59 protein-coding genes, 1 tRNA gene and 1 other RNA gene (1 of these 61 only partly in view) are annotated in these 54,750 nt (G+C 66.2%); 21 read left to right on the top strand and 40 right to left on the bottom strand.

Going from position 1 to position 54,750, the window contains the following annotated elements:
• The 13 genes in view from fliP to I2488_RS13370 are tightly spaced (at most 53 nt apart) and all read right to left on the bottom strand, a layout consistent with a single transcriptional unit that may run on beyond the window.
• Positions 1–59, bottom strand: partial view of a flagellar type III secretion system pore protein FliP gene (gene fliP, locus I2488_RS13430; protein WP_196276451.1) — the beginning only. The gene continues 670 nt to the left of window position 1, outside the view; 59 of the gene's 729 nt are visible here — the first part of the coding sequence; its start codon is at positions 57–59; its stop codon lies beyond the left edge, outside the window.
• A 53-nt stretch (positions 60–112) separates the two neighbouring features.
• Entirely contained in the window at positions 113–394 is a 282-nt protein-coding gene (locus I2488_RS13425) for a flagellar biosynthetic protein FliO (RefSeq protein WP_196276325.1), read from the bottom strand.
• Positions 394–702, bottom strand: a complete 309-nt coding sequence (fliN, locus tag I2488_RS13420) for a flagellar motor switch protein FliN (RefSeq protein ID WP_196276324.1) — start codon at positions 700–702, stop codon at positions 394–396. The genes I2488_RS13425 and fliN overlap by 1 nt, the downstream gene beginning before the upstream one ends.
• A 23-nt stretch (positions 703–725) precedes the next feature.
• Positions 726–1,613, bottom strand: a complete 888-nt coding sequence (locus tag I2488_RS13415; RefSeq protein WP_196276323.1) for a FliM/FliN family flagellar motor switch protein — start codon at positions 1,611–1,613, stop codon at positions 726–728.
• 22 nt (positions 1,614–1,635) lie between these two features.
• Positions 1,636–2,238, bottom strand: a complete 603-nt coding sequence (locus I2488_RS13410; RefSeq protein WP_196276322.1) for a flagellar basal body-associated FliL family protein — start codon at positions 2,236–2,238, stop codon at positions 1,636–1,638.
• A 30-nt stretch (positions 2,239–2,268) separates the two neighbouring features.
• Positions 2,269–3,519: a hypothetical protein gene (locus I2488_RS13405; RefSeq protein ID WP_196276321.1), complete on the bottom strand. Its 1,251-nt coding sequence runs from the start codon at positions 3,517–3,519 to the stop codon at positions 2,269–2,271.
• Positions 3,520–3,552: 33 nt separating this feature from the next.
• On the bottom strand, positions 3,553–3,984 hold the full coding sequence (locus tag I2488_RS13400; protein ID WP_196276320.1) for a hypothetical protein: 432 nt from the start codon (positions 3,982–3,984) through the stop codon (positions 3,553–3,555).
• Positions 3,981–5,312, bottom strand: coding sequence for a FliI/YscN family ATPase (locus I2488_RS13395; RefSeq protein ID WP_196276450.1), 1,332 nt, complete (start codon positions 5,310–5,312; stop codon positions 3,981–3,983). The genes I2488_RS13400 and I2488_RS13395 overlap by 4 nt, the downstream gene beginning before the upstream one ends.
• A complete protein-coding gene (locus I2488_RS13390; RefSeq protein WP_196276319.1) occupies positions 5,312–5,926 on the bottom strand; it encodes a FliH/SctL family protein in 615 nt (204 codons plus the stop codon). Before I2488_RS13390 ends, I2488_RS13395 begins: the two co-directional genes overlap by 1 nt.
• A complete protein-coding gene (gene fliG, locus I2488_RS13385; protein WP_196276318.1) occupies positions 5,919–6,938 on the bottom strand; it encodes a flagellar motor switch protein FliG in 1,020 nt (339 codons plus the stop codon). The genes I2488_RS13390 and fliG overlap by 8 nt, the downstream gene beginning before the upstream one ends.
• On the bottom strand, positions 6,935–8,635 hold the full coding sequence (gene fliF / locus I2488_RS13380; protein ID WP_196276317.1) for a flagellar basal-body MS-ring/collar protein FliF: 1,701 nt from the start codon (positions 8,633–8,635) through the stop codon (positions 6,935–6,937). The genes fliG and fliF overlap by 4 nt, the downstream gene beginning before the upstream one ends.
• A gap of 4 nt (positions 8,636–8,639) precedes the next feature.
• Entirely contained in the window at positions 8,640–9,005 is a 366-nt protein-coding gene (gene fliE / locus I2488_RS13375) for a flagellar hook-basal body complex protein FliE (RefSeq protein ID WP_196276316.1), read from the bottom strand.
• Complete coding sequence (locus I2488_RS13370; RefSeq protein WP_196276315.1) at positions 9,002–10,255, bottom strand: sigma-54 interaction domain-containing protein; 1,254 nt, start codon at positions 10,253–10,255, stop codon at positions 9,002–9,004. Before I2488_RS13370 ends, fliE begins: the two co-directional genes overlap by 4 nt.
• Positions 10,256–10,492: 237 nt before the next feature.
• On the opposite strand from I2488_RS13370, the gene I2488_RS13365 reads away from it, so the two are divergent.
• On the top strand, positions 10,493–11,302 hold the full coding sequence (locus I2488_RS13365) for a flagellin N-terminal helical domain-containing protein (protein WP_196276314.1): 810 nt from the start codon (positions 10,493–10,495) through the stop codon (positions 11,300–11,302).
• Between the two features lie 148 nt (positions 11,303–11,450).
• Here the strand turns inward: I2488_RS13365 and I2488_RS13360 are convergent, their stop codons facing one another.
• From I2488_RS13360 to flgB, 14 genes are all read right to left on the bottom strand, one after another.
• Positions 11,451–12,683 (bottom strand): S8 family serine peptidase, encoded by a 1,233-nt coding sequence (locus I2488_RS13360; RefSeq protein WP_196276313.1) that lies wholly within the window; start codon positions 12,681–12,683, stop codon positions 11,451–11,453.
• Between the two features lie 146 nt (positions 12,684–12,829).
• Positions 12,830–13,669: a flagellar motor protein MotB gene (locus I2488_RS13355; RefSeq protein WP_196276312.1), complete on the bottom strand. Its 840-nt coding sequence runs from the start codon at positions 13,667–13,669 to the stop codon at positions 12,830–12,832.
• A gap of 3 nt (positions 13,670–13,672) precedes the next feature.
• Positions 13,673–14,536 (bottom strand): flagellar motor stator protein MotA, encoded by an 864-nt coding sequence (motA, locus tag I2488_RS13350; protein ID WP_196276311.1) that lies wholly within the window; start codon positions 14,534–14,536, stop codon positions 13,673–13,675.
• 28 nt (positions 14,537–14,564) lie between these two features.
• Positions 14,565–15,485, bottom strand: a complete 921-nt coding sequence (locus tag I2488_RS13345) for a flagellin N-terminal helical domain-containing protein (protein WP_196276310.1) — start codon at positions 15,483–15,485, stop codon at positions 14,565–14,567.
• Between the two features lie 6 nt (positions 15,486–15,491).
• Positions 15,492–16,835 carry a flagellar hook-associated protein FlgK gene (flgK, locus tag I2488_RS13340; protein WP_196276309.1) on the bottom strand — a complete coding sequence of 448 codons (1,344 nt, stop codon included), beginning with the start codon at positions 16,833–16,835 and terminating at the stop codon, positions 15,492–15,494.
• 3 nt (positions 16,836–16,838) lie between these two features.
• The gene (locus I2488_RS13335; RefSeq protein WP_196276308.1) at positions 16,839–17,153 is read right to left on the bottom strand and encodes a flagellar biosynthesis protein FlgJ; all 315 of its coding nucleotides are present in this window, start codon (positions 17,151–17,153) and stop codon (positions 16,839–16,841) included.
• On the bottom strand, positions 17,150–18,250 hold the full coding sequence (locus I2488_RS13330; RefSeq protein ID WP_196276307.1) for a flagellar basal body P-ring protein FlgI: 1,101 nt from the start codon (positions 18,248–18,250) through the stop codon (positions 17,150–17,152). The genes I2488_RS13335 and I2488_RS13330 overlap by 4 nt, the downstream gene beginning before the upstream one ends.
• A gap of 11 nt (positions 18,251–18,261) precedes the next feature.
• Entirely contained in the window at positions 18,262–19,002 is a 741-nt protein-coding gene (locus I2488_RS13325; RefSeq protein WP_196276306.1) for a flagellar basal body L-ring protein FlgH, read from the bottom strand.
• A gap of 5 nt (positions 19,003–19,007) precedes the next feature.
• The gene (gene flgG, locus I2488_RS13320; protein ID WP_196276305.1) at positions 19,008–19,796 is read right to left on the bottom strand and encodes a flagellar basal-body rod protein FlgG; all 789 of its coding nucleotides are present in this window, start codon (positions 19,794–19,796) and stop codon (positions 19,008–19,010) included.
• 18 nt (positions 19,797–19,814) lie between these two features.
• Positions 19,815–20,567 (bottom strand): flagellar basal body rod protein FlgF, encoded by a 753-nt coding sequence (locus tag I2488_RS13315; RefSeq protein WP_196276304.1) that lies wholly within the window; start codon positions 20,565–20,567, stop codon positions 19,815–19,817.
• Positions 20,568–20,595: 28 nt separating this feature from the next.
• Positions 20,596–21,423 carry a flagellar hook-basal body complex protein gene (locus I2488_RS13310; RefSeq protein ID WP_196276303.1) on the bottom strand — a complete coding sequence of 276 codons (828 nt, stop codon included), beginning with the start codon at positions 21,421–21,423 and terminating at the stop codon, positions 20,596–20,598.
• An 18-nt stretch (positions 21,424–21,441) separates the two neighbouring features.
• Positions 21,442–21,780: a flagellar hook assembly protein FlgD gene (locus I2488_RS13305; RefSeq protein ID WP_196276302.1), complete on the bottom strand. Its 339-nt coding sequence runs from the start codon at positions 21,778–21,780 to the stop codon at positions 21,442–21,444.
• Positions 21,780–22,190 (bottom strand): flagellar basal body rod protein FlgC, encoded by a 411-nt coding sequence (gene flgC, locus I2488_RS13300; RefSeq protein WP_196276301.1) that lies wholly within the window; start codon positions 22,188–22,190, stop codon positions 21,780–21,782. Before flgC ends, I2488_RS13305 begins: the two co-directional genes overlap by 1 nt.
• A gap of 3 nt (positions 22,191–22,193) precedes the next feature.
• Positions 22,194–22,541: a flagellar basal body rod protein FlgB gene (gene flgB / locus I2488_RS13295; protein ID WP_196276300.1), complete on the bottom strand. Its 348-nt coding sequence runs from the start codon at positions 22,539–22,541 to the stop codon at positions 22,194–22,196.
• A gap of 218 nt (positions 22,542–22,759) precedes the next feature.
• On the opposite strand from flgB, the gene I2488_RS13290 reads away from it, so the two are divergent.
• The 11 genes from I2488_RS13290 to I2488_RS13240 all read left to right on the top strand — a co-directional run bounded on the left by I2488_RS13290 (position 22,760) and on the right by I2488_RS13240 (position 31,626).
• Positions 22,760–23,446: a MotA/TolQ/ExbB proton channel family protein gene (locus I2488_RS13290; protein WP_196276299.1), complete on the top strand. Its 687-nt coding sequence runs from the start codon at positions 22,760–22,762 to the stop codon at positions 23,444–23,446.
• Positions 23,443–23,892: a hypothetical protein gene (locus I2488_RS13285; protein ID WP_196276298.1), complete on the top strand. Its 450-nt coding sequence runs from the start codon at positions 23,443–23,445 to the stop codon at positions 23,890–23,892. The genes I2488_RS13290 and I2488_RS13285 overlap by 4 nt, the downstream gene beginning before the upstream one ends.
• A gap of 27 nt (positions 23,893–23,919) precedes the next feature.
• Positions 23,920–24,429 (top strand): flagella basal body P-ring formation protein FlgA, encoded by a 510-nt coding sequence (locus tag I2488_RS13280; protein WP_196276297.1) that lies wholly within the window; start codon positions 23,920–23,922, stop codon positions 24,427–24,429.
• 110 nt (positions 24,430–24,539) lie between these two features.
• Positions 24,540–24,839, top strand: coding sequence for a flagellar biosynthesis anti-sigma factor FlgM (flgM, locus tag I2488_RS13275; RefSeq protein WP_196276296.1), 300 nt, complete (start codon positions 24,540–24,542; stop codon positions 24,837–24,839).
• Positions 24,839–25,186: a flagellar protein FlgN gene (locus tag I2488_RS13270; RefSeq protein WP_196276295.1), complete on the top strand. Its 348-nt coding sequence runs from the start codon at positions 24,839–24,841 to the stop codon at positions 25,184–25,186. Before flgM ends, I2488_RS13270 begins: the two co-directional genes overlap by 1 nt.
• A 70-nt stretch (positions 25,187–25,256) precedes the next feature.
• Entirely contained in the window at positions 25,257–26,150 is an 894-nt protein-coding gene (locus I2488_RS13265; RefSeq protein ID WP_343071069.1) for a transglycosylase SLT domain-containing protein, read from the top strand.
• A 3-nt stretch (positions 26,151–26,153) separates the two neighbouring features.
• Positions 26,154–28,262: a flagellar biosynthesis protein FlhA gene (locus tag I2488_RS13260; RefSeq protein ID WP_196276294.1), complete on the top strand. Its 2,109-nt coding sequence runs from the start codon at positions 26,154–26,156 to the stop codon at positions 28,260–28,262.
• Positions 28,259–28,993 carry a sigma-70 family RNA polymerase sigma factor gene (locus tag I2488_RS13255; RefSeq protein WP_196276293.1) on the top strand — a complete coding sequence of 245 codons (735 nt, stop codon included), beginning with the start codon at positions 28,259–28,261 and terminating at the stop codon, positions 28,991–28,993. Before I2488_RS13260 ends, I2488_RS13255 begins: the two co-directional genes overlap by 4 nt.
• Before the next feature lie 68 nt (positions 28,994–29,061).
• Positions 29,062–30,042 (top strand): NAD(P)H-dependent flavin oxidoreductase, encoded by a 981-nt coding sequence (locus tag I2488_RS13250; protein ID WP_196276292.1) that lies wholly within the window; start codon positions 29,062–29,064, stop codon positions 30,040–30,042.
• Positions 30,039–30,821: an SDR family oxidoreductase gene (locus I2488_RS13245; protein ID WP_196276291.1), complete on the top strand. Its 783-nt coding sequence runs from the start codon at positions 30,039–30,041 to the stop codon at positions 30,819–30,821. The genes I2488_RS13250 and I2488_RS13245 overlap by 4 nt, the downstream gene beginning before the upstream one ends.
• A 10-nt stretch (positions 30,822–30,831) precedes the next feature.
• On the top strand, positions 30,832–31,626 hold the full coding sequence (locus I2488_RS13240; protein ID WP_196276290.1) for an SDR family oxidoreductase: 795 nt from the start codon (positions 30,832–30,834) through the stop codon (positions 31,624–31,626).
• Between the two features lie 85 nt (positions 31,627–31,711).
• Here I2488_RS13240 and I2488_RS13235 read toward each other — a convergent pair whose 3' ends face one another.
• The 3 genes from I2488_RS13235 to I2488_RS13225 all read right to left on the bottom strand — a co-directional run bounded on the left by I2488_RS13235 (position 31,712) and on the right by I2488_RS13225 (position 34,844).
• The gene (locus I2488_RS13235; RefSeq protein ID WP_196276289.1) at positions 31,712–32,395 is read right to left on the bottom strand and encodes a L,D-transpeptidase family protein; all 684 of its coding nucleotides are present in this window, start codon (positions 32,393–32,395) and stop codon (positions 31,712–31,714) included.
• Positions 32,396–32,506: 111 nt separating this feature from the next.
• Positions 32,507–33,718: a DUF418 domain-containing protein gene (locus I2488_RS13230; RefSeq protein ID WP_196276288.1), complete on the bottom strand. Its 1,212-nt coding sequence runs from the start codon at positions 33,716–33,718 to the stop codon at positions 32,507–32,509.
• A gap of 4 nt (positions 33,719–33,722) precedes the next feature.
• Positions 33,723–34,844: an SPOR domain-containing protein gene (locus tag I2488_RS13225; RefSeq protein WP_246465659.1), complete on the bottom strand. Its 1,122-nt coding sequence runs from the start codon at positions 34,842–34,844 to the stop codon at positions 33,723–33,725.
• Between the two features lie 269 nt (positions 34,845–35,113).
• Here I2488_RS13225 and I2488_RS13220 point away from each other — a divergent pair, with 269 nt between their 5' ends.
• Genes I2488_RS13220 through I2488_RS13210 form a run of 3 tightly spaced genes read left to right on the top strand, consistent with a single transcriptional unit; the run spans position 35,114 to position 37,684 of the window.
• Positions 35,114–35,839 (top strand): ParA family protein, encoded by a 726-nt coding sequence (locus tag I2488_RS13220; RefSeq protein WP_196276287.1) that lies wholly within the window; start codon positions 35,114–35,116, stop codon positions 35,837–35,839.
• Positions 35,840–35,852: 13 nt separating this feature from the next.
• Positions 35,853–36,377 (top strand): hypothetical protein, encoded by a 525-nt coding sequence (locus tag I2488_RS13215; RefSeq protein ID WP_196276286.1) that lies wholly within the window; start codon positions 35,853–35,855, stop codon positions 36,375–36,377.
• Positions 36,377–37,684: an SPOR domain-containing protein gene (locus I2488_RS13210; RefSeq protein ID WP_196276285.1), complete on the top strand. Its 1,308-nt coding sequence runs from the start codon at positions 36,377–36,379 to the stop codon at positions 37,682–37,684. Before I2488_RS13215 ends, I2488_RS13210 begins: the two co-directional genes overlap by 1 nt.
• An 83-nt stretch (positions 37,685–37,767) precedes the next feature.
• Here the strand turns inward: I2488_RS13210 and I2488_RS13205 are convergent, their stop codons facing one another.
• Together I2488_RS13205 and I2488_RS13200 are read right to left on the bottom strand one after the other, a co-directional pair.
• A complete protein-coding gene (locus tag I2488_RS13205) occupies positions 37,768–38,997 on the bottom strand; it encodes a dihydroorotase (RefSeq protein WP_196276284.1) in 1,230 nt (409 codons plus the stop codon).
• Positions 38,994–40,019 carry an aspartate carbamoyltransferase catalytic subunit gene (locus tag I2488_RS13200; RefSeq protein ID WP_196276283.1) on the bottom strand — a complete coding sequence of 342 codons (1,026 nt, stop codon included), beginning with the start codon at positions 40,017–40,019 and terminating at the stop codon, positions 38,994–38,996. Before I2488_RS13200 ends, I2488_RS13205 begins: the two co-directional genes overlap by 4 nt.
• Before the next feature lie 88 nt (positions 40,020–40,107).
• On the opposite strand from I2488_RS13200, the gene sppA reads away from it, so the two are divergent.
• Complete coding sequence (gene sppA / locus I2488_RS13195) at positions 40,108–41,982, top strand: signal peptide peptidase SppA (protein WP_196276282.1); 1,875 nt, start codon at positions 40,108–40,110, stop codon at positions 41,980–41,982.
• A gap of 295 nt (positions 41,983–42,277) precedes the next feature.
• Here sppA and I2488_RS13190 read toward each other — a convergent pair whose 3' ends face one another.
• On the bottom strand, positions 42,278–42,460 hold the full coding sequence (locus tag I2488_RS13190; protein ID WP_196276281.1) for a hypothetical protein: 183 nt from the start codon (positions 42,458–42,460) through the stop codon (positions 42,278–42,280).
• Between the two features lie 279 nt (positions 42,461–42,739).
• Between I2488_RS13190 and I2488_RS13185 the strand changes: the two genes are divergently transcribed.
• The 3 genes from I2488_RS13185 (at position 42,740) to I2488_RS13175 (ending at position 45,419) form a co-directional block, all read left to right on the top strand.
• A tRNA-Leu gene (locus I2488_RS13185) sits at positions 42,740–42,824 on the top strand.
• A 69-nt stretch (positions 42,825–42,893) separates the two neighbouring features.
• Positions 42,894–44,453, top strand: a complete 1,560-nt coding sequence (gene tig, locus I2488_RS13180) for a trigger factor (protein ID WP_196276280.1) — start codon at positions 42,894–42,896, stop codon at positions 44,451–44,453.
• Between the two features lie 300 nt (positions 44,454–44,753).
• Entirely contained in the window at positions 44,754–45,419 is a 666-nt protein-coding gene (locus I2488_RS13175; protein ID WP_196276279.1) for a hypothetical protein, read from the top strand.
• On the opposite strand, the gene I2488_RS13170 is transcribed toward I2488_RS13175, so the two are convergent.
• On the bottom strand, positions 45,400–46,863 hold the full coding sequence (locus tag I2488_RS13170; RefSeq protein WP_196276278.1) for an amidase: 1,464 nt from the start codon (positions 46,861–46,863) through the stop codon (positions 45,400–45,402). The genes I2488_RS13175 and I2488_RS13170 overlap by 20 nt on opposite strands.
• Positions 46,864–47,050: 187 nt before the next feature.
• Here I2488_RS13170 and clpP point away from each other — a divergent pair, with 187 nt between their 5' ends.
• Positions 47,051–47,743: an ATP-dependent Clp endopeptidase proteolytic subunit ClpP gene (gene clpP / locus I2488_RS13165; RefSeq protein ID WP_196276447.1), complete on the top strand. Its 693-nt coding sequence runs from the start codon at positions 47,051–47,053 to the stop codon at positions 47,741–47,743.
• A gap of 150 nt (positions 47,744–47,893) precedes the next feature.
• Positions 47,894–49,150 (top strand): ATP-dependent Clp protease ATP-binding subunit ClpX, encoded by a 1,257-nt coding sequence (gene clpX, locus I2488_RS13160; RefSeq protein WP_196276277.1) that lies wholly within the window; start codon positions 47,894–47,896, stop codon positions 49,148–49,150.
• A gap of 215 nt (positions 49,151–49,365) precedes the next feature.
• On the opposite strand, the gene I2488_RS13155 is transcribed toward clpX, so the two are convergent.
• The 6 genes from I2488_RS13155 to I2488_RS13130 form a co-directional block, all read right to left on the bottom strand.
• Entirely contained in the window at positions 49,366–49,941 is a 576-nt protein-coding gene (locus I2488_RS13155; RefSeq protein WP_196276276.1) for a fasciclin domain-containing protein, read from the bottom strand.
• A 357-nt stretch (positions 49,942–50,298) separates the two neighbouring features.
• Complete coding sequence (locus tag I2488_RS13150; protein WP_196276275.1) at positions 50,299–51,240, bottom strand: cation diffusion facilitator family transporter; 942 nt, start codon at positions 51,238–51,240, stop codon at positions 50,299–50,301.
• 43 nt (positions 51,241–51,283) lie between these two features.
• An RNA gene (gene rnpB, locus I2488_RS13145) (RNase P RNA component class A) lies at positions 51,284–51,693 on the bottom strand.
• Between the two features lie 7 nt (positions 51,694–51,700).
• Positions 51,701–52,405 (bottom strand): N-acetylmuramoyl-L-alanine amidase, encoded by a 705-nt coding sequence (locus I2488_RS13140; protein WP_196276274.1) that lies wholly within the window; start codon positions 52,403–52,405, stop codon positions 51,701–51,703.
• Between the two features lie 10 nt (positions 52,406–52,415).
• Complete coding sequence (locus I2488_RS13135; RefSeq protein WP_196276273.1) at positions 52,416–53,063, bottom strand: histidine phosphotransferase family protein; 648 nt, start codon at positions 53,061–53,063, stop codon at positions 52,416–52,418.
• An 81-nt stretch (positions 53,064–53,144) separates the two neighbouring features.
• Positions 53,145–53,555, bottom strand: coding sequence for a M67 family metallopeptidase (locus I2488_RS13130; RefSeq protein WP_425492402.1), 411 nt, complete (start codon positions 53,553–53,555; stop codon positions 53,145–53,147).
• Positions 53,556–54,750: the final 1,195 nt, after the last annotated feature.

Here is a 54,750-nt window from a genome sequence, read left to right as displayed (position 1 = left end):
AGCGCGCCCGAGATCGCGGCGGGTTGCTGCGCCGGGGCGGGGCCAGTGGCCTGCGCCATCGCGTAGTGCGGCAGCAGGGTCAACGTCGTGGCAAGGGTGGCGAAGAGGCGCTTCACTGCACGTCCTCCGCTTCGGCTCTGGGCCGTGCCGGAGCTTCGGCAAGGCGGACGAGTCCGTTCTTGCCTGCCGAAACGAGGATCTCGCGACCGTGGAATTCGAGCACGGCAAGGCGCAGCGTGGGGGACAGCATCTGCGTTTCGACGATGCGCACAGATTTGGGCGCCGACCCGGCCATGAAGCGGCCTTCCATGCGCTTGGCAAACTTGAGGCTGGCCCAGGCGAGGCCGCCAATCAGCGGCAGCAGAACGAGCAGCTTGAGGATGTACCAGAACATCAGGCGGCGTCCCCCTTGGCGGGCTTCTTCGCCGGAGTGGACGCGGGCGCTTCTTCAGGTTCGCTCCCGGCAAGCTCGACGATCCTGAGGCCGAAGCGGTCGCCTTGAGCGACCACTTCGCCGCGCGCGATCAGCTTGCCGTTGACCATGACGTCGAGGAGTTCGTCGGTCAGCCGGTCGAGCATGACGACGGACTCTTCCGTCAGGCTGAGCACGTCCTTGAGCTTCATCGAAGTGCGGCCGAGTTCGACGGTCAGGCGGACGTCCACGTCCTTGAGGAAATCGAAACCGCGGGGCTGGAAGGTCATGGGGTCAGGGCCTCTTCGGAAAATCAGGAAAGCTGGTTGAGTTGGATGGCGACGCGGTCTTCGAGCGCGCCGATGGTGCCGGTGGCGTAAGTCTTGTCGCCGACCTTGACCGGCACGTTGCGCGCGATCGGCACGGGCAGGACCTGTCCGATGCGCAATCCCGAGACGACCGCGAGCGGCAGGCGCATGTCGACCAGCACGGCCGCGAGTTCGACCGGCAGGTCGGCAAACGGCGCATCGGTCGGCTCGGCCGGGCCGCGCCGGGGCTTGGCGGGGCGCTTGGCATCGCCGTGTGCGAACATCAGGGCGAGCGTATCGTGCGGGAAAGCGATCGAGATTGCCCAGGGCATCCGGCCCTGCTCGACGACGTTGAGCGTCAGCCCGGCAACCTTGGTCGCATCGGGCATCGCCTGCAGCTGGGCGAGGCTGGCATCGCGGCGTACAGCGCGGATCTGCCCGCCGCTGCCGCCAAGCGCCACGGTCAGCGCAGTGGCGACAAGCTGCTCGATCCGGCCGATCATGAGATCGGCCGAGAGCGGAAATTCCTTGGGCAGTGAGGAGGGCGTGTCACCGGGGCCGCCAAAGGCGCGGTCGACCAGACGCAGCACGTTCTCGCCCTCGATCGTCACCATGAACGGCGCACTGCCGATCTGCATCAGGCTGTTGGCAGCAAGCCGCGGGATTTCCGAGCAGAAGTCGGCAAAGTCGGTGTCCATCGGCTTCATCGGATTGATCTGCGGTTCCGCCCCGCCGAGCAGCGGCGACAGCGCGCCTCGCACCGCCTTGGCCAGACGCTCGCTCATGCGGGTGAGCGCCGGGATCAGTTCCGCAGCACTGGGGCCGGGGCGCAGCAGGGCCGGATCGTGCCGGGCAATGGCACGTTCGGCGATGAAGGCGCGTTCGGGTTTCATGGGGACCGAGGGTCTTTCCGGGTTACTGAACGATGAAGGTCTTGAAGTAGACGTTGTCGACGCCGCCAAAGCCTTCGGTCTCGGCAAGGACCTTGTTGATCGCGGCGGTCAGGCGTTTCTGCAGACGGCCCTTGCCTTCGGGGCTGATCACGTCTTCCTCGGGCGTATCGGCGATGGCGATGAGCAGGGCCGAACGGATCGCCAGTTCATGCTTCTTCATCCACAGCACCACCCGGTAATCACGCCGGGTGGAGGCCGAGATGTTCACCTGCAGCAGCGCGTCGGTGTTCTTGAGGTTCGAGGTAAAGTCGTCGGCGAAATTGTAATAGACGGTGCGGAACTCGCTGCCGCCTTCTCCTTCGACATCGGCCATCTCGCCTTCGCCGCCTTCGCCTTCCTTGGCCTTGGGCGCGTAGGGGTCCTCCTCGCCCTTGCGGATCAGCTTGGGATTGTTGTCCTTCTTCTCTTCCTCGGCATGGCCACCGCCGATGATCCCGGCCGCCACGAGGCCGAATACGCCGCCGCCGCCGACGCCGAGCAGGGCAATGGCGCCGATGACCTTCACCATCATGCCGCCGCCCTTTTTCTTCTTGGGCTTGTCTTCCTTGTCGCTCTTGTCGCTCATCGTGGGTCTCTCAGGGATTGGGGGTCAGGATCAGGCGTAGATGCCGCGATCGTCGGTGCGGGGACGGGGGGCTTCGTCATCGCGCAAGGGCGAGCCGCTGTTTGCGAAGGGACGGGTAGGAGTGTGCTCCGCCTGGCGAGGCTGCTGGCGTTGGCTTTCGCCCTGTCCGGCCTGAGCCTGAGCCTGTGGCTGGCCTTGCGGGTTCTGGCCGGTGCTTTCGGTCGGGGTACGCGCTGCTTCAGTCGTGGCGCTGACGGCGCGGGCAAAACCGGGATCGGCGCTGCTCATCGCCACCGACATGCCGCGATCCTCGTCGTGATCGAAGCGGAGTGAGACGCGGCCAAACTCGGCGTGGTTGACCGAGGCGGTGATCGCGCGTGGCGAAGCCTCTTCGCGGGCGCGGGCAAGCGTATCGACCAACGTTGCAAAATCGATGCGTTCGGAGCGGGCCTCGTGGCGGAGCGGTGCTGGCGCTGAAGTGTCGGGGGTCGCAATCGAGCGATCCGCCAGCATGGTCGTGGTGCTCGGCGCTTCGACGCGCGGCATTTCGGCAATTTCACGGTCGGCCAGTTGCTTTGGATCGCCGGCTGGCGCGGGCCGGGCTGCCGGTTCGGGCAACTCGGCATTGGCCGCGCCCGTCTGCTTGCTCTGGCGAACCTGCCGTGCGGCCATGATCTGCGCGGTCGGCACGGCGGCGGCCGCTTCGGGCTGCGAGGCTACGGCTGCGCCTTCGCTGGCGGGCGCAAGCTCGATCTGGGCGGTGCGGGCCAGCGCGATGGCGGCGTGAGCGGGCGATTGCGGTGCAGCTGGTGCCGATGCCGCGGGCGCATGGGTGGCGCGGGGTGCTTCGGGGGAAGTCCCGGCATCCGCAGTATCGGTCGGAACCGGGCGATCCGGAGCGGCGAACAGTGCTGCGATCAGGGCAGGGTCAGGAAGGGCTGCATCGCGCAGTTCCGGGGCGTTCTCGAACTCTTCGTCGGGGGCCTCCGACTTGGCAGCTGCCTTGGCCGGCTGCGGCCGTGCCTGCACATCTGCCACGCGCACTGGCGGCAAGGCGGCAAGCAGCTTTGCCGGATCCGGCAAGATCTTGCCGCATTCCGGCAAAGGCGCGTCTGCCGGTTCTGCCGGTGCGATCTGCAGGGCGAGGAGGGCATCGAAGGCTATGCCGGGGGAGACAGCAGCACTTTCCGCCGCTTCCGCCGCATTTCCGCCATTCTGCAGCGGTGCAGCCATCAGGCCTGGGGCGGCAGTGGGCAGGGAAAGGGCGGCAAGGTCGATCATCAGTCAGGCTCCGTGGCGGTGCGTTAACCGTGATTATTCAAGACCCGTGCCAGATTGCCTTTTGCCGGTGGTAGGTGTTGTTGCGGATGCTACCTTGCGCGCGATCAGGCGCTCCTGCGCCTCGGCACGCTCTTCCACGGCAGCGCGGCGACGCTCGGCGGCGGCAGCTTCCTGCGCCTTGGCATCGGCGATCTTGCGCGCGGCATCGGCATCGGCGCGGGTGCCGGTGGTGATGCGATCAAGCCCTGCCACGAAATGCCGCAGTTGCTGCAAGCCGTGCGCATCGCGGGGATCGGTGCGCGCGGCATATTCCTCCGACAGTCGCTGGGTCCGTTCAACCAGCCCCTGCAACTGCGCCAGCGTGCCCTCGGCCTTGCCCGCTTCGGCGAGCGCGGTCTGGCGGGCGATGTCGCGGATGCGCTCGAGCCGCCTCAGGCGCGCCAGGCGCTCCCGTTCTGCCTTCATGCGCCCATCAACTGGGTCAGCGCGGCAACGCTTTGCGGCATCGACACGATTTCACGCTGCGGCTGGCTGATGAACCCGGTCAGCACCTCGTGCATGGCGATGGCGCGATCGAGCTGGGGATCGGCTCCGCTGCGATAGGCGCCCATCAGCACGAGATCGCGGTTGGCCTCGTAACTTGCCACGAGCGCGCGGAAGGTGCGGGCAGCGCGCTGATGTTCGGGCGCGGTGATGTCATTCATCACGCGGCTTAGCGAGGCGGCGATGTCGATCGCGGGATATTGCCCCCGTTGCGCCAGATCGCGCGAGAGCACGATGTGCCCATCGAGGATCGAACGTGCGGTATCGACCACCGGATCGTCCTGGTTGTCGCCATCGGCAAGGACTGTGTAGAGTCCGGTCACCGATCCGCCGCTTTCCGCCGAATTGCCCGCACGCTCGACCAGCTTGGTGATCGTGGCGAGTGCCGAGGGCGGATAGCCGCGCGCGGCGCCTGGTTCGCCGAGCAGCAGGGCAATCTCGCGTCCGGCGTGGGCGACGCGGGTCAGGCTGTCCATGATCAGCAGCACGCGCTTGCCTTGCGCGCGGAAGTATTCGGCCATCGCGGTGGCCATCATCGCGCCCCGAATGCGCAAATTGGGGGCATGGTCTGCGGGCACCGCAACGATGACCGAGCGCTCGCGCTTGGATCCCTGCATGTGCCGTTCGACAAAGTCCGAGACTTCGCGCGCCCGCTCGCCGATCAGGCCGACGATGACGATCTCGGCCTCGGCACCATGCGCGATCATGTCGAGCAGGACCGACTTGCCGACGCCCGAGCCCGCCATGATGCCTATACGCTGGCCGATGCCGAAGGTGGTCAGTGCATTGAGAGCGCGCACACCGGTATCGAAGCTCTCGCGCACCGGCGAACGATCGAGCGCGGCGGCACGCACGCCACCTGCAGGCCATTCCCGGCGATTGTGGATAGGACCCATGCCGTCGATGGGCTTGCCCTCGCCATCGATAGCGCGGCCAAGGAGTGCTTCCCCCACCGGCACCATGCCGGGGCGGCCTTCCGGACGGACCTTGGCACCGGGCCGCAGCAGCACCGGATCGCCGAGCAGCATCATCAACGTACGCCCGTTGCGAAAGCCGATGGTCTCCGCCGTCAGTGAGCCTGCGCCGTGGGCGATGCGGCATTGCGTGCCGATGGGGACGGACAGGCCCGAAACCTCGAGCATTCCGCCGTCGCATGCGGCCAGAAGTCCATAGCGTGCGGGCGTGAAATCGGGTTCGCACAGGGCAAGGGAATCGAGCGCCCGGTCCAGCGCGGAAAAGGTCGGCCCCATCAGCATTGGCGGAGCGCCTCGTTGATGGCGCGGCGCCACTGCTCGGGGCCATCCTCGACCCCGCCGGTCGCGCCTTCGACGCGCAGCGCGCCGCGTCCGAGCGAGGCGTCAGGTTCGAAGTGCCAGTCCTCGGGCAGGCGCGCGGCGATCAGGGCAAGGTCTTCGGGGTGGAGCCGGATTACGCGCTGGTCCTCGGCCCGCGCGAGCATGGCGGCGGCCACTTCGACGCGTCGGGTCAGCCCATCGGGATCGAGCGCGGCAGGGGCAATCGCCGCTTCGCACAGGGCGATCACGGTTTCGCGCAAACGGTCCTGCAACTCCGTCTGCATGGCTGCATCGAGCTTGCCCAGCGCGAATTCGATCTTCTGACGCGATGCTTCCTGCTCGGCAATGAGCTGTGCAGCGGCTTCCTGCGCCTCGCCCAGGCCCTTGGCATAGCCATCGGCCCAGGCCTCGGCGACCGGATCGTGCGGTTCGGGTTCGTCCTCCACCGGGACCACGACCGGCTCCGGCTCGGGTGCGGAGAATTCGCGGAAGAAGCGGCGGTCGCGCGCAAAACCTGTGGGGACTTGCCCCAAGTCCGCCAGCGAGATCGCGCGCAGGCCATCAGACATAGTCGTCGTCGCCCGCGCCGAACACGATCACGCCCTCTGCCGAGAGGCGGCGGGCGGCGGTGACCATGGCCTTCTGCGCTTCGATCACTTCGGCCATCTTCATGCGTCCACGCGCGGCAATCTCGTCGCGCACGCCATCGGCAGCGCGCGCCGACATGGCGCGGAAGAACACCTCGCGCTGCTCCTCGGGAATGCCCTTGAGCGCGGCGATCAGGGCATCGCTGTCGACCTCGCGCAGCAGCGCGCCCATCGACTTGTCGTCGAGCGCGAAGAGGTGTTCGAACTTGAACATCTCGTTCTCGATGGCCTTGGCAAGCTGGCGGTCCTGCTTGGCGATTTCGGGCATGACGCGCTTTTCGACAGCACGGACCGAGGCGTTGATGATGTCGGCCGCCTCGCGCGGGCCGCCCATCGTAAAGGCGCTGGACCCGTGCCGCTCGCCGATGCGCTGGTGCAGCATCTCCTCGAGCATGGCGATCGCCTCGGGCGCAACCGGGCCGAGCGTGGCGATGCGCTGCACGACCTGCGGCTGCACCTCATCCGGGAGGCCGTGGAGCACGGAGGCGGCCACTTCCGGATCAAGCTGGACCAGCAGCACGGCGATCGCCTGCGGGTGTTCGTCGCGGATCAGCGGCACGATCACCTGCGGCGTCAGCCACTTGGCGAGTTCGATGCTGGGCGTGCGTGCAGGATCGTCGGGCAGGATGCGCTGCATCAGGCTGTCGGCCTTCACTTCGCCCACCGCCCGCGTCATCAGCGAGCGCACTTGCCCCACGCGATCGTGCGCGATCAGGCCAAGTCGTTCGGTCTTCTCGACGAACCCGGCAATGGCCTGGGCAATGGCCACCGGGCCGATCTCGCCCAGCGCGCACATCTTTTCGCCAAGCAGGCGCAGTTCCGCCGGTTCGAGTTGCGCCAGGATCTGCGCAGCCTGATCGTCTTCCAGCAGCATGACCATCACCGCCGCGCGTTCGGGATCGGAGATGGCCGGGGCTTCCATCAGGTCGCTCATGCGCTGGCACCTTCCTCTTCAGGCTCTTTCAGCATCTGCTTGAGCGCAACCACCGCGCTGTCGGGCTTTTCGACGACAAGCCGCTGCGCGAGGCTGACCTGCCGGGCGAGCGCTTCGGCGTCGACAACGCCGGTTTCGGGGTTCTGCGCAGGCTGGATGGCCTGGGCAACTTCCTCGGCCGTGACGGTTTCGGCGGTGTCGTCGCCGACTTCGTCGTCCTCGTAGTCCGCCTCTTCACCCTTCTTGCGCTTTTTCAGAGGCTTGCCCTCCGGCTCCGCAGCTGGCTCCTTCTTCAGCGTCTTGATCAGCGGGCGTACGCCCAGCAGCAGCACCAGCAGGACCGCGATCAGCGCCACGGCATTGCGCAGGATCGTCGCGAACCACGGCGTTTCCCAGAACGGTGCGGGTGCAACGTCGGCGGGCTTGAACGCGCGCACGGCCACGGCAACCTGATCGCCACGGGCCGGGTCGGCGCCGACTGCGGCGCTGACGAGTTGCTTGATCTGTTCGATGTCCTGCGGCTTGGCCTTGGCCATGGTCTCGGCGCTAAGCGCAACCGCTACGGACAGGCGCTTGATCTTGCCCGGCGTCTGGTTCGATACGGCAACCTCGCGGCCGAGCTCGTAAGTGCGCGAGGAGCTGGATTCCCCGTTAGCGCCGGGTGTGGCTGCAGCAGTTGGCGTGCCTTGCGGTGCCCCCGGCTGGGCTGTCGTCGCAGGCGGCGGGGTGTTGGCGGTAACGCCCGGCACGCCTTGCGCGGTTGCCGCGCCGGTCTGTTGCGAGGCGCTTTGCGTTTCCTGCCGGACGACGCCCTGCTTGTCATAGCTTTCGCGGGCCGAGGTCACCTGATCCATGTCGAGATCGAGCTGGATCTCCGACGAGAAATTGCCTTCGCCCAGCATCGGCGTCAGCAGTTGCGCCACCTGCTGGCGCAATTTCTCTTCCATGCGCTGCTGCAGTTCGAGCCTGTCGCCATCGGGGCCGGAGGGATCGGAAAGCAGCGCGCCATGCTGGTCGACCACACGCACCGCATCGATGGAAAGCCCCGGCACCGAACCGGCCACGAGGTTGACGATGGCGCGCACCTGGCTTTCCGAAAGCTGCCGCCCGCGCTTCAGCTTTACCATGACCGAGGCCGATGGCGGCACGTTCTCGCGCACGAACACCGATTTCTCCGGCTCGGCGAGATGGACCCGCACGGCCTCGACCCCGTCGATCTCCATCACCGTCAGTTCCAGCTCACGCTCGCGCGCGGCCTGCAGGCGCTGGCCTTCAAGTCCCCGGCTCGCGCCCATCGGCAGCTTGTCGAGCATCTGCGTGCCGGTTTCCGGCGTGGCGATCGCGCCGTCCGAGGCGGCGGCCATGCGCGCCTTGTAGAGGTCGTCCTCGCCCACCGTGATCGCACCGGTGGCGTTGTCGATCTGGTAGGGGATGGAAGCCTTGTCGAGGCTGGCGATAACTTCGGCGCGTTCGCTGTCCGAAAGCTGGCTGTAGAGCATGCGCTGCGGCGCAGGGGCCATCGTCAGCCATAGCACGGCGGTCAGGCCCGCAGCGGAAACGCCTGCAAACCATGGCAGCGTGCGCCGCACCGGGGGCTGCGCCAGAAACGCCTTGGCCCGCGTGCCGAAGCTTCCGGCGGCGGGGTCGGTCAGGACGCCGAAGGTCAAAGGTGCGGGGGCCGGAACGAGGTCAGCCATTCAATCACACTCCCATCCGCATGATGTCCTGGTAGGCGGTCAGCAGCTTGTTGCGGACCTGCAGCGTCGCTTCGAACGCCACGCCCGCCTCCTGCCGCGCCAGCATGACCTTGGCGACATCGACGACTTCGCCCTTTTCATAGGCTTCGGTGATCGCGCTGGACTTCTGCTGGGCCGCGCTGACGCTATCGAGCGCGCCTTTCAGGCTGTCGGTGAAGCTTCCTGCCGGGCCGCTGCTGCCTTGCGGCGCTTGCGTCGCCTCGGGCGACTTGACCTGCTGGAGCAGCTGCGAGCGCTCCATGATCTGCTGGCGCAGGGCCATGATGTCCTGGATGCCGGAAGCCCGGCCGCCGATGCCGGAGACGCTCATCGCCTGCCACCTACGGCAATCCCGGCCTCACGGAAGCTGGCGAGGCGATAGCGCAGGGTGCGCTCCGAAATGCCGAGCTGGCGGGCGGCGGCAACGCGGCTGCCGTTGCAGGCCTCGAGCGTCGAAAGGATCGCCCGCGCTTCGGACATCTGCACGATGTTCGAGAGCTTTGCATCCCCCGAGGCAGGAGCGGCAACCGGTTCGTTGATCAGGCGGGCAGGGCGGTCGAACACGATGTGCGCAGGTTCGATCACCGCAGTATTGCCTGCCAGCACCAGTGCACGGCGCATGACGTTCTCCAGCTCGCGCACGTTGCCCGGCCAGGAATGCGACGCGAGCAACGTCAGGGCATCGTCGGAGACCCAAGGGCAGTTCGGCGAGTGACGCAGGGCCATGGCGAAGGCGAGGGGAGCGATGTCGTCGGGACGCTCGCACAGTGCGCGCAGGGTGAGGGGGAAGACGTTGAGGCGATAGTACAGGTCGGCGCGGAAGCGGCCTTCCTCAACCTCGAGCGGCAGATCGCGGTTGGCACAGGCAATGACCCGCACGTCCACCTTCACCGGCTGCGTCGCGCCCAGCGGCACCACTTCGCCCTCCTGCAGCGCGCGCAGCAGCTTGGCCTGAAGCGCAAGCGGCATCTCGGCAATCTCGTCGAGCAGCAGGGTGCCGCCGTCAGCCGCGCGGAAGAACCCTTCGCTGGCGGCGTTGGCGCCGGTGAATGCGCCCTTCTGATGGCCGAACAGCAGGGCCTCGAGCATGGCTTCGGGCATGGCGGCGCAGTTGATCGCCACGAAGGGCTTGTCGGCGCGGGCCGAATGTTCGTGGATGAAGCGGCTCAGCACTTCCTTGCCGGTGCCGGTCGGGCCGTTGATCAGGACAGGGATGTCGGTGGCGGCGATGCGTTCGGCCAAGGCCAGGACAGACAGGCTCTCAGGATCGGCGGCAATCGGCGCACCGGGCTTTGCCGCGCAGGCGAGCACGGCGGCCAGGGCAGCTTCGCCCGCGCCGTCGCCATAGCGCACGGTCGCAGTGCGGCTGCCGCTCTGCCGTTCGATCGCAGGAACGGGCGACCGCTCCAGCAGCACCACCTGCTTGCGCGGCGGCATCTTCGCGTTCTCGAAGGCGTCGGCCAGCATGGACTGTCCGTCAGCGCCGTAGCTCGAAAGCACCGAGGCCGCGCGCTGGACCAGCGCCGCGTGGGCTTTCGCCGCTGCTTCCGTGAACTGCAGTGCCCCGCAATCGCGAATCATCTCAAGACCCCTGTTAACCATCCTGTCTGGTCCCTTCTTTCGCGCGGGACCGACAAACAGGTTGAAACTTTAAGGGGGCGGGTAACCCTAAGGGCCAGTACCTATGGGCGGCATTCTTTTGCCGGGCGGCAACTTAAAACCGGCTGCCATTTGCCGGTCTTAGTCCCGACAGCCGTGTCGATCCTCTGACCCGGCGGTCCTTTCGGGAACGACACACCACCTACCGGAGAATGGAAAATGGCGGTTATCAATACCAACATCAGCGCCATCAAGGCTGCTAACTCGTCGACCTCGGCGAGCAAGATGCTCGGCACGGCGATGGAACGCCTGTCGACCGGCAAGCGCATCAACGGCGCCAAGGACGACGCGGCAGGTCTGGCCATTGCCACGACCATGACCTCGCAGATCAAGGGCATGGCCCAAGGCGTGCGCAATGCCAACGACGGCATCTCACTCGCTCAGACGGCTGAAGGTGCGCTGAGCGAAGTCACCAACATGATGCAGCGCGTCCGCGAGTTGGCAGTTCAGGCCAAGTCGGCGACCTATCAGGAATCCGACCGCGACTACATGAACACGGAAGTCCAGGAACTGACGGACCAGATCAACGCCGTTCTTTCCGACACCAAGTTCAACGGCAACACCGTGTTCGACAGCACCGCCGACAAGACCTTCGACATCCAGGTCGGCTCGGAAACCGCGACCACGGTGACGATCACCTCGAAGCAGATCAACACGGTCGCCTTCGACGTCAGCGGCACCGACGGCACCAACGCAGGCACCACCATCGACGACGTCGATACCGCTCTGGGTGAAGTGAACGCTGCCCGTGCGACTTTCGGTGCCGGCCAGAACCGTCTGGAATCGGTGGTGAACAACCTCAACGACAACATCACCAACCTGTCGGACGCCCGTTCGCGTATTCAGGATACCGACTACTCGGCGGAAACCACGCAGATGGCCAAGGCCCAGATCCTTTCGCAGGCTTCGACCGCGATGATCGCCCAGGCCAACCAGAGCCAGCAGAACGTCCTCTCGCTGCTGCGCTAAGCATGACATACGCCTGTCTCCACCAGGCGTGATCACGAGCCCGGCGATCCTTTGGCGGGTCGCCGGGCCTTCGTGCGTTCTCCGGTAATGCAGAAAGGGCGGCTCCCGATCGGGGCCGCCCTTTCATTGGTTAACGATACTGTGGCTTTTACTTCACGCCGATCGGGAAGCTCACGCCGTTGGCGGCGGCAGTCGAAGTCCGGCCGTCGTTGCGCGGACCCCCGATCAGGACCAGACCGGCAAGGTGCGGAGTCGCCATCGAGGTGCCTGAGATGGTGTTGTAGCCACCGTTCATCCAGGTCGACAGGATCGACACGCCGGGTTCTGCGAAGTCGACCGGCGAGCCGAGCGCCGAGTAGTTGGAGAAGCTGGCGAAGGTGTCGCTGCTGTTGACCGCGGCAACCGTGTAGATGTTCGGACCGTTGGCGCGTGCTGGCGAGTGCAGGTTGGCGTCCTCGCCGTCGTTGCCAGCTGCCAGTGCAAAGACCACCCCGCTGTTGGTGGAGGCATTGATCACAGCCTGATCGAGCGTGGTCGAAACCGGGCCACCAAGGCTCATGTTGGCAACGTCGCCCGGCTTGCCGATTTTGGCGACGTAATCCACGCCAGCGATCACGTCCGCATAGGCGCCGCTGCCGCGACGGTCGAGCACGCGGACCGCAACCAGCGTCGCGCCCGGTGCCACGCCGACCACGCCCGAACCGTTGATCTTGGCGGCAATGGTGCCAGCAACGTGGCTGCCGTGGCCATTGAGGTCGTTGGCCGACTTGTCACGCGGCACGAAGTTCTTGCTGCTGGCCTTGTCGACATTGAGGTCGGGGTGGGTCAGGTCGATGCCGGTGTCGATCACGAAGGCGCGGCCGGAAATTGCATAGGAAGCGTTGCCGCCGCCGACGCGGATGATGCCCGGCGGCGTGGTCTCGGTAGCCGAAGCGCTGACGTTGCCGCCCGGGCTGGCAAGCGAATTGACCGGATCGATGACGGTGGCAATCTGGTCGGCTTCGCACTTGGCGATGTTGGGATTGCGCGCGGCGATTGCGGCGGCGCTGGCGGCCTTGGCGTGGATCGAGAAGCCCTGCAGCGCGGAGGTATAGACATGGCCGACGTTTCCGCCCGCCTGGCTGGCGACGCGGTTGGCTTCTGCCTGTTCGGAACCACGGGCGACTGCACCGGCGCGGAACACGCAGATCCAGCTGTCGGCAATGACCGAGCCGACTGCAGCCGCAGTGGTCGGCTGCGCGGATGCGGGCGCCGTGGCAGTGCTGCCAACCGGAAGAACGACTGCGCTGGAGGTTGCGTTCTTGTTGCCGCCTGCGGCTGCAAAAACCATTCCGGCCAGTGCCAAGGCAGACACCGTCGCCATTGCTGCAATCTTCTTCATCGAATTTTCGCTCCCTGTCGTTGTACGCGGTCACGGGCGCAAGGCCCGGTGCACCACCGCAATGACGGGAAACTGCATCCAACTCGTTGCAGACGCAACCGTAACTTTTCATCCAAAGTTCAAGAACGTCACAGTTCTTTAGTTAATCAGTCACTAAGCAAAATCGACATGCGGCGATTGCGCGGATCAGCCGGGTTGTTCTGCACCAGTGGCTCCCGGTCGGCCACGCCCTCGATCCGACGGAAGCGCGCTTCGGCGATGCCCTGGCGCATCAGGGTCTGTCGCGTCGTCTCGGCGCGACCGGCCGACAGTGACCAGTTGTTGGCCACGCCATTCTTCCACGGCAATGAGTCCGTGTGCCCGCGGATGGTGAGCTGCGTCGGGTCCGGGGCTATGGCCTGCCCGATCGCACGCAGCAGTTCGGCGGCGTCGGGGGTCAGGACCGTGGTGCCCAGCAGGAACATCGAGAAGTCGGCATCGTCGACCAGATCGAGCCGGATGCCGTCGGCAGTCTCGGTCATGCGCACCTGCCGCGCGAGCTTCCTGAGCTTTTCCGACTGGGCAAGCTTCTGGGCGATGCGCTCCTTCATCACCTGCGAACGCTTGATCTTGCTGCCGCCTTCCTTGGGGCCGCCGGTCGCGTCGCGCGGGATCGAGATGGTCTTGTTGCCGGTCTGCCCGGCACGGTGCGGGTAGTCGTCGGCGTCGGTCAGCGAGGAGCCGCCGAGCACGCCATAGCCGCCTGCGCTGCCCTGCCTGACCTTGACCAGCGTCGGCGTGAAATAGTCGGCGATGCCCTTGCGCTGCTTTTCGGTGGTCGCGCCGAGCAGCCACATCAGCAGGAAGAATGCCATCATCGCGGTCACGAAGTCGGCATAGGCAACCTTCCACGCGCCGCCGTGGTGACCACCGGCAACGACCGTGATTTTCTTGACGATGATAGGTTTGGGCGGCTCGTTCTTGCCCTTGGCCGGTGCCTTGGCCATCGCTTATCTACCGCGCAAGGCGTCGAGGAGTTCCGAAAGGCCGGGACGAAACGCATGGCCGAGGCCTGACCGCGCGCTCTCGACGACCAGCGGCTGCGGCCAGCCATGCAGGCTGGCGATGATCACCTGCTTGACCGCCTGGAAGATCATCTCGTCCTGATCGAGCACCTGCTTGAGGCGGCCGGCAATCGGCGCAACGATGCCGTAGGCGAGCAGCACGCCCATGAAGGTGCCGACCAGCGCCGAGCCGATCATCGCACCGAGGATCGAAGGCGGCTTGTCGATCGACCCCATCGTCTTGACCACGCCAAGCACCGCCGCGACGATGCCGAGCGCGGGCAGGGCATCGGCCAGCCCCTGCAGCGCGTGCTGGGCTTCGGCTGCTTCGTGGAAATGCGTTTTCATCGCGTGATCCATCACATCCTCGACGGCGTGGACTTCCAGCGTGCCCGAGGACACCACGATCAGCGTCAGCGTGTCACATATCAGCGATGTCAGCGCATGGTTGGCCAGCAGCTTGGGGTATTCGGCAAAGATCGGCGAGTTCTTGGGATCGGTGACATGGCTTTCCAGCGCCACCGGGCCGTCGCTGCGCAGGATCTTCATCAGCTTGGTGCACAGCACGATGGCGTCGACGTGGTCCTGCTTGGAATGCTGCGGCCCCTTGAACACCTTCTTGAAGCCGCCGCCGATGCCCTTCAGCTCGTGCATCGAGTTGCCGGTGACGACCGCGCCCAGCGCCGCACCGCCGATGATCAGCATTTCGTGCGGAATGGCGTGCATCACCGGGCCAAGCGCGCCGCCGGTAATGGCAAAGCCGCCAAAGACCATGGCGAGCAGGATGACGATGCCGACGATCACGAACATGAAACAGGTCCCCGGTGGGCTGGCGCGCTCAGTTCAGCACGCTGAACAGCGAAAGGTTGGCCAGCTTGGCAAAGCTCGCCTGGCTGGCCTGCAGCACCAGCATGGTGTTCTGCAGGCGTGCGATGGATTCTGTGAGATCGGCGCCGCCCACCTCGGTTTTCTCGCTCGTGCGCATTTCGGCAAGCGAGGTGCGGCGCTCGGTGTTGAGATCGATCCAGTTGAGGCGCGAACCGACGACAGTCTGGGCGGTGGTGATCGCGTTGAGCCCGTCGCCGAGCGCGCCGAGCGCATTCTGCGCTGTCGTCGCGCCGCCTGTGCCGGCCTTGAGGTCGTCGGCCAGCGCCTTGGTCAGGGCCAGCAGGTCGACCGTGCCCCCCCCCGACGGGAAGCGCAGAAAGTCCGGTCCGGTCACCCCGCGCGAGACCGACTGGCCTCCACCCAGCGAGATCGTTCCCGCTGCGGCGGTGCCGGCATAGGTCGCATTGCCCGCAGCATCGAGCGTATAGGCATCGCTCGCGCTCTCCCCGCCGAACAGGGCGTTGCCATTGCCGTCACGCGTATTGGCCAGCGCGACGAGGTTGTCGCGGATCTGCGCCACTTCCTCGCCGATCCCGGCACGCTGGCTGGCGCTGAGGGTCGAGGAGGCGGCTTGCGTGGTCAGTTCCTGCAGGCGCGTGACGAAGTTTGCGAACTGCGAAAGCGCGTTGTCGGTCAGCGTCAGGTCGGTCGTCGCGCGGTTGGTCGCGGCGGTGTCGATGTCGTCGAACACATCGGCCCGGGCGAGTTGGCGCAGGCGCGAGGCGGCGACCGGATCGTCGGACGAACGCTGCAGGCGCTCCCCGGTCGACATTTCCGCCTGCGTCTCTTCGGCCTGCTTGCGCAGGGCGGTCAGGTCCATCAGGGACCTTTCGAAGAAGGCGCTGGTCGATGTGCCGAAGATCGTGCTCATTTGCGCTTACCTGATCTGCAGAAGGGTGTCGAAGATGTCGGATGATACCTGCATGACCTTGCCGGACGCCTGAAAGGCCTGCTGGAATCTTACTAGGTTGACCGCTTCCTGATCGAGATCGACGCCCGATTGCGCGGACAGCGCGACCTTGGCGGTATCGGCAATCGTCTGCAGCGCCCCGAGCGTGACGTTGCGCCCGGCCAGCGTGCCCGAAACGTCGAACAGGATCGCGTCCATGGTGCCCGAGGGGTTCACCCCCGCCAGCGCGGTGCGGATCGCTGTCAGGTTCGAGGCATCGCGGCTGCCTGGGGTCGTAGCGGTTGCGGGGGCGGTGGCAATCTTGCGCCCGTCCTCGACGGCCAGCGCCATCGTTGCGGCGGTGGTGCCGGAAAAGATCGCCACGCCCATCGCGCCATCGAGGTCGCGGCCGCCGGTCTGGGCCATGTTGAACGTGTCGACGATGTCGCCGGCAAGAGTGTCCAGATCGGTCTTGAGCTGCGCCCCCTTGGCCAGCGCGAGTTGCTGTCCTGCCAGCGTTCCGCCCGCGAGAGTTACCGCGTTGCCTGCGACAGTGTAGCTTACGGTGCCGTCAGTTGGAGATGTGGCGATGGCCATTGTCGCGGCGGCATTGCCGGTCACCAGATCCTCGCCGCCGCTCCCGCCGATCTTCACGGCGACCTGTCCATCGGCGGAAAAGTCGGTCGCGATATTGGCATAACCGCTCAATTCCTCGAGCAGCTTGTCGCGCTGGTCGAGGAGGGCGGTCTTGTCGCTGCTCGCATCCGAAGCGCGGGCCAGGCGGGTGTTGGTCCGCGCCAGTTCCTGGGCGATGCGGTTGACCTGCGTCACGCCATCGGTGGCAAGAAAGCGCAGGCCGTCGGCTGCGGCGTCCATTTCCTGCGAGGCGATCTGGAACGTCCCGGTCATGGTCCGCGCCTTCTCGATCACCGAGGCGCGCAAGCTCGTGTCGGTCGGGTTCTGGGTCAGCTGCTGGAGCGAGGATTCAAAGCCGACGATCGCGTCGAACACGCCCGACTGCTCGATGGCGGATTCAATGTTCTGCAGGCCGGAAACTTCGGCCTGCGCGCGCGCCACGTCAGACCCGGTGCGGCGCACTTCGGCCTGGCGGAAGGCATCGGCATTGCGCACGATGCCATCGAGCCGGACGCCTGAAAGCGAAAGGTCGCCAATGCGATAGGCGCCGCCGGTCGAGGCGACTTCGCGAAACGCGGCGGAGCGGCGGACATAGCCGGTGGACGAGGCGTTGGCGATGTTCTGCGCGGTGACATCGAGGCCGATGCGCGCGGCCTGCACACCGCTGCGGGCAATCGAGAGGAGATCGGATGCCATGGCTTATGCGCCTCCCTTCGGCACACTTTCCTTGGGAAGCAGCGCAGCCAGGTGGTTCTCGATCTGCCTGGCAAAGCCCAGCGCCCCGGTTTGCGAGGCGATGTCGGCAAAGCGTTCGTCGCGCATCTGCACGAAGGTCTGGTCCATCTTGCCGAACACTTCGTCGCCCCCGAAATCGACCGAGCGGGCGCTGGCCAGCATCTGCCGGACGAAGATCGCCTCGAACTGCCTGGCCGCGCCCGAAAGCTTCTCTCGCTCGGTCGGCGCCTTAGGCGAGAGCGACAGGTTGGCGGCAGTTGTCGGGACAAGCGCGGTCATATCACCACCATCTCCGCCTTGAGCGCACCTGCCTGCTTGAGCGCTTCGAGGATCGCGACGAGGTCCGAAGGGCTGGTGCCCAGCTTGTTGAGCGCATCGACCAGCGAGGACAGCGAGGCGCCCGGCTTGAACAGGGCGACCTTGGCGTCCTTCTCCTCGGCAGCGATCTGGCTGTTGGGCACAATTGCCGTCTGGCCACGGCTGAATGGCGCGGGCTGCGAGACCTGCGGCTTCTCGTCGATCTTCACCACCAGCTTGCCGTGGCTGATCGCGGCGGGTGACAAGCGCACCGCGCTGTTGATCACGACTGTGCCGGTGCGGCTGTTGACGATCACCTTCGCGGCGGTCTCGGCCGGCGTCACGTCGAGCATCTCGATCGCGGCCATCGTGGTCGCGCGGCTGTCGGCCCCGGCGGGGAGACGCAGGGCGAGGGTTACGCCGTCTTCAATCGTGGCCGACTGCGGAAAGCGCGCGTTGATCGCATCGCGCACGCGCTGGGCGGTCATGAAGTCGGCGTCGAACAGGTTCCAGCGCAGCACTTCGCCGCTGTCGAACCCGGTGGCGACGGCGCGTTCCACGCTTGCGCCTTCCGCGATGCGGCCGACGGTCGGCACGTTGACGGTAAGCTGCGAGCCATCGCGCGCGGCGATGCCAAGGCCGCCGACGGCAAGGTTGCCTTGGGCCATCGCGTAGATCTGGCCATCCGCGCCATAGAGCGGCGCAAGGATCAGCGCCCCGCCGCGCAGGGACTTGGCCTTGCCGATGGTCGAGACGGTGACGTCGATGCGCTGCCCCGGCTTGGCGAAGGCGGGGAGTTCGGCGGTAACCAGCACGGCGGCGGCATTCTTCAGACCGGGTGAGATCCCGGCGGGCAGCTGCACGCCGAGGCGTCCTGCGGTGCCCTTCATCGCCTGCGTCAGGTATTCGAGATTGTCGTCGCCGGTTCCGGCAAGTCCGACGACCACGCCATAGCCGGTGAGTTGGTTGGCGCGCACGCCCTGGAACTCGCCAAGGTCGCGCACGCGCTCGGCCATGGCGGGCACGGGCAGGGCCGCCACGAAGGCTGCAAGAACAGGAAGGATGAATCGGGCCAGCATTGCATCAACCTTCAGAAGGGCGAAATCGCGTTGAAGAACTTCGAGAGCCAGCCTTCGCGGCTCGCCCGGCCGACCGAACCGTTGCCGGTGTATTCGACCCGTGCATCCGCAACCTGGCTGGAAAGAATGCGGTTCTCTTGATCGATGTCGCCGAGACGCACGATGCCGGAAAACTGCACCCACTCCTGCCCCTGGCTCAGCATCATGCGCTTTTCGCCGCGCACCAGTGCCGTGCCGTTGGACCTCACTTCCGCGATCGTCACCGCAACCTCGCCGGCGAGCGTGCTCGTCTGCGAGGCATTGCCTTGACCATTGAACGACGATCCGCCCGAAGCATTAAGGGCGGTGGGCTTTATGAACGACAGCGGGCCGGTGGTCGGCGGGGTGACCGAGAACTGCCCGGACTTCTGCGTTCTCGATCCGGCGGTCTTGGCGCTGGTCATGTTCTCGACCAGCATGACCGTGACGAGATCGCCCACGGCATGGGCGCGGCGGCCCTCGACGAAGCCGGTGTATCCGGTGCTGACATTGAAGATCGAGCCTGCCGTGGGCGGGGTGGTTTGCACGGGCACTGCGGGCGCAACCACCGGCTCGAAGCCCTTCTTGGGCTTGGCAGCGGAAGCCGGGTCCAGGCCGAATACCACGGCGGCAGCGACCAGCGAGCCGACGAGCAGAGCGCGCAGCGCGGTCTTGCGGCGGCGCGGGTTGGTTGTAGCGTCCGGGGCGAAATGGCGATCGAAGGGGGTTTCCATGGCAATCACAGCGTCTGGTTCGCGTTCTGGAGCATCTCGTCGACCGCCGAGATCATCTTCGAGTTGATCTCGTAGGCGCGCTGGCACTCGATCATGTCGACCAGCTCCTCGACGACGTTGACGTTGGAGCCTTCGAGGTAGCCCTGCTGAATCTTGCCGCGTCCCAGTTCGCCCGGAACGCCGACCTGCGCCGCGCCGGAGGCTGCGGTTTCCTGCAGAAAGTTGTCGCCCATCGACCTGAGGCCGCCGGGGTTGGCGAAGCTGGCCACGGTGATCTGGCCAAGCTGCGCGGGCTCGTTCTGTCCGGCGATCGTGGCCGAGACGGTGCCATCGTTGGCAATGGTGATGGCGCTTGCGCCTTCGGGAATGGTGATCGCGGGATTGAGCGGATAGCCCTGCGCCGTCACCAGCACGCCCTCTGCCGAACGCGAGAAGTTGCCGGCGCGGGTATAGGCGAGCTGGCCGCCGGGCATCGTCACCTGAAAGTAGCCATCGCCATCGAGCGCAAGGTCCAGCGCGTTGCTGGTGCTCTGCAGCGTGCCCTGGCTGTCGATGCGGGTGGTCGCCTGCACGGCAACGCCGGTGCCGAGGTTGAGGCCGGTGGCATAAGCCGTCTCGTTCGAGGACTGCTGCCCGGCAACGCGTGCGTCCTGATAGGCGAGCGTGGCGAAGTTGGCGCGGTCGCGCTTGAAGCCGGTGGTGCCGACGTTGGCGAGATTGTTGGCGATCACGCGCATCCGCGTGTCCTGCGCTTCCAGGCCGGTGCGGGCGACGTGTAGGGCTGAGCTGGGCATATCGGGTTACCTTTGCGATCAGGAAATGCGCATCAGGGAAGCGCTGGATTCGTCGACTTCCTTGGCTTGGCTGACGACCTTGGTGCGCATGTCGAACAGGCGCTGGGCTTCGACCATCTCGACCAGCACGCGGGTGGGATCGACGTTGGACTGCTCGAGGCTGCCGACCATCAGCCGGGCCTCTTCGTCCTGCGGGAGCACCCCCGGCTGACCGTTCTGGCCGGGCACGCGGAACAGGCCGTCGAGGCCTTTCTCGATCCTGCTGCCGATGGTGGAGGCGATCTTGATACGCCCGACCAGCTGGGGGGGCTGGTCGGGCGCTTCGGGATTGGCGACGGAAACGCCGCCATCGGGGGAGATTGTCACCTTGGAGCCGAGCGGGACCGTGATCGGGCCGTTCTCGCCGATGACCGGGCGGCCATCGCCGTTTTCCAGCACGCCGCCCGCGCTCACCGCCAGATCGCCGCGGCGCGAATAGACCTCGCTGCCATCCTCGGCCTGCAGGCTGAGCATGGTGTCGCCGGTCAATGCCACATCCATCGGCTTGCCGGTTGAGATCAGCGTGCCCTGCGCCATCGACGCGCCGCGCACTTCGCCATCGGTCATCGCGCGGGCTTCGAGGCTGGGGCCCTTCAGCGTCATCGGCGTGGCCGTGAGCATCTCGGCGCGGAAGCCGATGGTCTGCGCGTTGGCCATGTTGCTGGCGATCACGCGCTGGCGCACGGTCGATCCGGTCATGCCGGAATAGGCGGTGTAGATCAGGCGGTCCATGGGCGAGGCTCCGTCAAAGAGGTGCGGATCAGGTCTGCAGCTGGATCACGGTCTGCGAGATCTGCGTGGCGGTATCGATCGCCTTTGCATTCGCCTGGAAATTGCGCTGCGCGGTGATCAGGCCGACCAGTTCCTCGGCAATGTCGACGTTCGAGCGTTCGAGCGCGCCCGACAGCAGCGAGCCGTACTGGCCGGTGCTGGGCTGGCCATAGGTCGGCGCGCCCGAAATGCCGGTGGTCACCCAGTTGGACGAGCCGACCTGCTTGAGGCCCTGCGGCGCGATGAAGCTGGCGAGCGCCACCTTGCCGATGATCACGTTCGAACCATCGGCGTAGGAGGCCGTCACCGCGCCATCGTCGCCAACTGTAATCCCGGCGAATTCGATGGGATTGCCTGCAGCATCGGTGCCGTTGCTGGCAGGAATGACCGCATCGGCGGGCGTGGTCGAGGTGATCGTTCCTGCGGCATCGGTCGGGAAGACCTGCAGGCGATTGCCCGATCCGTCGCTGATATGGCCGCCGCCATCGACGGTCAGGCTGCCATTGCGGGTGAACAGCGTCTGGCCGGTCACCACGTTGCGGGTGGTGAAGAAGCCGTCGCCGTTGATCGCAAGGTCAAGCGCGGAGCCGGTCTGTTCGATCGGTCCCAGCGCGAAGTTCTGGGTGATCGATTCCACCGCAGCGCCGATCCCGACGACCAGCTTGGGATTGGTGAAGGCGCTGCCGACGACGATGTCGGCAAATTCGGTTCGACTCTTCTTGAATCCGGTGGTTTCGGCATTGGCGATGTTGTGGCTGATCACGCCAAGATCGGTCTGGGCGTTCCTGAGGCCGTTGAGCGAAGTGTAGAAGGACATGCGCGTCTCCTGCGGGGCTTAGGCTTGGGCTGTGGTAGGCTGGCTGGCGAGCAGCTTGGCGACCGTGCTGTTGAGCGTGTCGAGCTTGGTCGAGATCGCCGAGAGCGTGTCGGACTGCTTGGTCATCGTGCCGAGCGAGTCCTTCATGTCGTTGAGGTTCGACAGCGACGAGAACTGGGCGAGCTGCGCCAGCATCTGGGTATTGTCGACTGGCTCGGTCGGGTCCTGGTTCTGCAGCTGCGTGGTCAGCAGCTTGACGAAATCCTCGGCCCCCATCGCGCCCCAGCCTTGCCCGGCCTTCGACGATGTGGTGGCGCCGTTGACGCCGGTGGTGGCAGTTACGGAAGCGATCGACATTATTTCATCCTCATCGTTTCAAGCATCAGCTGCTTGGCGGTCTGCATCGCCTCGACCACATTCTGGTACTGGCGCGAGCTTTCGAGCATCTCGACCATCTCGGCGTTCTCATCGACCGGGGCGGTCCAGACATCGCCATTGGCATCGGCGAGCGGGTGGCCCGGATCGTGCTGGCGAATGGGCGTGGCGTCGGAGCGTTTCACGGCAGCGACGCGGACGGTGGACAGGCCGTTCGCCTGGTCGAGCTGTTCGGCAAAGACCGGGCGCAGCGGACGATAGGCTTCCTGCTCGGTGGAGGTAACCGTCCCCGCGTTGGCAAGGTTCGATGCCGCCGCGTTCATCCGCACCAACTGGGCCGACATCGCCCGGCCGGTAACCTGGAACAGGGTGAGGGGATTGTTGCCCGCCATCGCTTATTCGCCCTTGATCGCGCGGGTGATGGTCTCGACCCGGCCCTTGAGGAAAGTGAGCGTGGCCGAATAGCCCACGGCGTTCTCGGCAAAGGCGGTCTGCTCGGTTGCCATCTCGACCGTGTTGCCATCGAGGCTCGGCATCACCGGCACGCGGTAGCGCGTGGCCGAGGCGATTGCCTTGTCCTCGCTCATGCCTGCGGTGCGGGCCTTCAGCGCGGCGGCAAAGTCGATGTCGCGGGCCTTGAAGCCCGGCGTTGCGGCATTGGCGATGTTCGAGGTCAGCAGGCCCATGCGCTGCGAGCGCAATTCCAGCGCCGCGCCGTGGATGCCGAATAGGGACTCGCTCATGGGTGTTGCCTTCACTGGCTGACGGATTGCTGCCGGTGTTTCAGCAAGCACCGTGCCAAATGCCGGAATCGAGCGGTTCCGGCCCTCGGCTGCCGAATCCCGGCGGTCTGACCGGCAAAGCCTTGCCGCAACCGGCAGAAATGCGCCGATCTTCCGGGCAAGGGGCTGAAATACCTGAAAGAGCTGCCGTTCTTGGAGGCGAGGAGACGCCCCCGCCCATGCCATCTGCCCCGCTCATCGACGGTCTGTCCCTCGCCATCGTGCTGGGCGGGACGGCGCTTGCCACCGTGTTGCGCTCGGGTCGGAGAGAACTGCAGCTTACAGCGCAGGCGCTTTTTGGCCTCTTCACCCGTCGCTTCTCGGCCGTGCAGGCCAAGGCCGATCTCGCCTCGCAGGTCTCTGCCATCAGGCGCGATGGCCTGTTGCGGGCCAGTCCGCGCGCCATCGGCGATCGCGAGTTCGATGACGTGACCGACGTGCTGATCCGCTCGCGTTCGCTCGATGCGCTGATCGAGCGGCACCACGATCATCGCCGCGCTCGCCTCGCCACCGCCAATGCCGCGGTGCGGACGCTGGCGCAGGCGGCTGAGCTGGGACCGGTGTTCGGCATGGTCGGCACGCTGGTCTCATTGAGCCGTCTGCCTGCGACCGGGCTTGAACAGGGCGCCTTGAGCGGCGCGATCTCGATGGCGGTGATGACCACGCTTTATGGCCTGCTCATCGCCAATCTCGTGCTTGCTCCCTTGGCGCGGGCGGTGGAGCGGCGCGCGCAGGATGAGGAACGGCAGCGGCAGGACGTGATCGACTGGCTGTCGGGCCAGATCGAGCCTGCCTTGCCGGTAGCGCACCACCAACACCACCCGGCGGTGCAGAACCTCCATCACCGCGCGCGGGCCGAGGCATGATCGTTCGTGCCGGAACCGGCTGGCAATACGCGCTCGCCGACCTTTCGCTGATCCTGTTCCTCGCCACGGCTTCGGCGCTGTCGCAGACAGGCGGCAAGACCAAGGTTGCGCCACCGCCGCCGCCCATCGCCGCCGCGACGGAGAGCGAACCTGTCGCCGTGTGGAGCACCGGCAGCGAAGCACCGCCCTTGCGTACGTGGCTCGGCCAGTTCGGACAGGACCCGCGCCTCGAGGTGCGGGTGATCGTGCGTTATGTCGGCGATACTCGTCTCGCCGCACTCGCCCAGGCGGTGCAGCTGGCCGAGTCCGGTGGCCCCCGCGCCAGACACGCCCGCATCCTCGTCGAACCGGGCGATCGCGCCGGGGCGAGCGTGGCGCTGGTCTACAGCAGCGAGACGGCGGCCTCGGGCGGAGGCAGCCGCTCTGGCACGATGATTGCTGGTTAGCGGCAAAGCATCAGCTGGATGCCGACCATGACCACAACCCGTTTCCTTGCCGCCGCCCTCTTCGCTACTGCCCCGGCCGCACCGGCGTCGGCGCAGTCCTCGCCCTTCCACGATCTGGTTGCGATTGACCGCGCCGTGACTGCATTCACCGGCGCAGGCATCGGCGAGCCCGGTGGCGCCACGCTGCCGGTAGACCGCCGCCTGCGCCTTGCCGCGTGCAGATCGCCGCTCTCGCTCGACTGGCAAGGAAGCCGGCAGGATACCGTCCTCGTCCAGTGTCCCGATGCCGGAGGCTGGCGGCTGTTCGTCGCCACATCCGGCAGCGCCCGGCAAATGGCTGCCGCCCCACCGGCAATCGCTCGCGGCGAAGCGGTGACGATCAGCGTTGCGGGTGATGGCTTCTCGGTTGCGCAGTCAGGAGAAGCCATGGAATCCGGAGCCGTGGGCGCTTGGATCCGTGTGCGCACCAGCGCCCGCGCCACTCCCCTTCGCGCACGGATAGAGCGGCCCGGACTCGTCGTCGTCCCGGTCGACTGACCCTCCCGGTTCTGCCAGTTTTCACCAACCGGCAAAAATTTTCCGCTCCCGGCCTTAAGACATCGGCAAGACCACCGTTCTTGTCTGCATGAAACGCTAGGAGCGGTACCATGTCACCAATTGAAATCGGTGCATCGCGCCCGGTTGGGCCGGTGCAGGTCAGTACGCCCAAGACCACGCGGGCAGGTTCTGCGGCCCCGGCCACCGAGGCTTTGACCCCGGTGGAATCCGGTGCAGCTGCCCAGGTCGAGAAGTCCAGTGCTCTCGATGCCGGACAGGCTGCGCCCGTCGATGCCGAGCGCGTGAAGGTGATCCGTCACGCCATCGAGACCGGCACTTACCCCGTCGTGCCCGCCAAGATCGCCGACGCCATGATTGCCGCCGGCATGCTGCTGAGGACTGCCCAGTAATGGCTACTGCAACGCTCGCTCACCCATCGGACCTTCGCGACACGCTGCGGCAGATGCTTGCCGTGCTGCAGGAGGAACGGCACGCCCTTGCCGGGCTCGATCTCGACATGATCATGGGCTGCGCGTCGAGCAAGGCCGATCTTTGCGGCACGCTGGTCGATGTCGATCACGCGCTGGTGGACGAGGAATGCCGTGGCCTGCTTGAAGCGGCGCGCCGCCAGAACGAGGCCAATCGCAAGGTGCGCAACCTGATCGCGGCCAACGTTTCGGCCCGTCTCGACGCGCTCTCCGGCTCGGCTCCGCTATACCGCCCGAACGGTCAGGTCCACCGCCTGCGCACTGCCTGAGCCTGTTTGGCACGGCCCTTGCTGAACACCTTCCACAGCGCCGCGACGCGGCAGCCGGAAGGAAAGATCAGTGAGTTCAGCCGATGTTTTCGCATTGCCCGGTTCCCCGGCCGCCATCAGCGGTGCCGGGGCGAACGTGCGTTCGGCGATTGCCGGCGCCGCGCAGGCCACCGGCACCGATTTTGCCTACCTGATGGCACAGGCGAGGCTTGAGTCGAGCCTCGACCCTTCCGCCCGCTCGCGCACGTCGAGCGCCTCTGGCCTCTACCAGTTCACCACCGGCACCTGGCTGCGCACGCTGGAGAAGCATGGCGCCGAACATGGTCTCGCCTGGGCCAGTGACATGATCCGTAGCGGCGCGGCGAGCGATCCTGCCACCCGCGCCCAGCTGCTCGCCCTGCGCTTCGATCCGCAAGTTGCCGCAACCATGGCGGGCGAGCTGGCGGGCGATAACAGTGACTTCCTGACCGGCGTCCTCGGCCGTCAGCCAGACCATGCCGAGCTCTACGTCGCCCATTTCTTCGGGGCCGAAGGGGCGGGGCGCTTCCTCGGCGCGCTCGCCAGCGATCCTTCACAAAGTGCCGCGTCGATCCTGCCTTCCGCGGCATCCGCCAACCGCTCGACATTCTACGACCGCAGCGGCAATGCCCGCACGGTCGGCGAGGTGATGAACCTGATTCGCACCCGCATGGCGGGCGCCAGCGAAGGTGCGACCGGCGACGAAGCCCTGCAATGGCCCGCCAGCATGGGCGTCACGCCCGCAACGGCTCCAGTACAGCAGTTCACCGGCGGCCCGATCGCCCAGGAATTCCAGAGCGCGGCGGCAAGCACCGGCAATCCGCTGCCGGTGGCGGCAAGCTCGATGGCCGATACCTTGCGCCAGGCCTTCGCCCTCAACGACGGCGCCTCGGCCCCCGCTCACGTCCGGCAGGCTTATGGCCGCCTTTCGGCGCTAGGGCTCTAAGCGATGCTGAAGCGTTTCGGCTCCCCCGCCGCGATGGCCTTGCCCGGCGGCATCCTCATGCTGATCGTGCTGATGGTCGTGCCGATCCCGGCCGTCCTGCTCGACGTGTTTTTCGTGCTCAACATCGCGCTCTCGGTGGCGATCCTGATGGCGGCGATGAATGCGGAAAAGCCGCTCGATTTCTCCTCGTTCCCCTCGGTCCTGCTGTTTGCCACGCTGCTGCGCTTGGCGCTCAACGTCGCCTCCACCCGCATCGTGCTGGTCAACGGCCACGAAGGCGGCGCGGCAGCGGGCCACGTGATCGAGGCCTTTGGCGCTTTCCTGATCGGCGGCAACTTCGCAGTCGGCCTGTTCGTGTTCATGATCCTGATGATCATCAACATGGTGGTCGTCACCAAGGGCGCGGGCCGCGTCTCGGAAGTCTCCGCGCGCTTCACCCTCGATGCCTTGCCCGGCAAGCAGATGGCGATCGACTCCGACCTTGCCGCAGGCCTGCTCACTGCCGACGAAGCCAAGGCCCGACGCCGCGAAGTGGCGACCGAGGCGGATTTCTACGGCTCGATGGACGGCTCGTCCAAGTTCGTGAAGGGCGATGCCATCGCCGCGCTGCTGATCCTTGGCGTCAACATCATCGCCGGTTTCTGCCTCGGCATGATCAGCCACGGCCTCACCGCCACGCAAGCCGCGCAGTTCTACATCACGCTCGCCATTGGCGATGCGCTGGTGGCACAGGTCCCCTCGCTGCTGCTGTCCATTGCCGCCGCCGTCATCGTCACCCGCGTCTCCGACAGTCGCGACCTGACCGGGCAGATCGGTGGCCAGTTCGCCAATCCCGCGATCTGGTTGCCCGTCGCCGTGATCCTCGGCGCCATCGGCGCGATCCCGGCGATGCCGCAGATCGTGTTCCTGCCTGCCGCCGGCCTCGCTGGTTGGCTGTGGTGGACGCTCAAGAAGCGCGCCGACCGTCCCGCCCCGGTGGCCGTGGTCGCACCCGAACCGATCGACCCCAACCGCATCACGCTCGAAGAAGTCAGCGACCACACCCTCGTCACCATCGAGATGGGCTATGGCCTGATCCATCTGGTCGACGAACGCCGCGGCTCCCCGCTGGTCGCCCGCCTCACCGGCGTGCGCAAGCAGCTCAGCCAGGCTTTCGGCTTCATCGTCCCCCAGTTCCGCGTGCGGGACTCGCTGGAACTCGGTGCCAATGCCTATCGCATCCTGCTCGGCGGCGTCCCCGTCGGCATTGCCGAGATGCGCCCCGACAAGATCCTCGCCATCGACGCGGGCGAGGCGAGCTCCGACCACGGTTTGCGCGGCGAGCCAACCCGCGATCCCAGCTTCGGCTGCCCTGCCATCTGGATCGAGCCCTCGCAGCGCGATCTCGCCATCGCCGAGGGCTTCCTCACCGTCGATGCCAGCACTGTCGTCGCCACCCACCTCAACCAGGTTCTGGGCGACCGCCCGTCCGCACTGCTCGGCCCCGACGAGGTCAAGGCGATCCTCGAAGCGGTCAAGGAACGCGCCGCAGGGTTGGTCGAGACGATCCATCCGCAGCCGATGTCGCTGGGCGCGCTCACCCGCTTGTTCCACGCCCTGCTCGACGACGGCATCTCCATCGCCCACCCTCTGCCGATTCTCTCGGCGCTGAGCGAGGCGCTGCAGCAGACCAACGACCACGACCGCCTCGTCGACCTGCTGCGCACCGATCTTGGCGCAATGATCGTCGGTCGAATCTGTGGTCCCGACGAATGCCTGCCGGTGGTCACACTCGAAGCCGGGCTCGAACAAATGATCGTCGGCGGCATGCACGATCCGGCCACCGGCCAGCCGGTGATCGAACCCGATCTTGCCCGCGGCATCGGCGAGCGTATCTCCGCGCTGATCGCCGAGCGTGGCCCCGCCGCGCCGCCCGTTGCCCTGATCGTCCAGCCCCGTGCCCGCCGCCCGCTGGCTGCACTGCTGCGGCTGCGCGCGCCGAACTGTCAGGTCATGTCGATTTCCGAACTGCCGCCTTCGCAGCCGATCGAGGTCATCTCGGTCATCGGCGGCGAAGCGCCTCCGCACCCCGCCCGTCAAGAGCTGCCTATCCCTGAGGGACTTGCCGCATGAAACACGACCATCGCGGTTTCGCCGCCGCCCGCGCCTATGCGCAGAACGAGGCTGCCGACCGTATCCGCCGCTTCCTGCCCATGGTGAAGCGCCTTGCCTGGCACGTCCACGGCTCGGGCCGCGCCGGGATAGAGATCGAGGACCTGATTCAGGCGGGCCTTGTCGCGCTGACCGAATGTTCGCAGCGCCACGACGGCCCCACCGAGGACGGCTTTGCCGCCTACGCCAAGCTGCGCGTGCGCGGGGCCATGGTCGATCTCGTCCGCCGCTCCACCCCGCTTTCGCGTTCTGCAACAGAGCGCCGCCGCCTGCTGCGCGAGAAGACCACGGCGCTGACCAACGATCTCGGTCGCCCGCCCAATGATGCCGAACTCGCCGCCGCCATGGGCCTGACCGAGCGCGAACTCGCCGATCAGAAGGCGGCCGACGAGCCCTTGCGCTTCGAAGCCATCGACGATGCCTATTCCGACAGCAATGCCGCCTTCGCCGATGACCGCCCCGATGCCTTCGCCATGCTGGCCGACGACGAGATGCGCGGCGCGGTTGCTTCGGCCATTGGCGATCTGCCCGAACGTCTGCAGATGATCATCCAGCTCTACTTCGTCGAGGAACTCAACCTCGCCGAAATCGCCGAAGTCCTCGGCGTCAGCATCCCGCGTGTGCACCAGCTGAAGGCGCAGGCGCTCGACAAGCTGCGCGGCGCATTGGGCGAGAGCTACGATATTCTCTGACCCCGCTTGCCAAGTCTCCCGAGTCAGTTTAACCGATCAGTTAAATGTGAGTTTGGGGAGTGGCAGGAATGGCGATCAGGACACGCATCACCGAAATGCTCGGTATCGAGCATCCCATCGTGCAGGGCGGCATGATGAATGTGGGCTATGCGGAGCTGGCGGCTGCGGTCTCGAACGCGGGCGGCCTCGGCATCATCACCGCGCTGACCCAGCCTACGCCCGACGCGCTACGCGACGAGATCGAGCGGACCAAGGCGATGACGTCGAAGCCCTTCGGCGTGAACATGACGATCTTCCCGACCGTCAATTCGCCGGACTACAGGGCCTACGCCCAGGCAATCATCGACGGCGGCGTGAAGATCGTCGAAACCGCCGGTACGCAGGCGGTGCGCGAGATCTGGGAAATGCTCAAGCCCCACGGCGTGACCATCCTGCACAAGTGCACGGCGGTGCGCCATGCGCTCTCCGCTGAACGCGCCGGTTGCGACATCATCTCGATCGACGGCTTCGAATGCGCCGGCCACCCCGGCGAGGACGACATTCCCGGTCTGATCCTGATCCCCGCCGCTGCCGACAAGGTGAAGATCCCGATGCTCGCCAGCGGGGGCTTTGGCGATGGCCGCGGTCTGGTCGCTGCGCTGAGCCTCGGGGCCGAGGGGATCAACATGGGCACGCGCTTCTGCGCGACGGTCGAGGCGCCGATCCACGACAACGTCAAGCAGGCCTACATCAACAACGACGAGCGCGGCAGCTTCCTGATCTTCCGCAACTTCAAGAACACCGCGCGGGTCGGCCGCAGCGAAGTGTCCGAGGAGGTCGTCCGCCGCCTGTCCAAGCCCGATGCGAAGTTCGAGGACGTGCAGGAACTGGTCAATGGTCGCGCGGGCAAGCAGCTGCTTGAAACCGGCGATCTCACCAAGGGCGTGTTCTGGGCAGGCATGGTCCAGGGCCTGATCCACGACATCCCGACCTGCCAGCAACTGATCGATCGCATCGTCGGCGATGCTGAGACCATCATTCGCGGCCGCCTCGAAGGCATGGTCGCATGAAGATCGATTCCGGCATCAGCGCGGTCGTCACCGGCGGCGCTTCGGGTCTCGGCCGCGCCACGGCAGAGGCTCTCGCCGCCGCAGGCGTCAAGGTCGCGATCTTCGATGTGAACGAGGAGCAAGGCGAGGCCGTCGCTCGCGCCATCGGCGGCCTGTTCTGCAAGGTCGACATCACGTCCGAGGAATCCGTCGTCGCAGGTTTCGCCAAGGCGCGCGCGGCCCATGGGCAGGAGCGCATCTGCGTCCACTGCGCGATGACCCATCGCAAGGGCAAGACCGTCAGCCGCAACCGCGAGACCGGCGAGTTCACGAGGCTTTCGACCGAGGACTACGAATACGCCGCGCAAGGCATCCTCATCGCCAGCTACCGCGTCGCCTCCCTCTCGGCATTGGGCATGGCCAGTCTCGATCCGCTGGAAGACGGCGAGCGGGGGACGATCATCCTTACCGCTTCGGTCGCGGCGCAGGACGCGCAAGTGGGGCAGGTTGCCTACGGTTCGCTCAAGGCGGGCGTGAACGGCCTCGTCCTGCCGATGGCGCGCGATCTGATGGACCTCGGCATCCGCGTCAACGCAATCATGCCTGGCATCTTCGGCACGCCGCTCTTGGGCCGCCTGCCCGACAAGGTGCTCGACAGCCTCAACGCGTCGGTCCCGTTCCCCAAGCGGCTCGGCAAGCCTGAAGAGTTTGCCAGCCTCGCCATGGAACTGGTGCGCAATACCTACTTCAACGGCCAGGCGATCCGCCTCGACGGCGCGATCCGCATGGCCCCTCGCTGAGGATTCCCGCATGACCCAATCCCCGTTCCGTGACGATGTCCTTGCCGGCAAGACCGCGTTCATCGCCGGCGGCACCAGCGGCATCAATCTCGGCATCGCCAAGCGCTTTGCCGAACTCGGCGCCCGCGTGGCAGTTCTCGGCCGCAACCCGGAAAAGGCTGCTGCCGCTGCCGCCGAGATCGGCCACGATGCGGTGTGGCGCGCCGCCGACGTGCGTGATTACGCTGCGATCTGCGAGGCGATGAAGTCGGTGCGCGACGAGATCGGCGCGCTCGACATCGTCATCTCGGGTGCGGCCGGAAACTTCCTCGCGCCGGTCCTCGGCATGTCGGCCAATGCGTTCAAGACCGTGGTCGACATCGACCTGCTGGGCACCTTCAACGTCTTCCGGGGCTGCCACGAACTGCTCAACCCCGGTGCCTCGCTGATCGCGATCACGGCAGGGCAGGCCGAACAGGCGATGGCGATGCAGGCCCATGCCTGTGCCGCCAAGGCCGGGATCAACCAGCTTGTCCGCACGCTGGCGATCGAATGGGGACCGGACGTGCGCGTCAACGGCATCTCGCCGGGCCCGATTGCCGACACCGAAGGCATGGCCCGCCTCGCGCCCGACGAGACCACCCGGCAGGCACACTATGCCCGCATCCCGATGAAGCGCTGGGGTACGGCCTACGAGATCGGCGAAGCGGCGGTGTTCCTCTCGACGCCCGCCGCCAGTTACGTCACCGGCGCGATCCTCGACGTCGACGGCGGCAGCTCGGTGGGCGATGCTTCGCGTACCAGCACAGCCAAGGGGCTGGCGTAAACTCGTCATTCCCGCGCAGGCGGGAATCCAGCGAGACGCGCTTTCCTCTGGATCCCCGCCTGCGCGGGGATGAAGAACTTGTGGTTCAGCCCGCGTGCTCGCCCGACAGGATCGGGTCGCCCACCTGCATCGTCTTGCCATCGGTGACGATGACCTTGTCGCCGAGCGAGGCGATGCGGAACAGCTTTTCGGCAAAGGCATCGGGCACGCCGATGCAGCCATTGGTGGCATAGCCCTTTTCCACCTTGCTGCCGTGGATCGAGACGCCGTCGTTGGTCAGCCGCATCATCCACGGCATCGGCGCGTCGTAGATATTGGAAACGTGGTCGGCGTCCTTCTCGGTGATCGGAAACACGCCGGTCGGCGTCGGCTTTTCGCCATAGCCCTTGAGGATCGCCGCCGCGCCGATCTCGTGGCCATCGCGGAACACCGAGATCACCCGCGCGGTGAGGTCCACCGTCACCACCAGCTTGCCCGCTGTGGGCGCGCGGGCCTCGTCCCAATAGAACTTGCCGAACTTGATCGGCTCGTTGATCGGCAGGATCGACTTGACCACGAACGGCCCTTCGATCGGCTTCTGCGCCACAGCCGGAGCGGGCTTGGGGCTGGGCACCATCGCAGGCGCGGCTTCTGCCGTGCCGTTGCCGAAGGCGACTTGCGCGATGTCCTGCCCGGCGTGGAAGGCGAGCAGCGAGGCAGCGCCCGTGGCGAGCACGCCCAGCGGCATCCGCACCCAGCGCTTCGTCCACCAACCCGATTGCGAGGCCATCGCCAACTCCTTTCCCGTTAAGGAATAGGCATTAACGCGTGTGCTTGCGAGTCCCGATCCAACCGCGTCCCGGCGCGGGACGGCGGGCGTCTGGCAGGTTATCAAGCGTAGTTAACGCGCGGGCAGTGCCAGCTGTCGCCACAGCCGCTCCAACGGCCCTTGCCCGTAGCGTCGCAGCCACCACCGCGGCCAGATGAGCATCGCCACCCAGCCGAGCAGCACGAAGGCCGGAAGCCAGACGCGCGGCAGTTCGTCTCCGAGGCCCAGTCCCCAGCCGGAGAACAGCGCCGTCATCAGGACTGTCGTGCCGAGGTAGTTGCTGAACGCGCAACGCCCCGCTGCTGCCAGCGCCCTGCCGATCCGCAACCGCTGCACCGCCGGAAAGACCAGCACCAGCAGAGCGGCATAGCCGAGCGCCATCAGCAGGTGGGGCAAGGCCATGCCATCCTCGATCGCCATGAACATCGCTCGCGGTGGCCAGCCATGGCCCTGCAACCATTGCGCCGCCAACAGGGTCGGCACGCCGCCAAGCATGATCCCGCCCACCGCCAGCCCCACCAATCGGCCACGCGGCCATCCCGTGAAGAACCCGCCGCGCACCATCGCCATGCCCAGCAGCATCAGCGGCACCGTCTCGGTAAAGGTCGAAAGCGTGGTGGTTAGTGGCTGCAACGGGGCATTCGACAGCTTCAGCCAGATCGCGTCGAAGAACCCGGCGTTCAGCACCGCAAGGTCGTTTGCGACCGAGGCGGCAATCCGGCCCATCATCGCGGCCTGTTCTGCCACGTCAGCCTGCGGAGCGGTGCCGGCCAGAACCGCCTGTTCGGCCAGTACGCCGGGCAGGGCCAGCAGCGCTTCGATCACATGGACCAGCACGTAGAAGGGCAGGGCGATCAGCACCAGCTGGCGCGGCTCCAGCCTTCGCAGCAGCAGCGCCGCCAACCCGCACAGCGCATAGAGAAACAGGATGTCGCCCCACCACAGCAGCGCGAAGTGGAGGTAGCCGAACAGCGCGAGCCACAGCAGCCGCCGGATCTGCGCCGTGTCCGGGTCAAACCCCTTGCGCTCTGCGGCCTGCGCGAACAGCACCATGCTGGCCCCGAACAGCATGCTGAACAGCGCCCGCATCTTGCCCTCGAACACCACGAAAGCAAACGCGAACCAGCCGTAGGCGGCAGGCTCTGCGCGGGGGATCGCTGGGGAGAAGGTGGCCAGCGAAGGCCCCCAGAACCCGGTGACGTTGATCGCCAGTATGCCCAGCACGGCAACGCCGCGCAGGAAATCGATCGCGTCTATGCGGGTAGGGGGAACATCCTCGGCCAAGCCATCAGGGCTTTACCACCAGGCAAGTGAAGCCGCCAGCCTTGAGCGCGCCGCAAGCCTTGTCGGCCTCGGCCTGACCCGCAAAGCCCCCTGCCAGCAATCGCGTGACTGCTCCGGAAGGCAGGTCGATCCGGCCATGGCCCGCAAGTTCTGGCCGTCCCTTGACCTTGCTCCACAGCCCGTCGGCATTGGCCTTGACGCCGAATGCGCCCAGCTGAATGCGCCAATTGCCTTGGGCCTTTGGGGGAGGGGGCGCAGCTTTTGGCTCCTTGGTCACGATTGGCTTTGCTGCCGGAGCTTCCGCCACATGCACGGCACCCGATGGCGCCTTCACCACCGGCTTGGCGACAGGCGCGTTGCTGCCGACTACCCGCTTGGGCGCGGGCATTGTCACTGGATTGGCAAAATCTGCCCCGGCGGTGATCACCGAGGGCGGCACTTCGGCCTTTTCCAGCGAGCCCGTGGTTGTGCTGGGGCGAACCGGCGCAGTCGGCAAGGGCTTGGCACCCAGATCGGCCGCCGCGAACTGCTCCGACCGCTTGGCCTGAGCCTTCTGCTCAAGATCCGCCGCCAGTGACACGCCAAGCTGGCGCTGTTCCAGCGGGATCATGTTGTCCATCATGGTAAGCGCGCGCGTCGCCTGCTCCAGACCGCTCGCCGCCGCCCGGCTGGTCAGCGCATAGGCGCGGACCCAGTCCTTGCCCACGGTATCGCCGTTGAAGTGCGCGATGCCGAGGATGTACATCGCGCGCGGCTCGCCGCGCTCGGCCGAAGCCTGCAGGAAGGGCGCAGCTTCGGCCTTGCGGTTGTCCTGAAACAGCAGCAGACCAAGCGTGTCGGATGCCTTGATGTGACCCTGTTCTGCCGCCTTGCGATACCACGCCTCGGCGCGCTTCAGGTCTTGCGGCGCGCCCTTGCCGAGCTTGTAGGCCTGGCCGATGTTGAACTGCGCATCGGCATCGCCCTTGGCTGCCGGGCCGAGCCATTCCTTGACGGCCGCGTCGAACTCCCCGCGAGACCATGCATCCACCCCGGCCTTGGTGTCGGCCAGCGCAGGCGTTGCCATGAGGATTGCCGCCGCCATCACCGGGATCGCTGCCGTCGCTGTGCGCTGGAAGTGTCTCATGCTTGCCCAAGTCCGTTTCGGTAAATTGCGTGACGCGTGCGTGGTGATCGATCCTGCAACCCGCAGTCCGCCGTTGCCGGCCTTATAGTCAACGAGGCGTTAGCGAAGTCTTAGCGACCGATCTTGGCTGCAAACCGCCGTTGCCTGTGCCTTCGACGATACCTGCGCTTGTGCGCCCGTCGGCAAAATTGAACCGGCGTTAACCGAAATTTCAGCCCGATCTGCGAATCCGGACCGCGAGAGTTTGTGCATTTCGGGGGAATTGGGCTTTGCGCGTACTGGCATTGGCATCGCAGAAGGGCGGATCGGGCAAGACCACGTTGTCCGGGCACCTCGCCGTCCAGGCCCAGCGCGCAGGCGCCGGCCCCGTCGTGCTGATCGACATCGACCCGCAAGGCTCGCTGTCCGACTGGTGGAACGAGCGCGAGGCCGAATTCCCCGCCTTTGCCCAGACCACCGTCGCCCGCCTTGCCTCGGACCTCGCCATCCTGCGCCAGCAGGGCTTCAAGCTCGCCGTCATCGATACGCCGCCGGCCATCACCATGGCGATCCAGTCGGTGATCTCTGTAGCCGAACTGATCGTCGTGCCGACGCGTCCGAGCCCGCACGACCTGCGCGCCGTCGGTGCCACGGTCGACCTGTGTGACCGCGCCGGCAAGCCGCTGATCTTCGTCGTCAACGCCGCCACCCCCAAGGCGCGCATCACTTCGGAAGCCGCCGTGGCCCTGTCGCAGCATGGCACGGTCGCGCCGGTAACGCTGCACCACCGCACCGATTTCGCGGCCTCGATGATCGATGGCCGCACCGTCATGGAATGCGATCCGGGCGGCAAGTCTGCCGCCGAAGTCGCCGCGCTGTGGACCTATATCTCCGAGCGCCTCGAAAAGAACTTCCGCCGCACCGTCTTTGCCGTGCCGCAGCAGGCTGCAGCGGTGCCGATGGCCGGGGCGCCGCGCCCGATGGGTGGCTTCGGCCGCCGCGTCGTCGGTTCCTGAGGAGGCGCTGCCGATGAGCGCGTCCAAGCCTCTCGCCTCGCTCTCGCCGAGCCTGCTTGCCCGCAAGGGCGCCGCCCGTCCGGCGATGCGCCCGCAACTGGCGATCAGCTACGAAGAGCAGAGCCGCTTCCTCACCCAGGACGACCTCGGCTGGAACGACCTTGGCGAGGACGTCGCCGCAGCGGCGGTTAATGCGCCCGTCGAACAGCCGGTCGTCGTCCAGCAGATCGAGGCCCTGGCCGAAAAGGTCGCCGCCTTCGAAAAGCCCGCGCAGCCCGGCGAGTTTGCTTCCGCAGCCTCGGTCAAGATCGCGCGCAACCGCGTGAAGGCCGGAAAGCCGGTCCGTTCCGCATTGCAGGAGGGGCGCAAGGCCGCTTTCACCTTGCGCCTCGACAACTACCGCCACGTCCGCCTGCGCCTTGCCTGCACCCTCGAGGATCGCAGCGCTCAGGAACTGGTGACCGAGGCGCTCGACCGCTTTCTCGCCGACCTTCCCGGGCTTGAGGACATCGCCCGCCGCGCCATCACGCGCAACTGATGCCTGAGGGGACCATGGACATGATCACCGCATTCGCTCCCAACCGCGCCGCCCGCCTCGCGATCTCGACCGCGCTTGCCGCTGGCGTGCTGACCGGTTGCACCACCGGCGGGGCCCATCCCGACAAGTACGCCTCCTCGGCCCAGACCGCGCTGGCCAAGGGCACCACGACCGCCGCGATCGACAATGCCGAGAAGGCGGTCCTCGCCGATCCGCGCAACGCCGCTTACCGCGTCCTGCTGGGCAATGCCTACCTCAAGGCCGGTCGCTTCGAATCCGCCCGTCAGGCCTATGACGAATCGATGGAGCTTGGTGAGGATTCGAGCCGCACCGCGCTCAGCCTGGCCCTGGCCGACATCGCGCTTGGCCGTCATGCCGAAGCGGTCGACACGCTCAATTCCTATCGCGACAGCCTCGCCGCCGCCGATTACGGCCTTGCCCTCGCTCTGGCCGGGCAGCCGCAGCAGGGCGCGCAGATCCTGTCGCAGGCGCTGCGCAATGGCGAGAATACCCCGAAGGTCCGCCAGAACCTCGCGCTGGCCTATGCCCTTGCCGGTCAGTGGCGCGAGGCGCGCACCATGGCCGCGCAGGACGTGCCCGCCGACCAGCTTGGCGAGCGCATGGAGCAGTGGGCGATGATGGGCTATTCGGAGCGCACCCGCGACCGCGTGGCGAACCTCCTCGGCGTGCCGCTGCGCGGTGACAATGGCCAGCCGCAGGCGCTGGCGCTGGCGAATTTCCCTGCCACCGAACAGCTGGCAGCCGAAGCAGCGACGCGGGCGGAACCTGCCGCCGCTCCGGCTCTCGCCGAAGCCGCAGTGAAGGAACTGCCTGCAACCGAGCCGGCTGCACCGTCACCCTCGCTCGCGGATTCCTCGTCGCAGTCGCAGCAGACCCAGCTTGCCCTGATCGACGTACCCGCCTCGCAGCCCTACGTTCGCCCCGCTGCCGCACCGGCACGCAAGGCAGCGCCTGCGGCAAAGCCGGTGGCGGCGCCTGCCAAGGCCGGAACGCATCTCGTCCAGCTCGGCTCGTTCTCGACGCCCGAGGGCGCCCGTCGCGCCTGGCGCCACTACACCGCGCGCAATCCGGACCTCAAGGGCTTCACCAACGTGACCACGCAAGTCACCGTCAATGGCAAGCAGTTCTGGCGCGTGCAGGCGGCGGGCTTTGGCGGCTATGCCTCGGCCAGCTCGATGTGCGGCTCGGTCAAGGCGCGCGGCGGCGTGTGCCTGGTGATGCGCGGCGCCGCTCCGGCGCAGCCTGGCCAGCAGCGCCCGACCGAGAGCCGCATGGCCAAGCGCTGACCTTCAGCGGTTACCGTGTGAGAGCGGGCCCATTCACAAGCGGGCAGGGGCGCGGGACCGAAGGGTTCCGCGCCCTTCCCGTATCAGTCGATCCGCGCGCCGCCCTTGAACAGCGCGGCCACGCGGCCTTCCACCGGACGCCGGTCGAACGGAGTGTTGCCAGCGGCCGCGGCCATCTTGTCGGAATTGACGATCCACGGACGCGCGGGGTCGACGATGGCGACGTCCGCCTCGGCGCCGATTTCTAGGCGTCCGGCCTCAACGCCCAGCAGCCGTGCCGGATTGGCGGCAAGCAGTTCGAAGGCGCGAGCCATGCCGATCACGCCATCGCGTACCAGCGTCAATGTCAGCGGCAGCAGCGTCTCCGCCCCGGCCATGCCCGGTTCGGCATCGGCGAATGGCAGGCGCTTGTCCTCCGGCCCGCGCGGATCGTGGCCTGACGAGATCACGTCGATCGTGCCATCGCCGATTGCCGCGATCACGGCCTTGCGGTCGGCGTCCTGCCGCAGCGGCGGCGACATCCGGCAGAAGGTGCGGAAGCCGACGAGTTCAAGGTCCGAAAGGATGAAGTGCGCAGGCGTAACCCCCGCCGTCACCTTGACCCCGCGGGCCTTGGCTGCGCGCACCAGATCGAGCGCGCGGGCCGTCGTCACCTGCCGGAAATGCACATGCGCGCCGGATAGCTCGGCGAGCGCAATGTCGCGCGCCACTGCCAGCGCCTCGGCCTCCGCTGGCGCGCTCGGCAGGCCGAGGCGCGTTGCCACGTCGCCCGCCGTCGCCACCGCACTGCCGGTGATCCCGGCATCCTCGGCATGGGTCACCACGACCAGCCCGAGCATCGCGCAATAGCGCAGCAGCCGCAGCATCACGCCAGAGTCGGCAATCCAGCCGCGCCCGGTCGCCACGGCCTTGGCCCCGGCATCGCGCATCAGGGCGAGTTCGGCCAGTTCGCTGCCTTCAAGCCCGCGCGTCGCCGCTGCCAGCGGGTGGACCCACATGTCCGGCTTGCCCGACTGCGCGGCAAAACGCACCCGCGCGGGGTGGTCGAGCGGCGGCCCCTGATCGGGCATCAGCGCCGCGCGGGTGATCCCGCCGAAGTGGAACGCAGGCTTGTCGATGGCGAAGACGCCGAGATCGACCAGACCCGGCGCGATCAGCTTGCCGCCCGCGTCAAAAACTTCGTCGCCATCCTGCGGCGTCGCATCGCCGACAGCGACGATCCGGCCACCCTCGCAGCGCAAGCCACCCGCAACCGGCTCGCCAGAGCCCAGAACCAGCATACCGCCGGTAATCGTCAGAGGCCGCGCGATCATGCCGGAACTCCCTCAGCTTCCCAACCCGGAACGCCGCGCGCCCTGCGGGTCAGCACTTCAAGGCAGGCCATGCGGATCGCCACGCCCATTTCCACCTGTCGCGTGATCAGGCTCCGGGTCGGATGGTCGGCCACGGTCGAATCGATCTCGATGCCCCGGTTCATCGGCCCCGGGTGCATCACGAAGGCGTCAGGCTCGGCCTTGGCCAGCCGCTCCGGCGTCAACCCGTAGAGGTGGCGGTATTCGCGCGGGGAGGGGATGAATTGCCCGGACATGCGCTCCTGCTGCAGGCGCAGCATCATCACGATGTTCGCGCCCTTCAGCGCCGCGTCGAAATCATGGAACGGCGTCACGCCCATCGCCTCGATCTCGGTAGGCATCAGCGCGGGCGGCGCGCAGACCCGCACCTCGGCGCCCAGCGCGGTCAGGCTGAGGATGTTCGAGCGCGCCACGCGGCTGTGCAGGATGTCTCCGCAGATCGTCACTTTCAGCCCGTTGAGGTCTGACCCCACCGGCAGCCCCAGCGCATGCCGCATGGTAAGCGCATCCAAGAGCGCCTGCGTCGGATGCTCATGCTGCCCGTCGCCCGCGTTGAGCACCGGGCAATCGACCTTCTCGGCGATCAGTCGCACCGCGCCCGAGCTGGCATGGCGGATCACGATGGCATCGGCGCGCATGGCGTTCAGCGTCATCGCCGTGTCGATCAGCGTCTCGCCCTTCTTCACGCTGCTGGTGGCGGCATGCATGTTGACGACGTCCGCGCCCAGCCGCTTGCCCGCAATCTCGAAGCTCAGCAGCGTGCGTGTCGAGTTCTCGAAGAAGGCGTTGATGATCGTGAGACCATTGAGCAGATCGGTCTTCTTCTTCGGCTGCCGGTTCAGCTCCACCCACTGCTCCGCCTCGTCGAGGAGGTAGAGGATCTCGTGGCGCGCAAGCTGGCCGATGCCGGTCAGGTCACGGTGCGGGTAGGCGAGGCCGCCCGCTGGATAGCGGCCCGCTTGGGGTGTTGATGAGCTTTGCATTAAAGCCAGTTCCCTAGAGGGCAGGTGCGCCATGCTCAAGCCGTTTCCCGCTGGCAAAGCGCGCCCGTCCACAATAGTCTTGGCTCCCATGAGCTTTGCCAAATCGGTCTGGAAGATCCTCGTCGCCATCAAGGACGGTCTCGTCCTCCTGTTCCTGCTCCTGTTCTTCGCAGGACTCTACATGGTCCTCACCCTGCGCCCCGCGCCGGGCATGGTCCGCGAAGGCGCGCTTTACCTGCCGCTGGAAGGCCGCGTGGTCGAGGAAGCGAGCGAGGTTTCGCCCACGCAGTTGCTCTCGGGCCAAACGCCCGATCCGGAATACACCGCGCGCGATGTGTCTCGCGCCATCGCCGCTGCGGCGGACGACAAGCGCATCAAGGCGGTCGTGCTCGATCTCGAAGCCTTCGGCGGTGGCTCGGCCGTCCACCTCAGCCAGATCGGCGCGGCGATGGACAAGGTGCGTGCGGCCAAGAAGCCCGTGCTGGTCCGCGCGCTGATCTACACCGACGATGCGATGCAGCTTGCCGCGCATTCGTCCGAAGCCTGGGTCGATCCGATGGGCGGCGTCGCCATCAGCGGCCCCGGCGGCACGCTGCTGTTCTACAAGGGCCTGATCGACAAGCTGAAAGCCAACGTTCACGTCTTCAAGGTCGGCACCTACAAGAGCGCGGTCGAACCCTACATCCGCGCCGATATGTCGCCCGAGGCGCGCGAGGCGATGCAGGCGGTCTATGGCACGCTGTGGCAGAACTGGCAGGACGAGGTGAAGAAGGCCCGCCCCAAGGCCGACCTCACGCTTGCCACCACCGATCCCGCCAAATGGGTCAAGGACAACGGCAACGACGCCGCGCAGGCCGCGCTCAAGTCTGGCCTCGTCGACAAGATCGGTGACCGCGTGGCGTTCGGCCAGCGCGTCGCCCAGATCGTCGGCGCCGATGATGAAGCGGGCCTCGGCGGCTTCAAGGCCACCGAACTCCCGGTCTATCTGGCAGACAAGCCCGCGCCCAAGCAGGGCAAGGCGGTGGCAGTGGTCACCGTCGCGGGCGAGATTGTCGATGGCGATGCCGGCCCCGGCACTGCTGGCGGCGATCGCATTGCCGATCTGATCGACGGCGTGACGCAGAGCGACGATTACGCAGGGCTCGTCCTGCGCGTCGATTCGCCGGGCGGCTCGGTCATGGCCTCGGAACGCATCCGGGCGGCGGTGGAGCGCGTGAAGGCCAAGGGCCTGCCGGTCGCCGTCTCGATGGGCAGCCTTGCCGCCAGCGGCGGTTACTGGGTCTCCACGCCCGCCCAGCGCATCTTTGCCGAGCCGAGCACGATCACCGGCTCGATCGGCGTCTTCGCCGTCCTGCCCACGCTCGAACAGACGCTGCCGCAATACGGCGTCACCACCGATTCGATCCGCACCACGCCGCTCTCGGGCCAGCCGGACCTGCTGGGCGGCCTCAGCCCGCAAGTCGAAGCGCTGCTGCAAGGCCAGGTCGAACAGACCTACGGCCGCTTCCTCGGCCTCGTCGCCAAGGCGCGCGGCAAGTCCCCGGCCGACATCGACAAGATCGCCCAAGGCCGCATTTGGGACGGCGGCACGGCGCGCCAATTGGGCCTCGTCGACCAGTTCGGTGGCCTCGACCATGCAGTGGCGTGGGTCGCCAAACAGGCCAAGGCCGAAACCTTCCACGCCGAATACGTCGAAGACGAACCCAGCCCCTTCGCCCAACTCCTCCGCCAGATGGAAACCGGGCAAGCGCCTGAGGCGCGGGCGCATGACCTCGCCGGAGCGCTCGCGGCGCAACAGCAGGGCCTGATGGCGAGGATGCAGGCCAACGTGCTGCGCCTGATGGAAGGCGGCGGGATCAAGGCTTATTGTGTGGAGTGTGCGGGGGACGATGCCGGTCATGCCGATCGCCGAGCATCAGAAAGTATTGGCGTCCTTGCCTTGTTGGGGCGGCTTTTTACCTAAATGCAATGCTCATGGATTTGGGGATTGACGATGACCTTCGAACCACTCGGTTACGGCGACAAATGGTATGACCGGGTGATAGGGCGCCGTCTGAAATCCACAGAGTTTATTGCCGTACTCATCATCGTGGGTGGCGCGATCTTGTGGTTCAATCTTTAAATCCGCGCTTCGATATGTGAGTCACCCTGAACTCGTTTCAGGGTCCATTTCTCCCCCTGCGCGGTCCGGGGTTGTTGAGGGATGGATGCTGAAACAAGTTCAGCATGACGATGTGTTCAATCGATCTCCTGTCGCCTCAATCCGGCGGCGCAGGCACTTCCTGCGGCGCGCCCGGCTGCACGTGATCGGGCTCCACCACCGGCGTCTCGTCAGGCTGGATGACCGGTGGCACACCGTCCGGTTCGATCACCGGCGGGCTTTCTGGCGGGGATTGCGGCTCGATTCGGTCGGGCTGCGGAGAATCGGGGGTCGTGGCCATCGTGCGGCTCCTTTGAAGGCTTGCGCTTTCTTCCCCAACTCGCCGCGAGGATAGCAGGTTCCGCGGCGAAGCGCACGCATTCTCCCTCCCCTTGAGGGGAGGGTTGGGGAGGGGTGCTCTGCGGTTGATGTGGGGCATTCACGCGGGTGTGGGACCCCCACCCCCAACCCCTCCCCGCCGGGGAGGGGGGTAAGAAGCGGGTCATTCCCCGCCCCAAATCCAAGGCGCTTGCCCTTTTCAAGCCACTGCGATAGGGGCACCGCTCGCTTTTCGCCGGATGCGGGCGTGGCGGAACTGGTAGACGCAGCAGGTTTAGGTCCTGCCATCGCAAGATGTGGGGGTTCGAGTCCCTTCGCCCGCACCAGTCCGCGCGCCGGCGTCCGAGTCAGCTTTTCCCGCGCAAGCGCGTGACATACATGAAAGTTGGATCAGGATGCAGATCGTCGAAACCACCAACGAGGGCCTGAAGCGCGCCTACACCGTCACCATCCCCGCGGCCGACATCGCCGCCCGGGTCGAAGGTGAGGTCAAGAAGATCGCGCCGCAGGTGCGCATGCCCGGCTTCCGCCCCGGCAAGGTGCCCGCCAACCTCGTGCGCAAGATGCACGGTGCCCAGCTTCACCAGGAAGCCCTGCAGACCACCATCCGCGAAGCGATGGACAAGCTGGTTGCCGACAACAAGCTGCGCCCCGCGATGCAGCCCGCCGTCTCGCTCGGCGAAGGTTATGACGAAGGCAAGGACGCCGAGCTCACCGTCGAGCTGGAAGTCCTGCCCCAGATCGAAGCGCCTTCGCTTGAAGGCCTGAAGCTCGAGAAGCTGACCGTTCCCGTCACCGAAGCCGAGGTCGACGAAGCCGTCGCCCGCATCGGCGCTGGCCAGAAATCCTTCACCGACGCCAAGAAGGGTGCGAAGGCCAAGGACGGCGACCAGATCGTGATCGACTTCCTCGGCAAGGTCGATGGCGTTGCCTTCGAAGGCGGCGCGGCTGAAGACACTCCGCTGGAACTCGGCGCTGGCCGCTTCATCCCCGGCTTCGAGGAGCAGCTTGTCGGCGTGAAGGTCGGCGACGAAACCGTCATCACCGTGACCTTCCCTGAAGACTACCCCGCCGAAAACCTCAAGGGCAAGGAAGCCACCTTCGACATCAAGGTCAAGGCGGTGAAGAACCCTGGTGAATTTGAAGCCAACGACGAATTCGCCAAGATGCTCGGCCTCGAAAGCCTCGAGCAGCTCAAGACCCTGCTGCGCGGCCAGCTCGAGCAGGAAACTGCCGGCCTGACCCGCACCCAGATGAAGCGCGCGCTGCTCGATCAGCTCGCCGCCGGCCACGACTTCGCCGTGCCGCCTTCAATGGTCGATGCCGAGTTCGAGCAGATCTGGGCCCAGCTTCAGCAGGAAGCCCAGAACGAAGAGAACCCGGAAGAGGCTCTCAAGGAAATTGAAGCCGAGAAGGACGACTACCGCAAGATCGCCGAACGCCGCGTGCGCCTCGGCCTGCTCCTGTCGGAAATCGGCCAGGCAAATGGCGTGACCGTCTCCGCTCAGGAAATGGAAATGCTGATCCGTCAGGCTGCCCAGCAGTACCGCGAGCAGGATCGCCAGCGCTTCGTCGACTACGTGCGTTCGGAACCGCTCGCCGCCGCCCAGCTGCGCGCACCGCTCTATGAGGACAAGGTCGTCGACTTCCTGTTCGACAAGGCCGAAGTCACCGAGCGCGAAGTGACCAAGGAAGAGCTGCAGGCCGCGATCGAAGCCGAGGAAGGCGCTGCCGCCGCTCCGGCCAAGGCCGCCAAGAAGGCTCCGGCCAAGAAGAAGGCTGCCAAGGAAGAAGCTCCCGCCGAGGAAGCCGCTGCTCCTGCCGCCGAGGAAGCGCCGAAGAAGAAGGCCGCTCCCAAGAAGAAGGCTGCCGAGGAAGCGCCTGCTGCCGAAGCCGCTGAGGAAGCGCCTGCTCCCAAGAAGAAGGCTGCGCCGAAGAAGAAGGCCGAAGGCTGATCTCCATTTCGGACTGATCCGGTTCGCAAGAGCCGGATTTCGGACGGCCCGGCGCGCTTTGGCTCGCCGGGCCGTTGCCGTTTCCGGGCCTTCGCTACGTAGTCGCGCGCCGCTTGAATGCGTAGTTTCTTGGGAAATCCGGCGGTCGCTCGGATTCCGATCCGTTTCCCGTTCGCGCCCGAGTCGCATTGTGTCAGCATCCATCGGCAAGGAACCTCGTCAGGGGGAACTGCCATGCACACCGTCCGCAATCGTGTTGCCTCGCGTCCGCGTCCGCCTCGTGCTTCCACCAAGGGCAAATTGCCTCGCGCGCCGTCGCCTGTCCTTGCGCGCAAGGACCCGTCGTTCCTGCTGCGGCAGGCCAATCCGCCGGCTTTTCCCGATCACCTGATCCTGCCGGCCCCGCGCGGCGCGGTGATCGCCAGCGTGCCCTGGCCGGAAGCGCCCAAGCCGGCCGCACCGAAGAAGCCCCGCAAGGTCGCCAAGGGGAAGAGCGCCAAGCGCCGCCCGACAACCGCTCGCAAGACTGCGCCCAAGAAGGCCAAGGCTCCGGCAAGGGCCTCGCCCAGGAAGTCCGCGGCTCCGGCCGTTCCGCCGCCCTCCACGGAGCCGCCAGCCGCCATGACCACCATTGATCTGCTCGACCGCGCTCTGGCGCTGGAACCGGAACCCGCCCCTGAACTTCGGCCCCTTGTCCCCGCACCGCTTTCGGCCACTGCCTCCCCGGATATGGCCGAATCTGCCCCGCTGCCGCGCTCGCACTCCCTCACCCACCCGCGCGGCAGCGGCCTTCTCGAAACGATCGCGCAATGGTTCCGCAGCCTCGCTTCTTGGCGCAGGGCGAGAGCCGCGTCAGCGAGGGACCGCACGCAACTGGCCCGGGCCAGCGCCCGCCAGCGCGCCCTGCAATCACAGCTGGAAGCGCTCGAGGCGTTGCAGGCGGGACCTACTCCCCCCAGCGCTTGAACGAGGGCACCGGCACCGGCGTGGTCCGGGCGCGTTCGTAGGCTGCGCCTGCTTCGAGCACGCGCTTGTCGTCCCACTTGGCGCCGATGATCGACAGGCCGATCGGCAGGCCTTCCACCGCGCCCATGGGCACCGAAAGGTGCGGATAGCCCGCGATGGCTGCGAGATTGCCCGCGCCGACGCCGACGAAGTGATCGCCGAGCACGAGGTCGATCGGCCAGGCCGGGCCTTCGGTCGGCGCGACGAGAAAGCTGACGGTGTTGTCGCGCATCAGCTTGTCGATGCCTTCCGCACCCGCCAGCTTCAGCGAATTGGCGCGCGCGGCGGTGTAGCCGATCTGGTCGGTCGTCGCCTCGGCCTGTTCGAACACGTCCTGCCCGAACCAGCGCAGCTCTTCGGGGTGGGCCTTGTTGAAGGCGATGAGGTCGGCCAGCGACCTTGGGCCGACCTTGGCGGGGAGCGAGCGGAGGTACGCGCCCATGTCCTCGCGCAGTTCGTAAAGCAGCACGGTGAATTCGTCGCGGCCCATCTCGGGCGAGGGCTCGTACTGGATCTCGACCAGTTCGGCACCCGCCGCCTTCATGTCGGCCAGCGCCTTGTCGAACAGGGCGAGCAGGGCAGGGTGGTTGCCCGCCTGCTTGCGCAGCACGCCGATGCGCAGGCCCTTGAGGCTGGCGGTGGCAAGGCCCGCGGTGAAATCGGCCTTGCGCTTGTCGGCCTCGGTGGTGGCCGCGTCGGCCGGGTCGGTTCCGGCGAGCGCATTCATCAGCAGGGCGGCGTCTGCCACGCTGCGGGTCATCGGGCCTGCGGTGTCCTGACTGTGGCTGATCGGCACGACGTGGGTGCGGCTGACCATGCCGACGGTCGGCTTGAACCCGACGATGCCGTTGACCGAGGCGGGGCAGGTGATCGACCCGTCGGTCTCGGTGCCGATCGCTGCCCAGGCAAGGCCTGCGGCGATGGCCGAGCCGCTGCCCGAGGACGAGCCGCACGGTGTCCGGTCGATGGCGTGGGGGTTCCTTGTCTGCCCGCCCACCGCGCTCCAGCCGCTGGACGAGGAGGACGAGCGGATGTTGGCCCATTCGGAAAGGTTGGTCTTGCCGAGGATCACGACGCCCGCCTTGCGCAAGCGCCTGACCAGCGGGGCATCGCGGCCGGTGACGTTGTCCCTCAGCGCGAGGCTTCCCGCTGTCGTCGGCAGTGGCCCCGCCATCTCGATGTTGTCCTTGATCAGCACGGCCTTGCCCGAGAGCGGGCCCTTGATCGCCTTGGCTGCGGCTTCGTCCTTCGCGGCATCGGGGTTGATCGCCAGCACTGCGTTGAGTTGCGGCCCTGCGTCATCCAGCGCCGCGATCCGGGCGAGATAGTCTGCCACGCTCTGCGCCTGTGCCGACGGGGTGAGCGCCGTCGCCGCCAGGGCGAGGGCAAGAACCTGCAATTTCATCGGGCTATCCTCATGCCGAACCTGTGCCGCGATGCTGCTCAACCCTACCTTTACATGCAAGCGCCTAGGTGTGCCCGACACCTTCGGGCAGGAATTCCCCCCGCAAATCCCCGGATTCGGCCTTAACGCCCTTGAACATCGCGCCGTGGCACGCGACATAGCGAAGCCTAACCATATGAGGATTTCCATGCTCGACCTGTTCGGCGCATCGAGTGCGCAAGGAAAATTCACCACCGATCCCGTCACCGGCGCGCTGATCCCGGTCGTGGTCGAACAATCGAGCCGCGGCGAACGCAGCTTCGACATCTATTCGCGCCTGCTGCGCGAACGCATCATTTTCGTGACCGGCGAAGTCGAGGACCACATGGCCTCGGTGATCATCGCCCAGTTGCTGTTCCTCGAGTCGGAAAATCCCTCGAAGGACATCTCGATGTACATCAACTCGCCGGGCGGCGTGGTGACGGCGGGTCTCGCGATCTACGACACCATGCAGTACATCCGCCCCCGCGTGTCGACGGTGTGCATCGGCCAGGCTGCCTCGATGGGCTCGTTCCTGCTCGCCGCCGGTGAGCCGGGCATGCGCATCGCGCTGCCGAATGCGCGCATCATGGTCCACCAGCCTTCGGGCGGCGCACGCGGCATGGCCTCGGACATCGAGATCCAGGCGCGCGAGATCCTGCGCATCCGCAAGCGCATGAACGACCTCTACGTCAAGTTCACCGGTCGCTCGCTCGACGAGATCGAGAAGGCGATGGACCGCGATACCTTCCTCGAAGCCGAGGAAGCGAAGAACTTCGGCCTCGTCGACAAGGTCTTCGAGTCGCGCCCGGCGACCGACTCGGTGGGCGGCGAAGAAGGTTCGGGCGGCGCGCCCGCATAAGGAATACCCCTGAGGGGCAGGGCCTTAAGCGCAGCGAAAGGCTTTGCCCCCTAGGAATGCGTAACTGTAATCGAGTCCGGTTGATTAATGCCCTTGCGGTAGTAGGATGATCGGGCCCGCCTCTCGTGGAGAGGCGCCTGGGATGGACGAATGACCAAGCTTTCCGGATCGGATACCAAGAGCACCCTCTACTGCAGCTTCTGCGGCAAATCGCAGCACGAAGTGCGCAAGCTCATCGCCGGGCCGACCGTGTTCATCTGCGATGAATGCGTCGAACTGTGCAACGACATCATCCGTGAAGAGACCAAGGCCGGCATCGCCGGCAAGAAGGATGGCGGCGTACCCACCCCGCGCGACATCTTCGAGACTCTGAACGACTACGTGATCGGGCAGGACCGCGCCAAGCGCGTGCTCTCGGTCGCCGTGCACAACCACTACAAGCGCCTCAAGCACAGCGGCAAGGGCGGCGATGTCGAACTCTCGAAGTCGAACATCCTGCTCGTCGGCCCGACCGGTTCGGGCAAGACGCTGCTGGCGCAGACGCTCGCCAAGACCTTCGACGTGCCGTTCACCATGGCCGATGCCACCACGCTGACCGAAGCCGGTTACGTCGGCGAGGACGTCGAGAACATCATCCTCAAGCTGCTCCAGGCTTCCGACTACAACGTCGAGAAGGCGCAGCACGGCATCGTCTACATCGACGAGATCGACAAGATCAGCCGCAAGGCCGAGAATCCCTCGATCACGCGCGACGTTTCGGGCGAGGGCGTGCAGCAGGCGCTGCTCAAGCTGATGGAAGGCACCACGGCCTCCGTGCCGCCGCAGGGCGGGCGCAAGCATCCGCAGCAGGAATTCCTGCAGGTCGATACCACGAACATCCTGTTCATCTGTGGCGGCGCCTTCGCAGGGCTCGACAAGATCATTGCCGACCGCCTGCAGAAGCGCTCGATCGGCTTCGGCGCGCACGTTGCCGATCCGGAAAAGCGCCGCGTCGGCGAACTGCTGCAGAAGTCCGAGCCTGAGGATCTCCTCAAGTTCGGCCTGATCCCCGAATTCGTCGGCCGCCTCCCGGTGATCGCGACCCTGAACGACCTCGACATCGAGGCGCTGGTCAAGATCCTCAAGGAGCCGAAGAACGCGCTGATCAAGCAGTATGCCAAGCTGTTCGAGCTGGAAGACGTGACGCTGACCTTCACCGACGACGCTCTCGAAGCGATCGCCAAGAAGGCCATCGAACGCAAGACCGGCGCGCGCGGGCTGCGCTCGATCGTCGAAGGCCTGCTGCTCGACACCATGTTCGACGTGCCGACCGAGACCGACATTGCCGAGGTCGTGGTCGACAAGGACGTCGTCGAAGGCCGCAAGGAGCCGATCCGCGTCCACAAGGGCAAGGAAGAGGCGGCCTGATCGCCGGCTTCAACTGAACACAAGAAAGGGCGGGTACCGAGAGGCACCCGCCCTTTTCTTTTGGCGATTTCTCACCAGAGCTCATGGACCAGACTTCGTCATTGCGAGTGAAGCGAAGCGAAGCAATCCAGAGCGGTTTGCAATGACGCTCTGGATTGCTTCGTCGACTGCGTCTCCTCGCAATGACGAAGTTTTCTGGCGGGTGTCAGGCCCGATCAGTTCGGCAGCGAGACTGCGTCGGTCACGTGGATCACGCCGTTCTTCTGCATGACGTCGGCCTGCGTCACGTGGGCCATGCCGCCCTTCTCGTCGGTGAGCATGACGGTGTCGCCCATCAGCGAGGCGGTGAGCTTGCCGCCGGAGACGGTGGTCAGTTCGGTCTTGCCACCATCAGCTTTGATCTTGGCGACGAGCTCCGCCGCGGTCACCTTGCCGGGGACGACGTGGTAGGTGAGGATCTTGGTCAGCGTGGCCTTGTTCTCGGGCTTGAGCAGCGTGTCGACGGTGCCGGCAGGAAGCTTGGCGAAGGCGGCGTTGGTCGGCGCGAAGACGGTGAACGGACCGGTGCCGTTCAGTGTGTCGACCAGACCGGCGGCCTTGACCGCGGCAACCAGCGTGGTGTGATCGGCCGAGTTCACCGCGTTCTCGACGATGGTCTTGGATGGGTACATCGCCGCGCCGCCGACCATCTTGGTCTCTTCATGGTGGTTGGCGAAAGCGGGCGTCACGAATACCGGCGCGGCGGTGGCGGCCGTGGCGGCGAGGGCCGCGATCAGGAACTTGGGGCTCATCTTCTAACTCCTTGTTCGAAACATGGCTGTGTCCGGCGCATGACTTCAGGCTGCCGGCCCGCCCCTCCGCGATCCAAGGTGGTGTTGGCGCTGCGGCAAACCACATGGCCGATGGTGCATGTGATTGATCAAGAAAGATAAATGGCAAAAAGAAGGCGCGCTGCGTGGGGCAGCGCGCCTTTTGAGAATGCGATCCCGGCCGAAGGGAACGAGTAGCCGGGCATCAAGGGGAGGAACCGGGACGGAGGGGTAGTTCTGCCCCGGTCGGAACGTCTCCGCCGCCAGAGATGGACCCGAATGCGCCTGACCGCGACATGTCCCTTGGGGCCTATGCCCGCTTGGTCAGGGTCTGCCCGGTCAGATCACGTGGTCGTGCAGCAGCGCGCATTCGTGGCCGTCGATCGTCTCGACCTGCACGGTGGCGTGGCCGATGCCGAAATCGTGTTCAAGCTCGTGCGCCAGCTGGTGCAGGAAGTTGTCGCCGGGATGGCCGCCCGGCATGACGAGGTGCGCGGTCAGCGCGGTCTCGGTGGTGCTCATCGGCCAGATGTGCAGGTCGTGCACGGCCTCGACGCCATTGAGCGAATTGAGGAAGTGGCGGACCTTCTGCTCGTCGATCCCCGGCGGCACCGCGTGCAGGCCCATGCGCAGCGAATCCTTGAGCAGGCCCCAGGTGCCGACGGCGATGATGCCGACGATGGCAAGGCTGGTGACGGGATCGATCCATTGCGCGCCGGTGAGCGTGATCAGCAGGCCCGCGACAACGACGCCTGCCGAAACCGCAGCGTCCGCAGCCATGTGCAGGTAGGCGCCGCGGATGTTGATGTCGTGCTTGCGCCCGCGCATGAACATCAGCGCGGTGACGGTGTTGATGACGATGCCGACCGCAGCCACGGCCATGACCGGACCTCCGGCGACCGGCTCCGGCTCGATCAGGCGGCGGATCGTCTCGACCAGGATCGCGCCGAGCGCCACCAGCAGGAAGGCGGCATTGCCCAGCGCGGCGAGGATCGAGCTGGACTTGAAGCCATAGGTGAAGCGCGCCGAGGGTGGCTTTGCTGCCAGTACGCTGGCGATCCAGGCGATGACGAGGCCGAGGACGTCCGAGAGGTTGTGGCCGGCATCGGCGACCAGCGCCATTGAGCCGGCGATGAAGCCGTAGACCGCCTCGACCACCACGAAGCCGAGGTTCAGCGTGATGCCGACGGCAAAGGCGCGACCGAAGCTGGCGGGGGCGTGGCTGTGACCGTGCCCATGGTGGTCATGGTCGTGATGAGGATGGTGGTGGCCGCCGGACATGGAGCCTCTCCTAACGCCTTATGCGCATGTAGGAAACCATCGAAGCGCCAGGGGGCCTGTAAGCCGGGTTCTGTAGCGCCGACGGTATCCCACAAGTGGACCGTATCGCCGCTGGCAGCCATTCCTCTAGGCGGACCGTTGCCGGAACGCTCAAGCAATCAACCCGGACTGCTGGCCCGAAACCGGCCTGCTCAAAAAGAGCGCGCAGTCCCTATTCGATCTTGCTCCGGGTGGGGTTTGCCGTGCCGCTTCCGTTGCCGGTCGCGCGGTGCGCTCTTGCCGCACCCTTTCACCCTTACTCGTCCTTGCGGACTAGCGGTCTGCTCTCTGTGGCACTTTCCCTTGACCGTCAGCTTGCGCCTTCGGCCCGGCGGGCGTTACCCGCCACCCTTGTTTCGTGGAGCCCGGACTTTCCTCGGGATCTTGCGATCACGCGGCTGCCCGGCCCCCTGGCGAGCGGTCACCTAGCATGACCCAGATCGCGTTCCAACAGGAGTTCGAAGAGCAATGCGCCGATCTGGCCATCGACTTGCCCATCAATCCGCTGCGGGCGCCAGCGGCGCTGGAAGGCGCGGACGGCGGCTTCCTGATCGGAGATGTCATAGCCGAAGCGTTCGAGGGCGAGGAAGAACGCCGCTTCGTTGTCATAGAGCAGGCGCATCGAGAGCTTGGGCGTGGGCAGGCAGAGGCGGTGGCGGGCGAGCAATTCCCACGGAAACAGCTCGCCGGGGTCCTCCTTGCGCGCCGGGGCGACATCGGAATGGCCGACGACGTTGGCGCGGGGAATGTTGTGGCGCTTGACGATGTCGGCGAGCAGCGGCAGCAGCGCCTCGATCTGGGCGTCGGGGAAGGGGCGGTAGCCGAACTCGTGGCCGGGATTGACCAGTTCGATCCCGACGCTGGCCGAATTGACATCGGTGATGCCGCGCCAGCTTGAGCGGCCCGCGTGCCACGCCCGCTTGTCCTCGTCGACGAGGCCGGTGACGGTGCCGTCCTCGTCGATCATGTAATGCGCCGAGACTTCAGCCGCCGGATCGCACAGCCGGTCAAGCGCGGCCTGCGCGCTCTCCATGCCGGTGTAGTGCAGCACGACCATCGTCACCGGCAGCTTGCGCTCGTTCCAGTTGGGCGAGGGCACTTCGCGGTGGACGAGCCAGCGGCGCATCATGCAGCCCTCAGGCGACCGGCAGCACCGCGCCCATGACGAGGCTTTCCGCCGTGACGTGGACCTGCACGCCGCCGCCGACCGCCGCAGCGAGTTGCTGGACCATCGCGGCGGGCGCGGTCTTGCTCGACAGTTCGCTGGCGGGAAGCATGCCTTCTAGGGCCTTGCCCACCGCCGGGTCGAATGCGACGCGCTGGCCTGCGGCGCGCACGACGATCTCGATGGCCTGCCCGTGGACTTCCGCGCCGATATCGAGCGTGCCGCCGCGCACCAGCGCATCGAGGCCGATCAGCGCGAGGTTGAGCAGCGTCTTGACCGCAGGTTTGGCCAGCGCATCGACGCCGAACATCCAGTTCACCGCAACGCGGCCGTTGCTGCCGGCCAGCGCATCGATCAGCGCGCGCGCCTCGTTCACCGGCACCTGATCGCCGAAGCCACCGGCGGCACCGAAGGCGAGGCGGAAGAACTTGAGCTTGTCGGCCGAGGCCTTGGCGCTCTGCTCGAGCAGTTCGAAGCAGCGCTGGCGCATCTCGGGGTCCTTCTCCTCGGCAAGGAGTTCGAGACCATTGGAAAGCGCGCCCACCGGGCTCAACATATCGTGGCAAAGGCGCGAGCAGAGCAGGCTGGCGAGATCGAGCGCGGAAGCAGGGGCTGTCATGTTCAGATGGGGGGCCTTCTTGGAACGGTGGGTCTGCGCGAGAGTCCTGGTGCAGGCAAAGGTGTTAACGCCTTTATAGCCTTAGCCAGCCACGACCGCATAGGAAAGCGCTTCGAACCCCATCGGGCCATCGTGCCAACACGTAATTGCCCACGATCCGTCGCTGACCGGGGCAAGGATGACCCAGGCCTTGCCATCGTGTGCGGCGCTGGCGGCATCGGTGGCGGAGGGGCGCGCGAGGCCGTTGGGATGGGAGTGGTAGTAGCCGATGATCTCCCGCCCACCGCTACGAGCTGTCTTGTGAGCAGCGATCAGGGTGGCCGGGGCGATCTCGAAATGGTGCGCCGGGTCGGCGGCGACGTTGGCGGCGGGCAGGGCGAGTTCGACGGTTGTGCCGGTGCCGAGCAGCAGGCCGCAAGCCTCATGCGGCAAGGCAGCCTGCGCTGCTTCCGTCATGGCCGCCATCGCGGTGTCGGCTATCTCGAACGCCATGTGCCTGCTGTGGCGCGCGCGGGCTGGGGTTGCAAGCAGGGTTGCGCTTGTTGCCCACCCCGCTGCGACTAACTTCACTGCGTTCAGTAAGTCTCGCGGCCCTCCCGCTTGCGGGAGGGCAAGACGCTGCGCTTGTCTCCCCTCCCGCAAGCGGGAGGGGTTGGGGGTGGGCATCCTTCGACAAGCTCAGGATGAGCGGGACACGTGATATGAAGGCTCATCCGCTGGCGAATGCGGACGGTAACGCCGGTGGGAAAGCACAGATCGCGCGACCGGTGCGGGTGCCGTTGGGCACGCGCGGGGAGGGCGCGGGACCGGTTGCGAGTGGCCGGGGGGCGGTTCCGGGCCCCTTGTCGGCTCAGCCTGAGGGCGGACATATGCGAGAGGACGAAGCTGTGGCAGCGGCTCGCGGGCTGCCTTGGCTTCTGGCAAGCGGCTGCGTGAAAAGAACCTGTCGTTTGTGCTGACAAGTCGCACAATCATGGCGGGTTCCGCATCCGCAGCGTCGCTCAGGGTTCGGCGCCGTGCTATCAGCCCTGGGGTGTCCTGTCTGTCCTTGGGTAACGGCAGGGATTGCCCGGTGGGTCCTGGGCTTAACGCCCCGCATTGAACCCGCGAGTACCTGCCGCACCGATCGCGCCGGAAGCCTTTGGACCAAAACGACTCTGGGCATCAGCGTCCGAAGGGAGAGGAGCGGGATGGCCTTTTGCCCTCTCCTGACCTGTGGGTGGGGCGTATAACCTATATGGTTCATTTTGTCAAGATGTCGGTGCTCAATCTCGTCTTGAGCAAAGCATGGCTTGCTCATGTTAATGCGCCGGGAGCAGAGCATTAGCAAGCATGGGATGCATGAACCAGTATTATTCGGACCTTGCCTTCGCTAGTTAATACGAGACTGGTGAGTCGTGGACGTTTAAGATCGGCAAACGTCCTTCTGTGATACGATGCGAATTCAACCAAGCTCGCTCGGTGCTTTCCAGATCTTGCGTAACCCTCCAATGAAAGGTGACCGCCCTGCCTTCCTCCGTTGGCTTAGTTTTGTTCGGGTTATCTAAGTGTTGGCAAAATCGTAACTGCTCACGAGGTTGGCAGAAAATGGTTGCGCGGTGACTCGGAGTTTGATTCACCCTTGGGATGGCCCCACCCCCGCTTCATGTGCTGAGCGAAGCTGAGAAGAACGAGCTTCTGCTTGCGC

Source organism: Novosphingobium jiangmenense (genome assembly GCF_015694345.1).
Lineage (GTDB): Bacteria > Pseudomonadota > Alphaproteobacteria > Sphingomonadales > Sphingomonadaceae > Novosphingobium > Novosphingobium jiangmenense.
Note: the sequence above shows the minus strand (reverse complement) of the source record. Positions and strands in the feature narration are given on the sequence as shown.

Coding starts and splice junctions, on each gene's coding strand:
- I2488_RS13290 (WP_196276299.1), top strand. CDS start 22,760: ATGCCATCTGCCCCGCTCATCGACGGTCTGTCCCTCGCCATCGTGCTG.
- I2488_RS13260 (WP_196276294.1), top strand. CDS start 26,154: ATGCTGAAGCGTTTCGGCTCCCCCGCCGCGATGGCCTTGCCCGGCGGC.
- I2488_RS13270 (WP_196276295.1), top strand. CDS start 24,839: ATGGCTACTGCAACGCTCGCTCACCCATCGGACCTTCGCGACACGCTG.
- flgM (WP_196276296.1), top strand. CDS start 24,540: ATGTCACCAATTGAAATCGGTGCATCGCGCCCGGTTGGGCCGGTGCAG.
- fliG (WP_196276318.1), bottom strand. CDS start 6,938: ATGAGCGACCTGATGGAAGCCCCGGCCATCTCCGATCCCGAACGCGCG.
- I2488_RS13305 (WP_196276302.1), bottom strand. CDS start 21,780: ATGTCGATCGCTTCCGTAACTGCCACCACCGGCGTCAACGGCGCCACC.
- I2488_RS13285 (WP_196276298.1), top strand. CDS start 23,443: ATGATCGTTCGTGCCGGAACCGGCTGGCAATACGCGCTCGCCGACCTT.
- sppA (WP_196276282.1), top strand. CDS start 40,108: ATGAGCTTTGCCAAATCGGTCTGGAAGATCCTCGTCGCCATCAAGGAC.
- I2488_RS13225 (WP_246465659.1), bottom strand. CDS start 34,844: ATGAGACACTTCCAGCGCACAGCGACGGCAGCGATCCCGGTGATGGCG.
- I2488_RS13170 (WP_196276278.1), bottom strand. CDS start 46,863: ATGAAATTGCAGGTTCTTGCCCTCGCCCTGGCGGCGACGGCGCTCACC.
- I2488_RS13310 (WP_196276303.1), bottom strand. CDS start 21,423: ATGTCCTTCTACACTTCGCTCAACGGCCTCAGGAACGCCCAGACCGAT.
- I2488_RS13135 (WP_196276273.1), bottom strand. CDS start 53,063: ATGACAGCCCCTGCTTCCGCGCTCGATCTCGCCAGCCTGCTCTGCTCG.
- I2488_RS13330 (WP_196276307.1), bottom strand. CDS start 18,250: ATGCTGGCCCGATTCATCCTTCCTGTTCTTGCAGCCTTCGTGGCGGCC.
- I2488_RS13250 (WP_196276292.1), top strand. CDS start 29,062: ATGGCGATCAGGACACGCATCACCGAAATGCTCGGTATCGAGCATCCC.
- I2488_RS13200 (WP_196276283.1), bottom strand. CDS start 40,019: ATGCAAAGCTCATCAACACCCCAAGCGGGCCGCTATCCAGCGGGCGGC.
- I2488_RS13360 (WP_196276313.1), bottom strand. CDS start 12,683: ATGAAGAAGATTGCAGCAATGGCGACGGTGTCTGCCTTGGCACTGGCC.
- I2488_RS13315 (WP_196276304.1), bottom strand. CDS start 20,567: ATGGACCGCCTGATCTACACCGCCTATTCCGGCATGACCGGATCGACC.
- clpX (WP_196276277.1), top strand. CDS start 47,894: ATGACCAAGCTTTCCGGATCGGATACCAAGAGCACCCTCTACTGCAGC.
- flgB (WP_196276300.1), bottom strand. CDS start 22,541: ATGAGCGAGTCCCTATTCGGCATCCACGGCGCGGCGCTGGAATTGCGC.
- I2488_RS13235 (WP_196276289.1), bottom strand. CDS start 32,395: ATGGCCTCGCAATCGGGTTGGTGGACGAAGCGCTGGGTGCGGATGCCG.
- I2488_RS13130 (WP_425492402.1), bottom strand. CDS start 53,555: ATGGCGTTCGAGATAGCCGACACCGCGATGGCGGCCATGACGGAAGCA.
- I2488_RS13355 (WP_196276312.1), bottom strand. CDS start 13,669: ATGGCCAAGGCACCGGCCAAGGGCAAGAACGAGCCGCCCAAACCTATC.
- I2488_RS13245 (WP_196276291.1), top strand. CDS start 30,039: ATGAAGATCGATTCCGGCATCAGCGCGGTCGTCACCGGCGGCGCTTCG.
- clpP (WP_196276447.1), top strand. CDS start 47,051: ATGCTCGACCTGTTCGGCGCATCGAGTGCGCAAGGAAAATTCACCACC.
- I2488_RS13155 (WP_196276276.1), bottom strand. CDS start 49,941: ATGAGCCCCAAGTTCCTGATCGCGGCCCTCGCCGCCACGGCCGCCACC.
- I2488_RS13210 (WP_196276285.1), top strand. CDS start 36,377: ATGCCTGAGGGGACCATGGACATGATCACCGCATTCGCTCCCAACCGC.
- motA (WP_196276311.1), bottom strand. CDS start 14,536: ATGTTCGTGATCGTCGGCATCGTCATCCTGCTCGCCATGGTCTTTGGC.
- fliN (WP_196276324.1), bottom strand. CDS start 702: ATGACCTTCCAGCCCCGCGGTTTCGATTTCCTCAAGGACGTGGACGTC.
- I2488_RS13205 (WP_196276284.1), bottom strand. CDS start 38,997: ATGATCGCGCGGCCTCTGACGATTACCGGCGGTATGCTGGTTCTGGGC.
- I2488_RS13415 (WP_196276323.1), bottom strand. CDS start 1,613: ATGAAACCCGAACGCGCCTTCATCGCCGAACGTGCCATTGCCCGGCAC.
- flgK (WP_196276309.1), bottom strand. CDS start 16,835: ATGGCATCCGATCTCCTCTCGATTGCCCGCAGCGGTGTGCAGGCCGCG.
- flgC (WP_196276301.1), bottom strand. CDS start 22,190: ATGGCGGGCAACAATCCCCTCACCCTGTTCCAGGTTACCGGCCGGGCG.
- I2488_RS13390 (WP_196276319.1), bottom strand. CDS start 5,926: ATGTCTGATGGCCTGCGCGCGATCTCGCTGGCGGACTTGGGGCAAGTC.
- I2488_RS13425 (WP_196276325.1), bottom strand. CDS start 394: ATGTTCTGGTACATCCTCAAGCTGCTCGTTCTGCTGCCGCTGATTGGC.
- I2488_RS13150 (WP_196276275.1), bottom strand. CDS start 51,240: ATGTCCGGCGGCCACCACCATCCTCATCACGACCATGACCACCATGGG.
- I2488_RS13255 (WP_196276293.1), top strand. CDS start 28,259: ATGAAACACGACCATCGCGGTTTCGCCGCCGCCCGCGCCTATGCGCAG.
- flgG (WP_196276305.1), bottom strand. CDS start 19,796: ATGCCCAGCTCAGCCCTACACGTCGCCCGCACCGGCCTGGAAGCGCAG.
- I2488_RS13215 (WP_196276286.1), top strand. CDS start 35,853: ATGAGCGCGTCCAAGCCTCTCGCCTCGCTCTCGCCGAGCCTGCTTGCC.
- I2488_RS13395 (WP_196276450.1), bottom strand. CDS start 5,312: ATGGGGCCGACCTTTTCCGCGCTGGACCGGGCGCTCGATTCCCTTGCC.
- I2488_RS13405 (WP_196276321.1), bottom strand. CDS start 3,519: ATGATCGACCTTGCCGCCCTTTCCCTGCCCACTGCCGCCCCAGGCCTG.
- fliE (WP_196276316.1), bottom strand. CDS start 9,005: ATGAGCGTCTCCGGCATCGGCGGCCGGGCTTCCGGCATCCAGGACATC.
- I2488_RS13410 (WP_196276322.1), bottom strand. CDS start 2,238: ATGAGCGACAAGAGCGACAAGGAAGACAAGCCCAAGAAGAAAAAGGGC.
- I2488_RS13370 (WP_196276315.1), bottom strand. CDS start 10,255: ATGATTCGCGATTGCGGGGCACTGCAGTTCACGGAAGCAGCGGCGAAA.
- fliF (WP_196276317.1), bottom strand. CDS start 8,635: ATGGCTGACCTCGTTCCGGCCCCCGCACCTTTGACCTTCGGCGTCCTG.
- I2488_RS13190 (WP_196276281.1), bottom strand. CDS start 42,460: ATGGCCACGACCCCCGATTCTCCGCAGCCCGACCGAATCGAGCCGCAA.
- I2488_RS13400 (WP_196276320.1), bottom strand. CDS start 3,984: ATGAAGGCAGAACGGGAGCGCCTGGCGCGCCTGAGGCGGCTCGAGCGC.
- I2488_RS13325 (WP_196276306.1), bottom strand. CDS start 19,002: ATGGAAACCCCCTTCGATCGCCATTTCGCCCCGGACGCTACAACCAAC.
- I2488_RS13140 (WP_196276274.1), bottom strand. CDS start 52,405: ATGCGCCGCTGGCTCGTCCACCGCGAAGTGCCCTCGCCCAACTGGAAC.
- I2488_RS13335 (WP_196276308.1), bottom strand. CDS start 17,153: ATGACCGCGCTTGTCCCGACAACTGCCGCCAACCTGTCGCTCTCGCCT.
- tig (WP_196276280.1), top strand. CDS start 42,894: ATGCAGATCGTCGAAACCACCAACGAGGGCCTGAAGCGCGCCTACACC.
- I2488_RS13280 (WP_196276297.1), top strand. CDS start 23,920: ATGACCACAACCCGTTTCCTTGCCGCCGCCCTCTTCGCTACTGCCCCG.
- I2488_RS13365 (WP_196276314.1), top strand. CDS start 10,493: ATGGCGGTTATCAATACCAACATCAGCGCCATCAAGGCTGCTAACTCG.
- I2488_RS13345 (WP_196276310.1), bottom strand. CDS start 15,485: ATGAGCACGATCTTCGGCACATCGACCAGCGCCTTCTTCGAAAGGTCC.
- I2488_RS13240 (WP_196276290.1), top strand. CDS start 30,832: ATGACCCAATCCCCGTTCCGTGACGATGTCCTTGCCGGCAAGACCGCG.